50 protein-coding genes and 1 pseudogene (1 of these 51 running past the window's edge) are annotated in these 57,167 nt (G+C 73.1%); 29 read left to right on the top strand and 22 right to left on the bottom strand.

All coding sequences use genetic code 11. The annotated features are described in order from the left end of the window. The first annotated feature begins 55 nt into the window (after window positions 1-55). The 5 genes from D7318_RS09115 to D7318_RS09095 all read left to right on the top strand — a co-directional run bounded on the left by D7318_RS09115 (window position 56) and on the right by D7318_RS09095 (window position 6,350). The gene (locus D7318_RS09115) at window positions 56-1,777 is read left to right on the top strand and encodes a GTPase (protein WP_120696358.1); all 1,722 of its coding nucleotides are present in this window, start codon (window positions 56-58) and stop codon (window positions 1,775-1,777) included. A gap of 155 nt (window positions 1,778-1,932) precedes the next feature. Next, the gene (locus D7318_RS09110; protein ID WP_120696357.1) at window positions 1,933-3,333 is read left to right on the top strand and encodes a thioester domain-containing protein; all 1,401 of its coding nucleotides are present in this window, start codon (window positions 1,933-1,935) and stop codon (window positions 3,331-3,333) included. Window positions 3,334-3,584: 251 nt separating this feature from the next. Continuing rightward, window positions 3,585-5,249, top strand: coding sequence for an energy-dependent translational throttle protein EttA (gene ettA / locus D7318_RS09105; protein ID WP_120696356.1), 1,665 nt, complete (start codon window positions 3,585-3,587; stop codon window positions 5,247-5,249). A gap of 1 nt (window position 5,250) precedes the next feature. After that, entirely contained in the window at window positions 5,251-5,679 is a 429-nt protein-coding gene (locus D7318_RS09100; protein WP_120696355.1) for an acyl-CoA thioesterase, read from the top strand. Then, the gene (locus D7318_RS09095) at window positions 5,676-6,350 is read left to right on the top strand and encodes a hypothetical protein (protein WP_120696354.1); all 675 of its coding nucleotides are present in this window, start codon (window positions 5,676-5,678) and stop codon (window positions 6,348-6,350) included. The genes D7318_RS09100 and D7318_RS09095 overlap by 4 nt, the downstream gene beginning before the upstream one ends. Before the next feature lie 4 nt (window positions 6,351-6,354). On the opposite strand, the gene D7318_RS09090 is transcribed toward D7318_RS09095, so the two are convergent. Further along, the gene (locus D7318_RS09090; protein ID WP_120696353.1) at window positions 6,355-7,755 is read right to left on the bottom strand and encodes a sialidase family protein; all 1,401 of its coding nucleotides are present in this window, start codon (window positions 7,753-7,755) and stop codon (window positions 6,355-6,357) included. A 118-nt stretch (window positions 7,756-7,873) separates the two neighbouring features. Here D7318_RS09090 and D7318_RS09085 point away from each other — a divergent pair, with 118 nt between their 5' ends. Then, window positions 7,874-8,257: a globin gene (locus tag D7318_RS09085; protein ID WP_230423552.1), complete on the top strand. Its 384-nt coding sequence runs from the start codon at window positions 7,874-7,876 to the stop codon at window positions 8,255-8,257. 1,049 nt (window positions 8,258-9,306) lie between these two features. Here the strand turns inward: D7318_RS09085 and D7318_RS09080 are convergent. From D7318_RS09080 to D7318_RS09035, 11 genes are all read right to left on the bottom strand, one after another. After that, window positions 9,307-10,371, bottom strand: a complete 1,065-nt coding sequence (locus tag D7318_RS09080) for an ABC transporter permease (RefSeq protein WP_120696351.1) — start codon at window positions 10,369-10,371, stop codon at window positions 9,307-9,309. Continuing rightward, window positions 10,368-11,102 carry an ABC transporter ATP-binding protein gene (locus tag D7318_RS09075; RefSeq protein WP_120696350.1) on the bottom strand — a complete coding sequence of 245 codons (735 nt, stop codon included), beginning with the start codon at window positions 11,100-11,102 and terminating at the stop codon, window positions 10,368-10,370. The genes D7318_RS09080 and D7318_RS09075 overlap by 4 nt, the downstream gene beginning before the upstream one ends. A gap of 28 nt (window positions 11,103-11,130) precedes the next feature. Further along, the gene (locus tag D7318_RS09070; RefSeq protein WP_120696349.1) at window positions 11,131-12,081 is read right to left on the bottom strand and encodes an FHA domain-containing protein; all 951 of its coding nucleotides are present in this window, start codon (window positions 12,079-12,081) and stop codon (window positions 11,131-11,133) included. Window positions 12,082-12,104: 23 nt separating this feature from the next. Further along, on the bottom strand, window positions 12,105-13,478 hold the full coding sequence (locus tag D7318_RS09065; protein ID WP_120696348.1) for a vWA domain-containing protein: 1,374 nt from the start codon (window positions 13,476-13,478) through the stop codon (window positions 12,105-12,107). Between the two features lie 64 nt (window positions 13,479-13,542). Further along, window positions 13,543-14,964 carry a protein phosphatase 2C domain-containing protein gene (locus D7318_RS09060; protein WP_120696347.1) on the bottom strand — a complete coding sequence of 474 codons (1,422 nt, stop codon included), beginning with the start codon at window positions 14,962-14,964 and terminating at the stop codon, window positions 13,543-13,545. Between the two features lie 2 nt (window positions 14,965-14,966). Beyond that, entirely contained in the window at window positions 14,967-17,654 is a 2,688-nt protein-coding gene (locus D7318_RS09055; RefSeq protein WP_230423550.1) for a serine/threonine-protein kinase, read from the bottom strand. After that, the gene (locus D7318_RS33815) at window positions 17,651-18,922 is read right to left on the bottom strand and encodes a coiled-coil domain-containing protein (protein ID WP_230423549.1); all 1,272 of its coding nucleotides are present in this window, start codon (window positions 18,920-18,922) and stop codon (window positions 17,651-17,653) included. Before D7318_RS33815 ends, D7318_RS09055 begins: the two co-directional genes overlap by 4 nt. Window positions 18,923-19,004: 82 nt before the next feature. Continuing rightward, the gene (locus tag D7318_RS09050; RefSeq protein ID WP_230423548.1) at window positions 19,005-20,045 is read right to left on the bottom strand and encodes a glutamate ABC transporter substrate-binding protein; all 1,041 of its coding nucleotides are present in this window, start codon (window positions 20,043-20,045) and stop codon (window positions 19,005-19,007) included. Between the two features lie 51 nt (window positions 20,046-20,096). Continuing rightward, window positions 20,097-21,530 carry a hypothetical protein gene (locus tag D7318_RS09045; protein ID WP_120696345.1) on the bottom strand — a complete coding sequence of 478 codons (1,434 nt, stop codon included), beginning with the start codon at window positions 21,528-21,530 and terminating at the stop codon, window positions 20,097-20,099. Window positions 21,531-21,742: 212 nt separating this feature from the next. Further along, window positions 21,743-22,363 (bottom strand): GNAT family N-acetyltransferase, encoded by a 621-nt coding sequence (locus D7318_RS09040; protein ID WP_120696439.1) that lies wholly within the window; start codon window positions 22,361-22,363, stop codon window positions 21,743-21,745. 82 nt (window positions 22,364-22,445) lie between these two features. Further along, window positions 22,446-23,318 (bottom strand): mechanosensitive ion channel family protein, encoded by an 873-nt coding sequence (locus D7318_RS09035; protein ID WP_230423547.1) that lies wholly within the window; start codon window positions 23,316-23,318, stop codon window positions 22,446-22,448. A 338-nt stretch (window positions 23,319-23,656) separates the two neighbouring features. On the opposite strand from D7318_RS09035, the gene D7318_RS09030 reads away from it, so the two are divergent. From D7318_RS09030 to D7318_RS09015, 4 genes are all read left to right on the top strand, one after another. Next, window positions 23,657-24,196 carry an HNH endonuclease gene (locus D7318_RS09030; protein ID WP_120696343.1) on the top strand — a complete coding sequence of 180 codons (540 nt, stop codon included), beginning with the start codon at window positions 23,657-23,659 and terminating at the stop codon, window positions 24,194-24,196. A gap of 245 nt (window positions 24,197-24,441) precedes the next feature. Further along, window positions 24,442-24,666, top strand: a complete 225-nt coding sequence (locus tag D7318_RS09025; RefSeq protein WP_120696342.1) for a hypothetical protein — start codon at window positions 24,442-24,444, stop codon at window positions 24,664-24,666. Continuing rightward, a complete protein-coding gene (malQ, locus tag D7318_RS09020) occupies window positions 24,666-26,714 on the top strand; it encodes a 4-alpha-glucanotransferase (RefSeq protein ID WP_120696341.1) in 2,049 nt (682 codons plus the stop codon). The genes D7318_RS09025 and malQ overlap by 1 nt, the downstream gene beginning before the upstream one ends. Continuing rightward, window positions 26,702-26,923 (top strand): hypothetical protein, encoded by a 222-nt coding sequence (locus D7318_RS09015; protein WP_408055459.1) that lies wholly within the window; start codon window positions 26,702-26,704, stop codon window positions 26,921-26,923. The genes malQ and D7318_RS09015 overlap by 13 nt, the downstream gene beginning before the upstream one ends. A 66-nt stretch (window positions 26,924-26,989) precedes the next feature. Here D7318_RS09015 and pepN (D7318_RS09010) read toward each other — a convergent pair whose 3' ends face one another. From pepN (D7318_RS09010) to D7318_RS09000, 3 genes are all read right to left on the bottom strand, one after another. Continuing rightward, entirely contained in the window at window positions 26,990-29,560 is a 2,571-nt protein-coding gene (gene pepN / locus D7318_RS09010; RefSeq protein ID WP_120696340.1) for an aminopeptidase N, read from the bottom strand. A gap of 119 nt (window positions 29,561-29,679) precedes the next feature. Continuing rightward, window positions 29,680-33,012: a S8 family serine peptidase gene (locus D7318_RS09005; RefSeq protein ID WP_120696339.1), complete on the bottom strand. Its 3,333-nt coding sequence runs from the start codon at window positions 33,010-33,012 to the stop codon at window positions 29,680-29,682. Between the two features lie 390 nt (window positions 33,013-33,402). After that, window positions 33,403-34,365, bottom strand: a complete 963-nt coding sequence (locus D7318_RS09000; protein ID WP_120696338.1) for an AraC family transcriptional regulator — start codon at window positions 34,363-34,365, stop codon at window positions 33,403-33,405. 122 nt (window positions 34,366-34,487) lie between these two features. Between D7318_RS09000 and D7318_RS08995 the strand changes: the two genes are divergently transcribed. Next, complete coding sequence (locus tag D7318_RS08995; RefSeq protein WP_120696337.1) at window positions 34,488-35,240, top strand: SDR family NAD(P)-dependent oxidoreductase; 753 nt, start codon at window positions 34,488-34,490, stop codon at window positions 35,238-35,240. Between the two features lie 81 nt (window positions 35,241-35,321). On the opposite strand, the gene D7318_RS08990 is transcribed toward D7318_RS08995, so the two are convergent. Next, the gene (locus tag D7318_RS08990; RefSeq protein ID WP_120696336.1) at window positions 35,322-35,504 is read right to left on the bottom strand and encodes a hypothetical protein; all 183 of its coding nucleotides are present in this window, start codon (window positions 35,502-35,504) and stop codon (window positions 35,322-35,324) included. 546 nt (window positions 35,505-36,050) lie between these two features. Here D7318_RS08990 and D7318_RS08985 point away from each other — a divergent pair. Genes D7318_RS08985 through D7318_RS08975 form a run of 3 tightly spaced genes read left to right on the top strand, consistent with a single transcriptional unit; the run spans window position 36,051 to window position 37,666 of the window. After that, window positions 36,051-36,311 (top strand): hypothetical protein, encoded by a 261-nt coding sequence (locus tag D7318_RS08985; protein ID WP_120696335.1) that lies wholly within the window; start codon window positions 36,051-36,053, stop codon window positions 36,309-36,311. After that, window positions 36,292-36,810, top strand: a complete 519-nt coding sequence (locus D7318_RS08980) for a DUF6879 family protein (protein WP_120696334.1) — start codon at window positions 36,292-36,294, stop codon at window positions 36,808-36,810. Before D7318_RS08985 ends, D7318_RS08980 begins: the two co-directional genes overlap by 20 nt. A gap of 7 nt (window positions 36,811-36,817) precedes the next feature. Then, entirely contained in the window at window positions 36,818-37,666 is an 849-nt protein-coding gene (locus D7318_RS08975; RefSeq protein ID WP_120696333.1) for a helix-turn-helix domain-containing protein, read from the top strand. Between the two features lie 125 nt (window positions 37,667-37,791). On the opposite strand, the gene D7318_RS32415 is transcribed toward D7318_RS08975, so the two are convergent. Then, window positions 37,792-38,001 carry a hypothetical protein gene (locus D7318_RS32415; protein WP_147437648.1) on the bottom strand — a complete coding sequence of 70 codons (210 nt, stop codon included), beginning with the start codon at window positions 37,999-38,001 and terminating at the stop codon, window positions 37,792-37,794. A 166-nt stretch (window positions 38,002-38,167) separates the two neighbouring features. Between D7318_RS32415 and D7318_RS08965 the strand changes: the two genes are divergently transcribed. Then, window positions 38,168-38,686 (top strand): glycine-rich domain-containing protein, encoded by a 519-nt coding sequence (locus D7318_RS08965; RefSeq protein ID WP_120696331.1) that lies wholly within the window; start codon window positions 38,168-38,170, stop codon window positions 38,684-38,686. A gap of 28 nt (window positions 38,687-38,714) precedes the next feature. Continuing rightward, window positions 38,715-38,891, top strand: a complete 177-nt coding sequence (locus D7318_RS32745; protein WP_183091331.1) for a hypothetical protein — start codon at window positions 38,715-38,717, stop codon at window positions 38,889-38,891. A 50-nt stretch (window positions 38,892-38,941) separates the two neighbouring features. Here D7318_RS32745 and D7318_RS08960 read toward each other — a convergent pair whose 3' ends face one another. Next, the gene (locus D7318_RS08960; RefSeq protein WP_183091330.1) at window positions 38,942-39,931 is read right to left on the bottom strand and encodes a PDDEXK family nuclease; all 990 of its coding nucleotides are present in this window, start codon (window positions 39,929-39,931) and stop codon (window positions 38,942-38,944) included. Between the two features lie 276 nt (window positions 39,932-40,207). On the opposite strand from D7318_RS08960, the gene D7318_RS08955 reads away from it, so the two are divergent. From D7318_RS08955 to D7318_RS08940, 4 genes are all read left to right on the top strand, one after another. Next, entirely contained in the window at window positions 40,208-41,035 is an 828-nt protein-coding gene (locus tag D7318_RS08955; RefSeq protein ID WP_120696329.1) for a helix-turn-helix domain-containing protein, read from the top strand. Further along, the gene (locus D7318_RS08950) at window positions 41,032-41,226 is read left to right on the top strand and encodes a DUF397 domain-containing protein (protein ID WP_120696328.1); all 195 of its coding nucleotides are present in this window, start codon (window positions 41,032-41,034) and stop codon (window positions 41,224-41,226) included. Before D7318_RS08955 ends, D7318_RS08950 begins: the two co-directional genes overlap by 4 nt. Before the next feature lie 18 nt (window positions 41,227-41,244). Continuing rightward, window positions 41,245-41,445, top strand: coding sequence for a DUF397 domain-containing protein (locus D7318_RS08945; RefSeq protein WP_120696327.1), 201 nt, complete (start codon window positions 41,245-41,247; stop codon window positions 41,443-41,445). Window positions 41,446-41,593: 148 nt separating this feature from the next. Then, the gene (locus D7318_RS08940; RefSeq protein ID WP_120696326.1) at window positions 41,594-42,226 is read left to right on the top strand and encodes an HAD-IA family hydrolase; all 633 of its coding nucleotides are present in this window, start codon (window positions 41,594-41,596) and stop codon (window positions 42,224-42,226) included. Here D7318_RS08940 and D7318_RS08935 read toward each other — a convergent pair. Further along, complete coding sequence (locus D7318_RS08935; RefSeq protein WP_120696325.1) at window positions 42,212-43,504, bottom strand: helix-turn-helix domain-containing protein; 1,293 nt, start codon at window positions 43,502-43,504, stop codon at window positions 42,212-42,214. The genes D7318_RS08940 and D7318_RS08935 overlap by 15 nt on opposite strands. A 110-nt stretch (window positions 43,505-43,614) precedes the next feature. On the opposite strand from D7318_RS08935, the gene D7318_RS08930 reads away from it, so the two are divergent. The 4 genes from D7318_RS08930 (at window position 43,615) to fxlM (ending at window position 49,123) form a co-directional block, all read left to right on the top strand. Further along, window positions 43,615-43,809 (top strand): FxLD family lanthipeptide, encoded by a 195-nt coding sequence (locus D7318_RS08930; RefSeq protein WP_230423546.1) that lies wholly within the window; start codon window positions 43,615-43,617, stop codon window positions 43,807-43,809. 91 nt (window positions 43,810-43,900) lie between these two features. Next, the gene (locus D7318_RS08925; protein WP_230423540.1) at window positions 43,901-45,955 is read left to right on the top strand and encodes a lantibiotic dehydratase family protein; all 2,055 of its coding nucleotides are present in this window, start codon (window positions 43,901-43,903) and stop codon (window positions 45,953-45,955) included. After that, window positions 45,952-47,025, top strand: coding sequence for a lanthionine synthetase C family protein (locus D7318_RS08920; protein ID WP_120696324.1), 1,074 nt, complete (start codon window positions 45,952-45,954; stop codon window positions 47,023-47,025). Before D7318_RS08925 ends, D7318_RS08920 begins: the two co-directional genes overlap by 4 nt. Window positions 47,026-47,068: 43 nt before the next feature. Continuing rightward, the gene (gene fxlM / locus D7318_RS08915; protein ID WP_120696323.1) at window positions 47,069-49,123 is read left to right on the top strand and encodes a methyltransferase, FxLD system; all 2,055 of its coding nucleotides are present in this window, start codon (window positions 47,069-47,071) and stop codon (window positions 49,121-49,123) included. A gap of 179 nt (window positions 49,124-49,302) precedes the next feature. On the opposite strand, the gene pepN (D7318_RS08910) is transcribed toward fxlM, so the two are convergent. Continuing rightward, entirely contained in the window at window positions 49,303-51,900 is a 2,598-nt protein-coding gene (pepN, locus tag D7318_RS08910; protein ID WP_120696322.1) for an aminopeptidase N, read from the bottom strand. Between the two features lie 158 nt (window positions 51,901-52,058). On the opposite strand from pepN (D7318_RS08910), the gene D7318_RS08905 reads away from it, so the two are divergent. Next, window positions 52,059-52,697, top strand: a complete 639-nt coding sequence (locus D7318_RS08905; RefSeq protein WP_120696321.1) for a mycothiol-dependent nitroreductase Rv2466c family protein — start codon at window positions 52,059-52,061, stop codon at window positions 52,695-52,697. A 157-nt stretch (window positions 52,698-52,854) separates the two neighbouring features. Here D7318_RS08905 and D7318_RS08900 read toward each other — a convergent pair. Further along, window positions 52,855-52,971, bottom strand: a pseudogene (locus tag D7318_RS08900) (superoxide dismutase); the annotation flags it as partial. Window positions 52,972-53,089: 118 nt separating this feature from the next. On the opposite strand from D7318_RS08900, the gene D7318_RS08895 reads away from it, so the two are divergent. From D7318_RS08895 to D7318_RS08885, 3 genes are all read left to right on the top strand, one after another. Further along, complete coding sequence (locus D7318_RS08895) at window positions 53,090-53,671, top strand: biotin transporter BioY (protein ID WP_120696320.1); 582 nt, start codon at window positions 53,090-53,092, stop codon at window positions 53,669-53,671. Window positions 53,672-53,754: 83 nt separating this feature from the next. Next, the gene (locus tag D7318_RS08890; RefSeq protein WP_120696319.1) at window positions 53,755-54,231 is read left to right on the top strand and encodes a ribose-5-phosphate isomerase; all 477 of its coding nucleotides are present in this window, start codon (window positions 53,755-53,757) and stop codon (window positions 54,229-54,231) included. A gap of 6 nt (window positions 54,232-54,237) precedes the next feature. After that, window positions 54,238-55,059 carry an Fpg/Nei family DNA glycosylase gene (locus D7318_RS08885; protein ID WP_120696318.1) on the top strand — a complete coding sequence of 274 codons (822 nt, stop codon included), beginning with the start codon at window positions 54,238-54,240 and terminating at the stop codon, window positions 55,057-55,059. A 125-nt stretch (window positions 55,060-55,184) separates the two neighbouring features. Here the strand turns inward: D7318_RS08885 and D7318_RS08880 are convergent, their stop codons facing one another. Beyond that, window positions 55,185-56,414 (bottom strand): GNAT family N-acetyltransferase, encoded by a 1,230-nt coding sequence (locus D7318_RS08880; protein WP_120696317.1) that lies wholly within the window; start codon window positions 56,412-56,414, stop codon window positions 55,185-55,187. A 124-nt stretch (window positions 56,415-56,538) separates the two neighbouring features. Here D7318_RS08880 and D7318_RS08875 point away from each other — a divergent pair, with 124 nt between their 5' ends. After that, window positions 56,539-57,167, top strand: partial view of a PP2C family protein-serine/threonine phosphatase gene (locus D7318_RS08875; RefSeq protein ID WP_120696316.1) — the 5' portion only. It continues 526 nt past the right edge of the window; the window shows 629 of its 1,155 coding nt (coding positions 1-629); it begins with the start codon at window positions 56,539-56,541; its stop codon lies off the right edge, out of view.

Below are 57,167 nucleotides of genomic sequence, written 5' to 3'. Positions count from 1 at the left end.
GCACGGCTGCGACGGCGCCACGCGCCACGCCACGGCCGGAAGGAGAAGGAACGCCATGGCCGACACGCATGTGGACCTGCCCGCGGCGCCGGGCCCGAGCACCAGGAGCGCGCCGGGCGGCGGCGCGCTCAGGGTCAGGCTCGGCGCGCTGCGCGAGCTCGTCGGGCTCTCCCGCACACGCCTCGACGACGACGTGCTCGCCGAGCCCTGCCGCGTCCTCGACGAGGCCGCCGCCCGCGACCGGCTGCCCGCCGTCTACACCGCCGTGGCCATCGCGGGGGCCACGGGGAGCGGCAAGTCGACGTTGTTCAACGCGCTCGCCGGGGCGCAGCTCTCCGAGGCGGGCGTGCGCCGCCCCACCACCGCGACCGCCGTCTCCTGCACCTGGGAGGCGGGCGGCGGCCAGGTCCCCGACGGGCTGCTCGAACGCCTCGGCATTCCCGCCCGCGCGCGCCGCAGGGCGCACATCATGGACCACGCGCTGCGCGGCACGATCCTGCTCGACCTGCCCGACCACGACTCCGTGGACACCGCCCACCGCGAGCAGGTGGACCGGCTGCTGTCCCTGGTGGACGCGGTGATCTGGGTGGTCGACCCCGAGAAGTACGCGGACGCGGTGCTGCACGAGCGCTACCTGCGGGCGTTCGCCGGGCACGCCGACGTCTCGCTCATCGTCCTCAACCAGGCCGACCGGCTGCCGGGAGAGGCCATGGACGCGGTCCTCGACGACCTGCGGCGGCTGCTCGACGAGCGCGGCGTGGCGCTCGGCGAGCACGGCGAGCCGGGGGCCGGGGTGCTGGCCGTCTCCGCGCTCACCGGCGACGGGGTGGCGGAGCTGCGTCGGCAGATCGGCGAGCTGGTCTCCGCCAGGACCGCGGCCGCCCGGCGGCTCGCCGCCGACGTGGACGGCGTCGCGCGCCGCCTCGGCCCCGTCTATGTGGCCGACGGCGCCGAGGCCCCCGCCGGGCTGACCGAGCGGGCCAGGGAGGACTTCGACGACCGCCTCGCCGCCGCGCTCGGCGCCCAGGCCGCGGGGCAGGCCGCCGAGCGCGGCTGGCTGCGCCGCGCCGACCGCGCGTGCGGAACGCCATGGGGCCAGGTCGTGCGCCGGCTCGCGGCCCATAGGGCCGAGCGCCGTGGGGAGCCGCCCGCGATGGTCGCCCAGCGCCTGCGCGCCCCCGGGCCTCCCGTGGTGGCCGGGGCCCAGGTGGAGCAGGCCGTGCGGCAGGTGGCGGCCGACGCCGCCGACGGCCTGCCCGAGCCGTGGGCCAGGGCCGTGCGCGACGCCGCGCGGCAGGGCGCGAAGGAGCTGCCGGGGGCGTTGGAGAGCGCCCTGGCCGAGCAGCCGCCGGGCGTCCTGCCGAGGCCCCGCTGGTGGTCGGCCGCGGGCGCGGGGCAGGCGGTGCTGCTCGCCGCGCAGTTCCTCGGGATCTGCTGGCTCTTCACCGCGCTCGTCGGGCAGCCCGTCGTGGGCCGCTGGCTGCCGCTCGCGCTGCTGCTCGGCGGCTCGGTCGGCGGCCCGCTGCTCGCGTGGGGCTGCCGCGTCGCCGCGCGCGGCCCGGCCCGCGCGTTCGGGCAGCAGGAGGAGTGGCGGCTGCGGCGGCTGGCGGCCGACCGGGGCCACAGCCACGTCCTCGAACCCGTGGCCGCCGAGCTGATGCGCTACCGGGAGGTGCGGGAGCGCTACGTGGTCGCGGCGTCGCCGACGGGTGACGCGGAGGTGTCGCCAAGCATCCCCTCTTGTCCGCACATGACCGGGCGTCACGGGACCCTCTGAGGTAACGATTCCCCCATGGAATGTGTAAGTCGGGGGCCCGGCGGGGACTTTCAGCAACCGCCTCTCTACGATCCACCGTACGCACGGGGATAGTGATGAGCGTGCGGCTGACGCATCCGCCGCAGCGCCCCTGTGATTCCGTGGAGGGGACACACATGATTTCTGCGCCCAGGCGGGTCGCCCCCCGCCTCGCGGCCACCGCCGTCGCCACCGGCCTCCTGGCCACCGGCGCCATCGCGGCGGGAGGCGCCGCGATCGCCGACGAGCAGCCGGGCAGTGGCGCCACCGCCACGTTGGACAACCTGGCGATCGCCGACACCGTCGACGTGACCCTGCCGAACGGCCGGGAGCAGTCGATCCAGGGCGGCCTCTTCAGGCTGACCGCCGACGACGGCGGCATACTCCAGACCTACTGCATCGACTTCAACACCCCCGCCCAGAACGGCACCGCCTACCGCGAGACCGGCTGGGACTCCTCGACCCTGCACAACAACCCGGAGGCCGGGCGGATCCACTGGATCCTCCAGAACTCCTACCCGGTGGTCAACGACCTCAGCGCCCTGGCCGCCTCGGCCGACGCGGGCGAGCTGTCCGACGAGCAGGCCGCCGCGGGCACCCAGGCCGCGATCTGGCACCTGTCGGACGGCGTGGACGCCGTTCCCGAGAACGAGAACGCCGCCAAGCTGACCGAGTGGCTGCTGGAGAGCGCCGAGGACGTTCCCGAGCCCAACGCCTCGCTCGAGCTGACGCCTTCGCAGGTCTCGGGGCAGCCAGGGCAGATCATCGGCCCGGTGACGGTCAACACCACCGCCGAGTCCGTCTTCGTCACCCCCGACGTGGCCGCGGCCGAGCAGGGCGTGACCATCGTCGACGCCAACGGCGAGATCATCACCGAGGACCAGGCCGTCTCCAACGGCGGCGAGCTGTACTTCTCGGTGCCCGCCGACGCCGAGCCCGGCACCGCGGCGCTGACCGCGACCGCCAGCTCGCAGGTCCCGGTGGGCCGCGCGTTCACCGGCGTCGACACCAGGACCCAGACCATGATCCTGGCCGGCTCCTCCGCGTCGTCCGTCACCGCGGGCGCCTCCGTCAACTGGGCCGGTGAGGGCAACCCCTCCGTCGCCGTCACCGCCGAGCAGAGCTGCGCCGATGGCGGCGTCAGCGTCACGGTGGACAACACCGGCGACGTGCCGTTCGAGTTCGAGCTGGTCGGCGAGACCGTCGAGGTCGCGCCCGGCTCGTCGGAGTCCGTGCTGGTCCCGGTCGACGAGGACCAGGCGTACGAGATCGAGATCGCGCACCCGCAGGAGGGTGAGGAGCCCTGGGTCTTCACCGGCGTCCTCGACTGCTCGCCCGCCGACGAGCCCGGCAACGAGCCCGCCCCGGCCACCACGGGCGGCGGCGAGGCCGATGACTCCCCCGACCTGGCCGAGACCGGCAGCGACAGCGGCAACCCGGCCATGATCGCCGGTATCGCCGTGCTCCTCCTGGTCGTGGGCGCGGCCGCGGTGTTCTTCATCCGCCGCCGCTCCGCCACCGCGGGCGGCGACGAGTGACACCTACGCGGCACGGCCGCTGACCGCCAGGAAGGGCGTCGGCGCACCACCGTGACGGGGGCGGGTCCGTGGGACGGGCCCGCCCCTTCGCGCTGCCTGGCCGCCCCGCCCGCCCCGGGCCCACCGGTTTCCGCGGGGGCGCGCCCATGCGGCAGGATGGGGACATCCGCCTGATCCCCCGCTGATCCCCACCGACCAGACACCACCCACCGACCAGATGCCCACTGACCAGAACTGCCGGACGGTTTCTCTTGGCTGAGTACATCTACACCATGCGCAAGACGCGCAAGGCGCACGGCGACAAGGTGATCCTCGACAACGTCACCCTGAGCTTCCTGCCCGGCGCCAAGATCGGTGTCGTCGGGCCGAACGGCGCGGGCAAGTCCACGGTGCTGAAGATCATGGCGGGCCTGGAGCAGCCGTCGAACGGCGACGCGTTCCTCACCCCCGGCTACAGCGTCGGGATCCTCCTCCAGGAGCCCCCGCTCGACGAGTCCAAGACCGTCCTGGAGAACGTCCAGGAGGGCGTGGCCGAGATCAAGGGCAAGCTCGACCGGTTCAACGAGATCGCCGAGCAGATGGCGACCGAGTACACCGACGCGCTGATGGAGGAGATGGGCCAGCTCCAGGAGGAGCTCGACCACGCGGGCGCGTGGGACCTCGACGCGCAGCTCGAGCAGGCCATGGACGCCCTGGGCTGCCCGCCGGGCGACTGGTCCGTCACCAACCTCTCGGGCGGCGAGAAGCGCCGCGTCGCGCTGTGCAGGCTGCTCCTCGAGCAGCCCGACCTGCTGCTGCTCGACGAGCCGACGAACCACCTGGACGCCGAGTCGGTGCAGTGGCTCGAGCAGCACCTCGCCCAGTACCCCGGCACCGTGGTCGCGATCACCCACGACCGGTACTTCCTCGACAACGTGGCCGAGTGGATCCTGGAGCTCGACCGCGGGCGCGCGTACGTCTACGAGGGGAACTACTCGAAGTACCTGGAGACCAAGCAGACCCGGCTCAAGGTCGAGGGCCAGAAGGACGCCAAGCGCGCCAAGCGGCTCAAGGAGGAGCTGGAGTGGGTGCGCTCCAACGCCAAGGGGCGCCAGGCCAAGTCCCGTGCGCGCCTTGCCCGTTACGAGGAGATGGCCGCCGAGGCCGAGAAGACGAGGAAGCTGGACTTCGAGGAGATCCAGATCCCGCCAGGCCCCCGCCTGGGGAACGTGGTGGTCGAGGTCGAGAAGCTCGGCAAGGCGTTCGGCGAGAAGATCCTGGTGGACGGGCTGTCGTTCACCCTCCCGAGGAACGGCATCGTCGGCGTCATCGGGCCGAACGGCGCGGGCAAGACCACGCTGTTCAAGATGATCCTCGGCCTCGAGAAGGTCGACTCGGGATCGGTGCGCGTCGGCGAGACCGTCGACATCTCCTATGTCGATCAGTCCCGGGCCAACATCGATCCGAAGAAGTCGCTGTGGGAGGTCGTCTCGGACGGTCTCGACCACATCAACGTCGGCCAGGTCGAGATGCCGTCCCGCGCCTATGTGAGCGCGTTCGGCTTCAAGGGCCCCGACCAGCAGAAGCCCGCTGGCATCCTGTCGGGCGGCGAGCGCAACCGCCTGAACCTCGCGCTCACCCTCAAGCAGGGCGGGAACCTCCTGCTGCTCGACGAGCCGACCAACGACCTGGACGTCGAGACGCTCTCCTCGCTGGAGAACGCCCTCCTGGAGTTCCCCGGCTGCGCCGTGGTCGTCTCCCACGACCGGTGGTTCCTCGACCGCGTCGCGACGCACATCCTGGCGTACGAGGGCGAGGCGCGCTGGTTCTGGTACGAGGGGAACTTCGAGTCGTACGAGAAGAACAAGATCGAGCGCCTCGGCCCCGAGGCCGCCCGCCCGCACCGCACCACGTACAAGAAGCTGACCCGGGGCTGACGTGCGCCACATCTACCGGTGCGCGCTGCGCTGGTCCGACATGGACGCCTTCGGCCACGTGAACAACGTCGTCTTCCTGCGCTATCTGGAGGAGGCTCGCATAGAGTTCTTCTTCCGGCTGGCGCGGGAGGCGTCGGCCGACGCGTTCACCGGCGGCTCCGTGGTGGCGCGGCACGAGATCGACTACCTCAAGCCGCTCGTCCACCGGCAGGAGCCGGTCACGATCGACGTCTGGGTGATCAAGATCGGTGCCGCCTCGGCCACGGTCGGCTATGAGGTGAAGGACGGCGAAACGGTCTATGCCCGCGCCTCCACCGTCATCGTCCCCTACGACCTCGAACGCGCCCGCCCCCGCCGACTGACCGCCGCCGAGCGGACGTTCCTCGAGAAGTACGGGGACGACGCCGCGGGGAGCCCCGTTCCCTCATGACCGCGCGGCGACGCCTCGAGTTCGCCGAGCCGGGGGAGGCGGGCGGCCTCGCGGCGTTCCTCGGCAGGCAGCTCCGCTGGGACAGGGCGGCGGCGGCCAGGCTCCAGGCCGACGACGGGGTGGTCGCCGTCTTCACGCGGCCCGCGCGCTTCGACGTGCTCGCCGTGTGGCCGAGCAGGCTCTCGGCCCCCGCCACGCTCGACGTCACCGTCTCGGCGGGCGCGCTGCTCGAGGCCATCGACGACGAGGGCGGCGCGTTCACCGTGCCCGAGCCCGTGACCGGCCCCTCATGGGCCGGGCTGCTGCCGCCGCGCGGCGGCTGGCGGCCGCTGGCCGAGCTGCCGCACGCGACCGTGCGGGAGGCCGCGGCCGCGGTGGTCGCGGAGTTCAGGCGGCGGACCGAGCGGCTGCCCGAGGCCGAGCGCACGCGCGCGGCGCTCGACGCGCTCGCCGAGGAGATCTGGTCACGGCGCCTGCCCGGCACCCCGCTCCCGCTGCGCGCCGTGCACGCGGCGCACGCGCTGGGCTTCCTGCGCGCCGACGCGCCGGTCGGCCTGCTCACCGGCGGCCCCTGGCTGCGCCTTCGCACCCCGCTCGGCGCCACGGTGGTCCGCCGCGAGGGCGGGACCCCGGGCCTCGGCGTCACGCCGTTGACCGGGCGAAGGGCCTGAGTCCCTAGCCGGGCGGCGGGCGGCGGATCGGCGAGCTGCGGGGGAGCGTGGACGGCGTGCGCCGGTTGACGGTCGCCGCGGCGCGCACCACCCCGGGACCGCGGTCCGCCGCCCCCCAGAACGAGCTGCCGCCCGAGGGCCGCGGCGCCGGGCAGAAGTCGTGCCGCGGCACACCGCCGTCGAGCGAGGCGACCGTGAACGCCGTGAACTTCACCGTCCCGTGCGGGCTCTTGCCGCCCGTCTCGTAGAGCAGCCCTATCTCGCCCGTGATCAGCTCGGTCAGGTCCGAGTAGCCCGCCCGCGCGAAGTTGATCGACGACGCCGTCGACTGCCACGTGCGGCCCTCGTCGTAGGACGTGCGGATCGTCATCGTCCTGCGGCGCGTGGCGATCTGCGGAACGGGCCTCGCGGGCGCCGAAAGCAGCAGCCGGTTGCGCGGATCCCCCTCGTCCGTGGCGCGCAGCCGCAGCAGCGACGCGGAGACCGGCGGCGCGGCGAGCCCGGCCACGGGCGCGAACCCCTCCCGGGTGAACGTCAGCCCTCCGTCCGCGCTGTGCCCGGCGAGCCGGTAGTGGCTCGTGCTGTCGAGGTCGGTGGTGCGGGCGTTGACGTAGAGCGAGCCGTCGACCAGCTCGACCACCGTCAGCTCGCCCGGGTGCGGCTCGTCGTCCGGCACGTCGTACACCGCCCCGAGGTGCCACGTCATGCCGCCGTCGTCGCTGTAGTACAGCTGCGCGCCCGAGCGCCCGTCGGCGGTGTCGTGGTCGCCGGGCACGATCAGGCGCCCGGCGTGCGCCCCCCGGCGCAGCTGCACGCCGTGCCCAGGACCGAACGACACCCACGTCCAGTCCACCGGCTTGAGCGGCCCCAGCACCCCGCCGGGCGTCCAGGTCAGCCCGTCGTCGCCGCTGTACATGCTGTGCAGGCTGCGGGAGCCGCGTCTGCGCTCGCCGTCCTCCGAGGTCCACGCGTTGTACGCGTACAGCAGCGACACCCGGCCGCTGACCTCGTCGACGACGGGCACGGGGTTGCCGTAGCCGCCGCGGGTGCCCTTGCCGCGCAGCACGGTCATCGCGTCCCACGTGCGGCCGCCGTCCGTGGACCGCTTGACGACCAGGTCGATGTTGCCGACGTCCGAGCAGTCGGTGACCCGGGCCTCGGCGAACGCGAGCAACGTGCCGCGCGGCGTGGTGACCAGGGCGGGGATGCGGTAGCACGCGTAGCCCTCGTCGTGGTGCGCGAACGGCGTGGAGATCGCGGGCTCGGGCGAGGCCGGGGGCTCGGGCGGCGAACCCGCCCCCGACGCGGGCGCGGTGGACAGCACGGCCCACGCGACGGTGGTGAGGATCGCGAACCAGGAGAGGGCGGGCGTTCTTCGGCGGCGGCGGTACTCCTGGACCGGCATGGGGCGGACGGTACGACAGCGGGGCGGCGGGCAGGCGGCCCGCGGGGGACGGGGAGGTTGCGGGAGGGTGACGCGACCGGCCGGGGGAGCGCCCTGGCGGGTCTGCGACCATGGAGGGGTGACCGAGCAGCAGTCGTTCTATGAGCAGGTCGGGGGCGAGGAGACCTTCAGGAAGCTCGTCCGCCGCTTCTACGAGGGTGTGGCCGATGACCCGTTGCTGCGGCCGATGTACCCCGAGGAGGACCTCGGGCCCGCGGAGGAGCGTCTCGCGCTGTTCCTGATCCAGTACTGGGGCGGGCCGCGCACCTACGGCGAGACCCGCGGCCACCCGCGGCTGCGGATGCGGCACGCGCCGTTCGAGGTGAACCGCGCGGCCCACGACGCGTGGCTGCGGCACATGCGCGACGCGGTCGACGGCCTCGGGCTGGCGCCCGAGCACGAGCGCGAGCTGTGGAACTACCTGGTGTACGCGGCGGCGTCGATGGTGAACGCGCCCGGCTGAGCGGGCGGTTGTGGCACGCCGGCGCTGCGCGCCGGGTCTTTTCGCCCACCCGCCCGCCCTTTTCCGGCGCTTCGCGCGGAACGTTGGCGCTCCGCTGGGTTCGCCGGGCGCTGCGCGCCAGGTTTTTGCCCCACCCGCCCGCCCTTTCCGGCGCTTCGCGCGGAACGTTGGCGCTCCGCTGGGTTCGCCGGGCGCTGCGCGCCAGGTTTTTGCCCCACCCGCCCGCCCTTTCCGGCGCTTCGCGCGGAACACCCGCGCTTCGCGCGGGGCCGCTGCCTGCCGTAGGTGCCTCGTTCCGTGCGGAACGCCCATGCTGCGCACCGGGGTTGCCCCCCGCGCATCGTTCGGCGCTCCGCGCCGCGTGCTGCGCGCCGCAGGCGTCATGCTGGGCGCGGAACATCTGTGCCCGCACGGAATTTCCGGCGCTGCGAGCGCCGCGCCGCGTGCGCGGCATCCGTGCTCGGGCGGGCCCGCTTCTCGCCGCAGGCGCCGCGCTGTGCGCGGGTCCCGGCGTGGCGTGCCGGGGTGCCGCCCCGCGCATCCTGTGGCGCTTCGCGCCGCGCCACAGGCGCCTCGCGCTGTGGCGCGACACCCGCGCCCGCGCCGACCCGCTGCGCGCCGGGTCTGCGCCCCGCGCCCGCGCGGGGCTCTTGCCCGCCGCAGGCGACGCGCTGTGCGCGGGACACCCGCGCCCGAGCGGGCCTGTTGCCCGCGGCAGGCGCCTCGCGCTGCGGCGCGACACCCCCGCCCGCGTCGACGCGTTGCGCGCCGGGTCTGCGCCCCGCGCCCGCGCCCGCGCGGCCCTCTTGCCCGCCGCAGGCGTCGCGCTGTGGCGCGACACCCGCGCCCGCGTCGACCTGTTGCGCGCCGGGTTTGCGCCCTGCGCCCGCGCGGGGCTCTTGCCCGCGGCAGGCGTCGTGCTGTGGGCGGGACACCCGCGCCCGCGCGGGCCTGTTGCCCGCGGCAGGCGCCTCGCGCTGCGGCGCGACACCCGCGCCCGCGCCGACCCGTTGCCCGCGGCAGGCGCCGTGCTGCTGGCGAGCCGCAGGCTAAGCCGTGTCCCAGCGGAACAGGCGGGCCGCTATCGCCGTCACCACCGCGGCGAAGAGCAGCAGGGCGCCCATCACGGGGAGCGCCGCTCCCCAGCTCTCGCCGCGGGAGAGGACGTCCATCATCGCCTCGTTGAGGTGCTTCAGCGGCAGCACCGTCGAGATCGCGTTCAGCCAGCCCGGCATCTCGTCCGTCGGGAAGAACGAGCCCGACAGGAACGCCATCGGCATGATGACCACCTGGAGCGCGCCGTTGGCCGCCTCGTCGGAGTTGGCCCACGCGCCGATCAGCAGGCCGATCGACATGAACGCCAGCGTGCCGCAGGCGACCAGCGGGATGGACAGCCACCACGAGCCGGTCAGCTGGAGGCCGTAGAACGGGATCGTCGCGATCGCCAGGAAGATCGCGACCTGCACGAACGCCAGCGCCAGGCTCACGCCGATCCGGGCGCTGATGACCGTGCTCGGCTTGATCGGCGCCAGCCACAGGCGTCGCAGGATCCGCCTCTTGCGCCAGTTGACGAGCGTGAACGCCGACATGAACGACGCGCCCATCGCCACCGCCCAGCCGAGCAGCCCTGGCGTCAGGAACTGGATCGCCTTGACGGAACGATCCTCCACCCGGTCCGTGGTCAGCGTGAACGCGGGCTCCTGGCCCGTCGCCTCGACGTTGGCGCTCTGCACGATCGACTGCATCAGGCCCTGGACCGTGCCCGCGCGGGCGGCGTCCGCGGCGGAGTAGCGCAGCTGGACCCGCCCGTCCTCCTCCCAGACCACCGCGTCCACGTCGCCGTCGCTGACCTGCTCGATCGCCCGTGCCCTGTCACCCGACCTGGTGACCTCCAACGCGTCGCCCAGCGCGGCGCGTTGCTCCTCGGGCATGTCGTCGAGCACCGCGACGTTCCCGATCTGCACCACGCTGGAGCGCGGCACGCCCGAGTCCTGGAACAGCGCCCCGAACAGCGCGAGGAACATCAGCGGGAAGATCAGCATGAAGAAGACGGCCGTGCGGTCCCGCAGCAGGCCGAGGACCATCGCCCGCGACAGGCTCCTGAACGCGCTCATTCGCGGTACTCCCGTCCGGTGAGCTGGAGGAAGACGTCCTCCAGGGTGTCCACGCCCAGCTCCCTGACGAGGTCGGCGGGCGGGCCGACGCGGAGGATCCGCCCGGCGTCCATGATCGCGACGCGGTCGCAGAGCAGCTCCGCCTCGTCCATGTAGTGCGTGGTCAGGACGACCGTGCGGCCCGTGGAGTTGATCCCGCGCAGCAGGTCCCACAGGTTGCGGCGGGCCTGTGGGTCGAGCCCCGTGGTGGGCTCGTCGAGGAACACCAGCTCGGGGTCGTGGACCAGCGCGCAGGCGATCGAGAGGCGCTGCGCCTGGCCGCCGGAGAGCTTGTCGTCGCGGACGTCCTTCTTCTCGGTCAGCCCGACGGTCTCGAGCATGGCGTCGGCGCGGTCGGCGGAGACGCCGTAGAGGGCGGCGAAGGTGTGTATCTGCTCGCGGGCCGTGAGCTTCTCGAAGAACGCCGACGCCTGGAGCTGGACGCCTATCCGGCGCAGCAGCTCCGGCTTGCGCGGCCACGAGGGCTCGCCGAGGAGCAGCGCGGTGCCCTCGTCGGGCTCGCGCAGCCCCTCGACGATCTCCAACGTGGTCGTCTTGCCCGCGCCGTTGGGGCCGAGGATCCCGTAGAACTCCCCCCGCTCGACCTCGAAGGTCACTCCGTCCACGGCGGATACGTCCCCGTACCGCTTGCGCAGTCCATCGACCGCGATTGCAGCGGTGTTATCAGTCACCCGGGTGATAGTAGTGCCGGGTGGGGTGTCAGCCGCGATAAAGGGTCAGCGTCGTCCACGCACCGATGTGGACACGGTCGCCCTCGTGGAGCGTGACCGGCACATAGGGCTGGATCGGGTCCTCGGCGCCGTTGACCGTCGTGCCGTTGGTCGAGTCCTGGTCGACCACGGCCCAGCCGCCGTCGGGCTGCTGGACGAGGATGGCGTGCTTGTGCGAGACGCCGGGGTCCTCGGGGGGCTGCGACAGGTCGATGTCGGGGGACTCGCCCGTGGACTGGCGGCGGCGGCCGATCGTGACCTGGGGGCCCGAGAGCTGCACGCGCTGCTCGGGCGCGTACGTCGGGAGCGTCAACTGCGCGGCCTCGGGCCCGGAGCGCCGCATCATCGCCGTGAAGTACTCGGGGTCGGGGCCCACGGTGACCAGCCAGCCCGCGCCCTGCTGCGGATAGCCGGGCGGGCCGCCCTGGCCGGGGAACGGCGGCGGGCCGCCCTGGGGCCCGCCCGGCGGCGGGAGCACCCAGTCGCCGCTCGGCTGCGGGGGCGGCGCGTGCGCCGGCGCGGGGGCGGGCGGGGGGTAGGCCTGGTGCGGGTCGTGCGCCGGGGGGCCACCGCCGGGGGGCACGGGAGGTATGTAGGTGGTGGGGGAGTTGGTCAGGAAGTTGTAGCGGCAGCCCTCGCAGAACGGCGCCTGCGCCTCGCGCGGGGTGCGGCACTGCGGGCACAACTCGCCCTGCGGATACGGCTGGACCTGCGGGATCGGCGCGGTCGAAGGCCCTGACCCTCCCGGGTAGCCCGGGGGCCCTGGGGGCGGGCCGCCCTGGCCTGGGAACGGCGGCGGGGCGCCGGGGGAGCCCCCGGGCGGCGAGGGGTAGCCGGGCGGGGCGGGTGGCATCGGCGCGGCGGGGGTGAGCATGCGGTGGCCGCACACCTCGCACCAGTCCTCGGCCACCGAGTGGTGGCCGTTCGGGCAAGTCGGCATCCTTACTGCCTCCCCCTCGGTCCCTAGGGTCTTGTGGACTCGTCGTTCGCGATCGGCTTCTTCTTCACTCGCACGGTCTTCGTCGACCGCGTCTCCAGTGTCATCTCGTCCGCCTGGGTGACCCCGGCTTTGAGTCGAACAGTACCTTCCGCCGCGTCCTCCACGTCCACCACCTTCGCGAGCAGTGTGGCGGTCTCGGCGTTCCCGGAGAAGTGCGCCAGCTGAACCGCGCGGCCCAGCTTGGCCGTTGCCCCGGCCTCGTCGCCGCGCTTGCGGGAGGCCAGCCCCTCCTGGATCGTCCGGGCCAGCTCGGCCTGGCCCGTGTAGTGCGCGACCTGCGCGTTGATCGCGGTCGCGGCGGCCAGGTCGTCCGTCCACACCGCCCGCACCAGGCCCTGGCCGAGCACGGTCGCGGGCGGCCCCGCGGGCGCGGTGGGCTCGCGGACGACCAGCGCGACCCGGGCCGCCAGCATCTCGTGGCCCACGCCCACGGCGGGGACGCGCACGCACACGTGGTAGTCGCGTGACTCGTCGCCCCACGACCCGGTGGGGTAGTCGCCCGAGCGGGGCGGCGACTCGGCGCGGCGGCCCGTCAGGTCCTCGACGGTGGGCGCGACCTGCTTGACGAAGCCGACCTCCGCGCCCTGCGGCGTCCACAGGCGCAGGCAGACGTCGCCGATCTCCTTGCCCATCGCCGCCTCCATCATGGCGGTGAAGTCGGCGGCCAGGCCCTCGGGTTCGGCGACGATGTCGGCGGTGCCGAGCAGCGCCGACGCGATGCCCGTGACCTCGGCGACCTCCCAGTCGGTGCCCACGCCACGCGCGTCACATGTGAAGCGGCCCGCGCACGCGTCGAGCGCGGCCCGCAACTCCTCGGGCTCCTCGTGCTCGTTGCGCCCGTCGGTCAGCAGGATGCCGTGGCGGATGGGCGCGGGGGACGCGGCGAGCAGGCGCTCGGCGAGCCTGAGCCAGGTGCCTATCGCGGTGCCGCCCGCGGCGTTCAACGCGCGCAGAGCGCCCTTGGCCGCGGCCCTGGTCGCGGCGTCGGCGATCGCGAGCCGCCCGTCGCCCGGGTAGACCTCGACGGCCTTGTGCGTGCCCGCGACCACGGCGAACGCCACGCCGTCGCGCAGCGTGTCGATCGCCGCGTCGGTGGCGGCCTTGGCGCCCCGCATCTTCGCGGGCGGGTAGTCCATGGAGCCCGAGCAGTCCACCATGATCACCACGGCGGCGCGCGGCCCGTCCGCGGGCTCGGCGGGGGCCAGGGCCCGGCCGCCGCTGCCGGTCGCGGTGACGGTGACGATGGCGTTCACCTCCCGCGCGTCCTGCGGGAGGTACTCGTTCTGGTACACCTCGATCGAGAAGTGCGGCACGTGCGATTTGACGAAGTCGGCCATGCTGAGGGGCCCTTCTGCGGCGTCCTGTCGTGCCAGGGCGGGGAAGCGGGTGAACGGCCGCGGCTCAGGCCGTCTCTGCCCGGTCGGGCTCGGTCGGGAACGGGATGACGGCGACCGTCACGTTGTCGTGGCCGCCCGATTCGAGGGCGTGGCGCACCAGGTGCTGGGCGCTCGGCAGCGGGGCCGAACGCGCCTTCGCCGGGACGATGCGGGCCATCTCGTCGGCGGTCTCGGCGTAGTTCCACAGGCCGTCGGTGCACACGATGACCACGCCTGGCCGGTCGGGCTCGAACGAGCGGGTGTGCGGGTCGATCTCCTGGGCGTCGGCGCCGAGCCACGCCGTGATGGCGTGCGCCCGGTGGTCGGCCATCGCCTCGGCCTCGCTGAGCAGCCCCGCGGCCACCATCTGGGCGGCCCACGAGTCGTCCTGCGTCAGCCGGGCGGGCGCGGCGCCCTCCTCCTCGGGCACCCAGTAGGCGCGGCTGTCGCCGATCCAGCCCACGGTGAGCGTCTGGCCCGTGGTGACGGCGGAGACGATCGTGCAGGCGGGCGCGTTGCGGCCCGGCTCCTGCTCGCCGGTCTCGGCGAGCGCGGCGACGGCGGTCGCGGCGGCGTGCAGGGCGTCGTGCATCGCGCGCTGGCCGCCGACGCCGCGCGGCAGCGCGGCCAGCAGCGACTCGAGCGCTGCCTCGGCCGCGGTGGCGGACGCCTCGTGCGGGCGCGAGGACGAGGAGACGCCGTCGCACACCACCGCGAGCACGGCGGGCGAGCCGTCGGACAGGGCGGTGGCGGAAACGGTGAACGCGTCCTCGTTGCGGTGGTGGCGCAGGCCGAGGTCGCTGACCGCGGCGACGCCGCCGAGCGCGCGCTCGACGTGGTCGCGGTCGTCGGGCTGGGCGCGCCCGCACTCGACGCAGTACCCGTCGGGGTCGACCTGGCCCTGGCCGCACACGGCGCACAGCGGGCGGTCGGCCGCGGTGGGCGCGCCGTCGTGGGCGATGCGCGGGTCGGGGCGCGCGGCGGGGGCGCGCGGCGCGGACCGCGGTTGCGCGGACTGCGGCTGCGCATACGGCGGTTGGGGTGGCTGCTCGGCCGGTGCCGCGCCGGGGGGCGGGGGCGGCGCGGGGGACACCGGGGGGCCCGAGGGCGGCGGCAGCTCCTCGGCGTCGGCGCGCAACGGGGGCGGGAGCGTGAAGTCAGGCTCGGTGGGTGTGCGCCCGGCGTGCGGCGCGGGCTCGTGCGCGGGCGGCGACGCGGGCGCCGGCGCGGCCGAGGGGGGCACCGGGTATCCGGGGGGCGCGGGCGGAACGGGTGGCGCGGGCGCGGGCGCCGGTGCCGCCGGGGGCGCGGCGGCGGGCGACGGCGGGGGCGCGGCCTCGCGGGAGGCGCTGCGCAGGTCGGTACCGCAGACGCCGCAGAAGCGATCGTCGTCCTCCAGCGGCTCACCGCAGCCGGGACAGGCGGAGAGTTGGTCGAGCTGCGGCATTGTCACACCCATGTCCTCGGGCGGAAGCGATTCGCCGCCTCCACCAGTTCGGTCCGTTCACTGCTGGTCTGCGCGAGCCGGGCGAGGCGCCGGTAGGAGCGTTCAAGCCCGAGCCTGATACCGGTCTCGTCCAGGGGGGCGCCCAGGAGTGTCCGCTGGGGGTCCGTTTGCCGCTGGAACTGACCGGGGGGTTGGGACAATACCCAGTCCAGCGCGGAACCCAGCACTTCACAGGACAGCTGTTCGCCCAGCCACGGTTCCAGCCCGGCGCCTCGCAAACGCGCCACCTGTTCGCCCGCCGCGAGCAGGTCGGGCAGCAGGTCGTCGGTGGGCGCCCGCCCGCGCAGCCTGGCCCTGACCGCCGCCACGCGCGCGGCCGTCCAGTGGGCCGAGGTCTCGGGCACCGACTCGAGGGCCGCCACCGCGCGCGCCCTGTCCCCGGCGGCGAGCCGCACGCGGGCCAGGCCGAAGCCCGCGCTGACATGGCTGGGGTCGGTCGTCCACACCAGCTCGTAGTAGTCGGCGGCGTTGTCCAGCTGGTCGAGCACCTCGGCGCACACCGCGAGCGCCAGCTTGGGCGCCACCTCGCCGGGGAACGCGTCGAAGACCGCGTCGAACGCCAGCGCCGCCGTCTCCAGGTCGCGCCCGGCCAGCGCGGCCAGGCCCCGGTACCAGACCACGCGCCAGTCGGCGGAGTGGCGCTCGGTCAGGTCCGCGAGCGCGTCCCCCGCGGCCAGCGCCGCGGCCTCGCCCGGCATCTCCAGATACGCCCGCAGCTCGCGCACCCTGCGCTCCACCGAGTCGGTCGGGGCCGAGCGCAGCGCCACCACCAGGTCGGCGGGCGAGGTCGCCATGAGGCCCGCGAGAAAGCCCGCGTTGGGGTCGGCCGGGTCGACGCGGGGCACCGGCAGCGCGAGCACGATGCCCCGCAGGTCCGGCGGAACGGTCCCCGGCGCCGACGAGTGAACGGGCGGCCCCTGCACGGACGGCGGCAGCGCGGGCGGTGGCGGCGCGGGCGGTGGCGGCGCCCCGGGGGGCGGGCCGACGGCGCCCGCCACCGGCGTGCCCGGAGTGGCGGGGGCGGGCGCGAGCGCCGGAGGGCGTGCGGCGCGGGCCGCGCGCCGGCGCCCACGCGGGCGTTCGCCGAGCAGCGACACCGGACCCCTCGGGCGCGGCACCAACTCCGTGTCCACGACCCGCAGCTCGGGCCCGAACAACTGCGAGAGCGCGGGCTGCGGCTGCCCGCTGCTCATCGCCACGATCTCCCGCAGCACCCCGGTCAGCTGCTCGGCCATCTCCTGAGCCGAGGCGAACCGCCGCCGCGGATCCGGGTCGGTGGCCCGCACCAGCAGCCGGTAGAACGACTCGTACCGCCGGAAGACCTCGATGTGCTCCGGCTCGGGCAGGCTGTCGGCGTACACCGTCGTGTAGCCCTGGAAGTCGAACGTCAGCACCGCGAGCGTGCGGGCCACCGTGTACAGGTCGGAGGCCACCGAGGGGCCGATCTCCGCGACCTCGGGCGCCTGGTACCCCACCGTGCCGTAGATCGCCGACTCGTGGTCGTCCATCCGCCGGACCGCGCCCATGTCGATGAGCTTGAGCTGGTCGTCCTGCTGGATGGCGTTGTCCACCTTGAAGTCGCAGTACAGGACGTTCCTGCTGTGCAGGTAGCCGAGCGCGTCGAGCGCCTCGATCCCGTACGCGCACGCCTGCTCGACCGGCAGCGGGTCGCGGCGCCCGTCGGGGGCGCGGCGCGCGTTGGCGATCTCCTTGAGCGACTTGCCGCCGACGTACTCCATCACGATGTAGCCGTCCATCGAGCCGGTGCGCCGGTCGAGGTGCTCCACGAAGTTGTAGATGCGGACGATGCTCGAGTGCTCGATCTCCGCCAGGAACCGCCGCTCGGAGATCGCCGCCGCCATGGCGTCCTCGTCGCCCGTGTCGAGCAGGCCCTTGAGCACGACCCAGCGGTCCGACACCGCGCGGTCGATCGCCAGATAGATCCAGCCGAGGCCGCCGTGCGCGAGGCAGCCCGCGATCTCGTACTGGTCCCTGACCACGTCGCCAGGCTGGAGCTTGGGGATGAACGAGTACGGGTGGCCGCACTTGGTGCAGAAGCCCTCGGTGCGCCCGGGACGCCCGCCGCGCGAACGGCCCACGGCGCCGCCGCAGTCGCTGTTCCCGCAGAACCGCTTCCGCTCGGGCACCTCGGGGTTCTCCAGAACGGCCGAGAGCGGGTCGGGCCGCGGCACCTGGGGCACCGACACCAGGCCGACGCCGAGCCGCGAACGGGCCGATGTGCTGGTGCTCGAACGCGACGAGCGCACCGAGACCGAACGCCCCCCGATCCCGCCCGTGCCCGCGCGCGAGAGCCGCCCCGACACCGAGCGGCGGGAGAACTGCGAACGCGACGACACGCTGGAGCGGCCCGAGCCGAGCGACGAGCCCGAGCTGTCGGAGCCGGTGCCCGAGCCCTCGGGGCCGCCCGAGCCGCCCGAGCCGGGCGAGCCCGAGCCACGGGAGCCGCGCGCCGCGCCCGTCATCCCGGTCGTGGCCACGCCGATCATGCCCTCGGGCGAGACCACGGGCGCGAGGCCGCACGTGTCGCAGTACAGCTCGCCCGCGCCCACGTCCTCGTACGCGCCGTCGCAGTCGGGCCGTTGACACGTCCTGGTCGCCGTCCGGCTCACCGGTCGCTCCTCCGATCGACGGGCCCGGGGTCGGGGACCAGCACCTCGGCGGCCGCCCGCTGGTACCGCAGCACGGCCTGCTCGGCGGCCCGCAGGTCGCACGGCGCGGTCCACAGCAGGCGGCGCGCCACGTCGTAACGCTCCACCAGCATCGGCTCCTCGGCCTTCCCCAGCCGGGCGGCCTTCGCCTTGTACGCGTCGAGCCTGCCGCGCAGCTCCGCGCGGACGGCCAGCGGCGCGGTCACCGCGGACAGCGAGTCGCGGGCCCGTTGCAGCTCCTCCTCGGCGCGCTGCTCCAACGACTCGAGCAGCGGCGAGAGCCGGTGCCACTGCGAGCGCCTGCGGTAGTCGGCCGCGGTGGCGAGCTGCTCGTGCAGCGCGCTCGAGGGGCCGCTCACCGCGGGCACCTCGGAGGCGGCGATCTTGGCGAGCACCTCGCCGCGCGCCGTGCGCGCCTCGGCGAGCGTGCGGTCGGCGCGGGAGAGCACGTCGCGCAGCCGGATCAGCCGGTCCTCGGCGTCCTTGCGCACCCCGATCACCGCGTCGACCTCGCGCCTGATGTCGTCGATGGCGCGCGCCGCCGCGTCGTAGCGCGACGTCTCGGGGCGCCCGCCGCCCGGCGCGCTGCTGCCGCCCGCCGGGACCCAGAACGCCAGCGGATCGGCGATCACCTCGGCCCGCAGCGCCGTCAACTCGCCGGTCACCCGGTGCAGATCGTCCCCCGCCGGGTGCGCGCCGGGGCGCACGCCCACGGAGTGCGCCAGCTCGCGCAACCGGTGCAACTCGGCGGCCAGCAGGTCTATCCGCGCGGGCAGCGCTGACCACACGGAGTCCGCCGAGACGACCATGTCGAGCACGGCCGCGTACCCGGCGTTCATCCGCTCGACCAGCTCGGCCCAGCTCAGGTGCTCGGCGAGCCGCCCTCCCTCGCCCGCGACCGTGAGGTTCGCGCCGTCGAGCAGCATGCTCAGCTGGAGCAGGTCGTCGCGGCCGGGGTTGCGGCGCCGCGCCCGCACCTCGCGCGCCGTCTCCAACGCCTCGGTGCACGTGTCGAAGTACGACCAGAGCCGGGTGACGGTCTCCTCGGCCACCGCCCACCTGTCCCGGGTGACGCCCGCGAGCTCGGCGCCCTCCAGCAGTCTGCGGCCCGCGTGGTCCTGGAGCGCGAGCAGGGAGGACTCGATCGCCTCGTGCTCGGCACCCAGCCGCGCCAGGGCGCGGTCCACCTCCTCGCGGCTCAGCACTTTCCCGCCGGAATCCGGGGCCATCGCTCTCCCCTCAGTCGCCATCTCGTCTCGCTCCTGCCACCGCCTGCCGGATCCCTTCCCCGAACGGGTCGTTGATCACCGGTCAGTTCCGGTAGAGCGGCTCGGGCGGGCTCGGGGGCGGCTCGTTCTCGCCGTAGAGATAGCCCTCGAGGCGCGCCTCGGCGGCGGCCGTCCAACGGCTCTGTGCGCCGCCCTCGCGGTAATCCTCCAGCACGGCGTTGACCCACGCGACCAGGTCGGTGGCCTCGGCGTTGAACGCCACGCCGTAGGACTCCTCGGTCAGCGGCTCGCCGATCAGCTCCATCGACGGGTCCTGGGCCACGTGCCCGGCGCCCAGCGCGGCGTCGGTCATGAGCGCGTCGGCCTCGCCCAACTGCACCTGAACGAGGCAGTCCAGATGGTTCGGCGCGGTCACGAGATCGGCTCCGTTGCTCTCCCTGGCGAGCAGCTCGGCGGCCGTCGAGCCCTCCGCGCTGCACACGCGCTGCCCGGCCATCGACGCGTCGAAGCCGTCTATCGGGGAGTTCCGCGGGGCGAGGAGCTGCTGGCCCGTCTCGAAGTAGGCGGTGGAGAACGCCACGTGCTCCCATCGCTCGCACGTGATGGACATCGCGCGCACCACCATGTCGACGGCGCCGTCCTGGAGGGCGTTGATCCGCTCGCTCGTGGGGATGGCGCGGAAGACGATGTCGGGGTCGGGGGTGTCGAGCAGGTCCTCGGCGATCGCCTCGACCAGGTCGATGTCGAAGCCGACGATCTCGCCGGTGTCGGGGGTGCGGTACCCCCACAGATAGCTGTTCTGGTCGATGCCGACGATCAGCTGGCCCCGGTCCTGGATCTCCTCCACCGCCGAGCCCTCGACGCGCTCGGCGGGGTAGCTCTCCGCGGCGTCCCTGCCGTCGTCGCACGTCTCGCGCTCGGCGACCGTGCCCACCCCGTGCTCGTCCGCGGGCTCGGCGACGGCGTGCTTGCCCGCCTTGCGGTGGCCGTCGGTGCCGTCGGGCAGCGAGCCCGCGAGCACGGCGCCCGCCAACGCGAGGCCCCCCGCGGCCAGCAGCAGGGCCCGGGCGTCGCGCGAACGCCCCCGGCTCCCGGCTCTCGAACGCTTCGTGGTCCTCGGCACCGTCCGCTCCCTCCGCGCTCTCACGGGTCCCTCCGCGCTCTCACGGGGTCCTCACCGGTACTCCGACAGGCGGCGCGCGATGCCGAGCACCGTACCGAGGGCCGCGAGCAGCGCGAGGAGCACCGCCCCCGCGGTCAACCCGCCGAGCGCGCCGTGCCCGTCGGCCGCGGCGCGCGTGAACTCCCGCTGCTCGTGCTCAACCGCCTCGGCGAGCGAGGCGTCGACGCGGTCGAAGCTCTCGCCGGTCGACTCCTCGGGCCGCTCGACGCCGATGACGGCCTCCACCGCGTCGTCGTACGCGCCTGCCGTCTCCAACTCCCTTGCCACGCTGTGACGTTCCTGCCACTCCTCGGTGGCCGCGACGGCCGCGTCCACCGGGGTCCTGCCCTCGGCGTCCTCGGCCAGCTCACCTGCCCTCGGCAGCAGGCCGCCGCGCTCGGCGGCGAGGGCGTCCATGTGGGTCGTGTAGCTGTCCTCGAACTCGCTGCCCGCGCCGCGCGTGACCAGCGTCATGCTCTCGTCGCCGCGCGCCTTGAGCGCCTCCGTCCAGGCGCCGTTGAGCGCGCTGAGGGACTGCGCGGCGTTCTCGTCGGCGTCGCTGAGCGCGCCGCGCGCCATGACGTGCGCCCCGGCCAGCCACACGAGCAGCACGGCCGCGGCCGCTGTGGCGGCGACAAGGCCGGGGTTGAACACGCGGTTGGTGCGCAGATAGTGCCGCCGCTGGGCCCATGCGAGCGCGGCCAGGGCGAGCGTGCCCGCGCCGAGCGCCAGCCACGGCCGGTCCCTGGCCTGCGCCAGGTCGCTCTCGAACCTGCGGGTCTCCAGCTCGTACAGCTCCTCGGCCGCGGTCAGCAGCGTGTCCTGCATCCGCTGGTCGGCATAGCGCAGATAGGCGCCGCCGAGCGGGAGGCCCTGCCGGTTGTTGGTGCGGGCGGTCTCCACGAGGCCCGTGTAGAACGGCAGCTCCTCGGTGAGCGTCTCGATGTACTGGCGCGCGCTGGCCGAGTCGGAGCTGTGCGCGGCGGCCGAGGCGAGCAGCCGCGCGGCGTTGTCGATGTCCCGCTCGTACCGCTCGCGCACGGCCGGGTCCTCGTCGGCCCCGGCGAGGAAGCCGACGGCGGCCGTGGTGTTGGCGTCGGCGAGCGAGCGGTATATCTCCGCGGCGTCGGCGCTGAGCGGCTGGCTGCTGTCCTCCACGGTCCGCGCGGCGTCGGCCCGGTCGGTGATCTCGTAGAACGTGAGCGCGCCGAACAGCAGGAGCAGCCCGGCGACGGCGGCCCCGACGATCCGCAGCCTGCCGGGCTCGGTGCGGGCCGCGGCCCGCAGCTGGGCGGCGCCCTCGGCGAACGCGCTGCGGCGCGGCGGCTCGGGCGGCGCGGGTGGGGTGGCCGCGGGTGGCGTGGCAGGGGCGGGCCACGGCGCGTGGGCCGTGGCGGCCTGCCCGCCCGGCGGGGACGCGGGCGGTGCGGTAGGCGGGTGAGTCATGCTCCCGGCCCTCCCCCTCGTGTGTCCGGCCCCTTCGTGTGTCCGGCACGGGCCACGGCCAGCAGTATGCCGCTCTGCCCTGCCACCACACAGCCCTTGCCGACTTCTTGTCGAGATCGCTATCTCGTCAGGGCTCCCCCGACCCCTTCCCCCTCAGCACGCCTCGAGGACCGAGGTGGTTCCCTGGGGCGGGGCAATTCCCGCACGGGGCGTCAGAAGCGCACGCCGAGGTGGGTGATGTTCGCGCCGTGGCCCGGCAGCTCGGTGAAGCCGATCCGGTCGTAGAACGCGCGGGCGTTCGTGTTCGCCGGGCTCATCCCCAGGTGGACCCCCGGCACGCCGCGGGCCCGCAGCGCGTCGAAGAGCGCGTCCATCAGCCGCCGCCCGAGACCCCGCCGCTGGCCCTCGGGCAGCAGGTCGATGTGCAGGTGCGCGGGATACCCGGCGGCTATGCCCGGCACCAGCATCCGCCCGGCGTGGTGCAGCAGGTCGCGCAGCTCGTCGTCGGGCGTCGCGGGCTCGCCCTCGGGCGCGGGGAAGCGCTCGGCCAGCGCGGGCGCCCACTCGGCGGCGAACCGCTCGAAGAACGCCACGCTGTCGTCCGTCGCCACCACATACCCGATCGCGCGCGTGCCGTCGTCCGCGACGAACACCAGGCCCGGGTCGAACGCGGCGTACGGCTCGGCGAATATCGCGGGCAGGATCGCGGGGTCCGCGTAGTGCCCTGTGGCGTCGCCGCCGACGAGGCCGGTCCGCACGCAGATGTCGCGCAGCGCTTCGAGGTCGCCCGGCGCGTAGCCGCGGATGGTGACGGGTGAGGTGGTGGCGGTCATGGGGGCCATTGTGGACGAGCCCACCGACAACGGACCCGGTCGGTTCCCTGGTACCGGTGGCCCCTCAGGTCCCGGTCGGCCCTCAGGTCCCGGTCGGCTCGGACACCGGCTCGCCCGGATCACCGGCCCGCTCGATGCCCGCCGCGTCGAGGGCGCGCTTGATCCGCCAGCGCAGCTCGCGTTCCACCTCGGGCGCCTTGCCCGGCGCGGTCCTGCCCGTGACCCGCAGCGTGACCGACTCGGGGGTGACCGCCTCGACGCCGAGCACCTCGACGGGCTCGTGCAGCAGCTCCTTCCACGGCGCCTCGGCCGCCATCTCGGCCCCGGCCGTCGCGAGGGTGCGCCGCACCCGCTCGAGGTCGGCGTCGGCGGCGACCGGCACGTCCACGGTCGCGGTGGCCCAGCCCTGGCTGAGGTTCCCGACGCGGGTGATCTCGCCGTTGCGCACGTACCAGGTCTCGCCCGAGGCGCCGCGCAGCGTCGTCACGCGCAGCCCGATCTCCAGCACGGTCCCCGTGGCCTCGCCCACGTCGATCGTGTCGCCCACCCCGTACTGGTCCTCGAGCAGCATGAACAGGCCCGCGAGCACGTCCGCCACCACGCTGCGCGCCCCGAAGCCGAGGGCGACGCCCGCGACCCCGGCGCTCGCCATGAGCGGGCCGAGCTGCACGCCGAGCTCGGAGAGCACCATGAGCGCGGCCGTGCCGAGCACCAGCACGGACGCCGTGCTCTTGAGCACCGAGCCGATCGTCTCGGAGCGCTGCCTGCGCCGCTCGGGGTTGACCAGCAGGCCGCCCATCGCCGACGAGCGCCGCCGGTTGCCGTCCTCGCGGTTCAGCCGCGCCGTCAGCCGCCCGATCGAGCGGCGCAGCGCCAGCCGCAGCAGCAGGGCGACCACGACGATGAGCACGATCCGCAGCCCTGACGCCAGCCAGGACTCCCAGCTCCCGCCCACCGTCACCACCCCGCCGCGAACGCGCCGACGCGGGCGCGGGAGTGGGGGACGCGGGGAGGACGGGTGCGCGCGGTGTGCGCGGGCGTGTCGTGCATGCGCACCACTCTGACCCGCGACGCGCGCCCCGCTCAAGCCGCCCCCCTCCGCGGAACGGCCCGAGGACCGCCGGGGGACCCCAGGGAGAGAAGGGAAGAAACGGCCGAGGAGTGAAGCGTGTGGCGAAAGACACAATCGGCACATTTCCCGATCGTGGTGGCGCTCGCGGTGCCGCGCGGGACACACTGAGGGAGATCGTCCCGGCGCGAGCCACGTGCCGCCGACGGAAACGGAGGGCGTTCGTGCCACACGTCTTGGTCCTCAACGCGTCGTACGAGCCGCTTGGCGTCGTACCGGTCCGCCGCGCACTGATCCTGCTGCTGAACGACAAGGCCGTGAGCCTCGAGGACTCAGGCGCGCTGATGCGGAGTTCGACCCACGCCATACCCGCGCCGAGTGTCGTGCGGCTGAAGCGGTTCGTCCGCGTTCCCTACCGCACCGCCGTGCCCCTCACCCGCCGCGCGCTGTTCGCCCGCGACGGCGGCCGCTGCGCGTACTGCGGGGGCGTGGCCACCAGCGTCGACCACGTCATCCCACGCAGCCGCGGCGGCCAGCACGCCTGGGACAACGTCGTCGCCGCCTGCCGCAGCTGCAACCACATCAAGGCCGACCGGCACGTCGCCGAGCTGGGCTGGCGGCTCCGACATACGCCCGGGCCGCCCTCGGGGCTGGCCTGGCGCATCATCGGCACCGGTCACCGCGATCCGCGGTGGCTGCCGTATCTGCGCCCCTATGGAGCCGACGACGCCCTCGCCAGGATCGACGGCAGCAGATCGGCGTGATCCTTCTCCGACACCTTCCGACCCCCTCCGATCCGCGCCCGATCCGTACCGATCCCGATGTCTTCATATCCGCAAGTTCTCGCACGCCATCCCGGCGGATACGGAAATTCTTCGCCCCGGACGGCGTGAAGTGCGTCGCTTTCCCGTCGCGTGGACGGGTGCGGTGACGTTGACTGGGTAGAGCAGTACTCGACGCCCCACCGAGCACCTACCGAGCACGACGCCGTCGGCGAACGGAGTGACCCGTGGCCGGAGCCGCCAGGACCGAGCACCACGACACACGCGACACCCTCCAGCTGATCCCGCTGCCCACCCAGAGCTCCGCGACCTCAGCCCGTGAGGCGCCCCTGACCAGCGAGCCGCCCCTGGACGACCTCGCCCCGCTCACCGCCGAGCAGCCGCTCGCGGTCGAGCCGCCCCTGACCGCGGAGCCCAACGGGCGTGGCGGCGCGGAGGCAGTCGAGGTCTGATGGAGCGGCTCGCGCGCCTCGCAGCGGCGCACGGCGTCGCCACCTCCTACTCCCCGGCCCCAGGCCGCACCGTCGAGGTGCCCGATGACACCGTGGCCGCCGTGCTCGCCGCCCTCGGCGTCGACCCGGAGCGCTCCGAGGTCCCCGACACCACAGACCGCCTCCTCCCGCCCACCGTGGTGCACCGCGCGGGCGGCCCGCCGCCCGCCGTTCCGCCGGGCACCGAGCTGCGCGTCACCACCGAGGACGGCGCCGAGCTCGCCTGGGGCGAGGCGCCCCTGCCGCCCGGCTGGCACACCCTGAAGGCGACCGCGCCCCAAGGGCGAACGGCGACCGCCCCGTTGATCGTCGCCCCCGACCGGCTCCCCGACCCGCCTGGCCGCACCGTCGGCCTGCTGGTCCAGCTCTACTCGGTGCTCTCCACCCGCTCGTGGGGCATGGGCGACCTGGTGGACCTCGCCGACCTCGCGAGCTGGGCCGGGCACACGCTCGGCGCCGGGTTCGTCCAGATCAACCCCCTGCACGCCGCCGTCCCTGGCGCCGCGGGTTCACCCACCGACCCCTCCCCCTACCGCCCCGGCACGCGCCGTTTCGCCGACCCGATCCATCTGCGGATCGAGGACATCCCCGAGTACGGCTATCTCGAGCCCGACGCCCGCGCCGACCTCGACGCCCTGCGCGCCCGCGCCGCCTCGCTGCGCACCGCCGTCATCGACGCGGGCGAGCCCATCGACAGGGACGCCGTGTGGGCGCTCAAGCTGCGGGCCCTGGAGATCCTGCGCCGCGTGCCGCTCGGCCCGGGGCGGCACGCGTCCTACTGCGCGTTCCTCGCCGAGCAGGGCCAGGCCCTCGAGGACCACGCCACCTGGTGCGCCCTGGCCGAGACGCTCGGTCCCGACTGGCGCGCGTGGCCCGCGGGGCTGCGCGACCCGCGCTCGGCCGCCACCGCGCGCGCCCGCGCCGAGCACCTGGAGCGCATCGACTTCCACAGCTGGCTCGCGTGGCTCACGGACGGGCAGCTCTCCCGCGCGCAGCGCGCGGCCGAGGCGGCCGGTATGCCCATCGGCCTGGTCCACGACCTCGCCCTCGGCGTCCACCCCCATGGCTCGGACGCGTGGGCGCAGCAGGACGTGCTGGCGATCGGCATGTCCACGGGCGCGCCGCCCGACGCGTTCAACGAGAACGGCCAGGACTGGGGCCTGCCGCCCTGGCGCCCCGACGCGCTCGAACGCCTCGGCTACGCGCCCTACCGCGAGCTGGTCGCCGGGCTGCTGCGGCACGCGGGGGCGCTGCGCGTGGACCATGTCATGGGGCAGTTCAGGCTGTGGTGGATCCCTGAGGGCGCCTCGCCCGTCGAGGGCACCTATGTGTCGTACAACGCCGACGCCATGCTCGCCGTCCTGTCGCTCCAGGCGCACCGGGCGGGCGCCGTGCTGGTGGGCGAGGACCTGGGCACCGTGGAGCCTGGCGTGCGCGAGGACCTGGCCGAGCGCGGCGTCGTCGGCACGTCGGTGCTGTGGTTCGAGCGCCACTGGGAGCGCGAGGGGCGGCCGCCGTTGGACCCGGGGGAGTGGCGTTCGTCCTGCCTGGCCACGGTCACCACGCACGACCTGCCGTCCACCGCGGCCCGGCTGACCGCCGACCATGTCGAGCTGCGGCGCCGCCTCGGGCTGCTCGCGGACGCCCCTGGCGCGCTGCGGGAGGCGCTCAGCGAGACGGCGGAGTGGTTCGAGGCGTTCGCGCGGCTCGGGCTGCTGCCGCCCGGGGCGGGCGAGGAGGAGCGCATCGCGGCCGCCTACCGCTACCTGGCGCGCACGCCGGCGCGCATGGTCGGCATCTGGCTCCCCGACACGGTGGGCGACCTGCGCCCGCAGAACGTCCCGGGCACCTGGGACGAATACCCCAACTGGCGCCTGCCCGTCGCCGACGGAACGGGCCGCCCCGTGACCCTGGAGGAGCTGGCCGCGTCGGAGCGGGTGGCCTCGCTGGTACGGGCGGTGGTGAGCGAGATGTCGGCGTTCGTTACTGTGGCCCCGTGGTCAACTTGAACAAGAAGCGCGCCGCCGCCGTCCTGGGCGGCACGACGCTGCTCACCCTGCTGGCATCCCCCGCGGCCCAGGCGCTCACCCGGGACGACGGCGACGACCCGGGTCCAGGCCTGAGCGTGATCGAGACGCTCGGCCTCTTCGTGCTGGCGCCGCTCGCGCTGTTCGCGGTCATCGCGGGCCTCGTGATCCTGAGCGACCGCAAGCGCTGACGCCGCGAGCGCCGACGCGGACGGGCCCCTCCCGTCACCGGAAGGGGCCCATCTCAGGCGCGGTGTCTACCGCAGCTCCGCCGCCGCGTCCGCCGCCTGGGCGTGCAGGGCGCGTTCCACTCCGGCGCGCGCCTCGGTCACCAGGCGCCGCAGCGCGGGCGTCGGCTCCGCCGTCACCAGCCACGCGTCCGTGGCCTCGAGCGTCGAACGCGCCACCTGCACCACCGGGTAGAGCCCGGCCACGACCTGCTGCGCCATCTCGTGGCTGCGGCCGCTCCACACGTCCTTGACCGCCGCGAAGTACTTCTCGGTGTACGGCGCGAGCAGCTCGCGCTGGTCCGTCTGCACGAAGCCGCCGATCACCGCCTCCTGAAGGGCGTTGGGCAGCTCGTCGCGCTCGACGACCGACGCCCACGCCTCCGCCTTGGCCTCGGGGGTCGGCCGCGCCGCCCGCGCCGCCGCCGCGTGCCGCTCGCCCGCCGACGTGGCGTCGCGCGCCAGCTCGGCGGCGATCGCGGCCTCGTCGGCCCGGCCCGTGGCGGCCAGCCGCGAGAGGAACGCCCACCGCAGCTCGGTGTCCACCTCGAGGCCCTCGACCGTCTCGCTCCCGTCGAGCAGCGCGGCCAGCAGGTCGAGCTGCGTGTCCGTGCGCGCCGTCGCCGCGAACGCCCGCGCCCACGCCAGCTGGTGGTCGCCGCCCGCCTCGGCCGCCCGCAGCCGGGCAAGGGCCGCGTCCGACCACGTCGCCAGGCCCGTCTCGCGCCAGTCGGGCGCGGCGTACAGGTCGAGCGCCAGCTTGACCTGCCGGTGCAGCGATTGGACGACGCCGATGTCCCGCTCCTTGTCGATGCCGGAGAGCACCAGCGTCAGGTAGTCGCGCGTGGCCATCTCGCCGTCGCGCGTCATGTCCCACGCGGAGGCCCAGCACAGGGCGCGCGGCAGCGACTCGGGGAAGTCGCCGACGTGGCGCGCGACCACGGCCATCGAGTCGGGGTCGAGCCGCACCTTGGCATACGACAGGTCGTCGTCGTTGAGCAGCAGGACATCCGGGCGCGCCCGGCCGATCAGCTGCGGAACGGGGGTGCGCGCGCCGTCCACGTCGAGCTCGAGGCGGTCGGCGCGGACCAGCGCGCCCTCGCGCAGCTCGTACAGGCCGACCGCGATGCGGTGCGGGCGCAGCACCGGCTCGCCCTTGGCGCCCGCGGGCAGCGCGGGGGCCTCCTGGCGGACGGCGAACTCCGTGATGACGCCCGCCTCGTCGACCGCGATCTCGGGCCGCAGGACGTTGATCCCGGCCGTCTCGAGCCATGCCGCAGACCACGCCTTGAGGTCGCGGCCGCTGGTCTCCTCCAGGGCGGTGAGCAGGTCGGTGAGCCGGGTGTTGCCCCACGCGTGGCGCTTGAAGTACGCCTGCACGCCCCGGAAGAACGCGTCCTGGCCTACATACGCCACGAGCTGCTTGAGCACCGAGGCGCCCTTGGCGTAGGTGATGCCGTCGAAGTTGACGAGGACGTCGTCCAGGTCGTTGATCTCCGCCATGATCGGGTGGGTCGACGGCAGCTGGTCCTGCCGGTAGGCCCAGGTCTTCATCTGATTGGCGAAGCTCGTCCACGCCTGCGGCCAGCGGCTGTCGGGCGCGTGGGCCTGGCAGGCGATCGACGTGTAGGTGGCGAACGACTCGTTGAGCCAGAGATCGTTCCACCACTCCATCGTGACCAGGTCGCCGAACCACATGTGCGCCAGCTCGTGCAGCACGGTCTCCGCGCGCATCTCGTACGCCGCGTCGGTGACCTTGGAGCGGAAGAGGTACTGGTCGCGGATGGTGACGGCGCCCGCGTTCTCCATGGCCCCGGCGTTGAACTCAGGGACGAACAGCTGGTCGTACTTGGCGAAGGGGAACGGGTAGTCGAACTTCTCCTCGAACCAGTCGAATCCCTGCCGCGTCACCGCGAACAGCGCCTCGGCGTCCAGGTGTTCGGCGAGCGAGGGGCGGCAGTACAGGCCCAGCGGAACGGTCCGCTCGCCGCTGCTCCAGCTGCTGTGCACCGCGTGGTACGGGCCCGCGACGATGGCCGTGATGTAGGTGGAGACGCGCGGCGTGGGGTCGAACCGCCAGACGCCGTCCTTGGGTTCGGGGGTGGGCGCGTTGGAGATGACCGTCCATCCTTCGGGCGCGGTCACGGTGAACCTGAACGTCGCCTTGAGGTCCGGCTGTTCGAAGCAGGCGAACACGCGGCGGGCGTCGGGCACCTCGAACTGCGTGTAGAGGTAGACCTGTTGGTCCACGGGGTCCACCGAACGGTGCAGCCCCTCACCGGAGTTGGTGTACCGGCAGTCGGCGACCACGCGCAGCTCGTTCTCGCCGCGGACGAGTCCTTCGAGCGCGATGCGGGAGTCGGCGAACACCTCGGACGGGTCGAGCGCGGCGCCGTTGAGCGTCACCTCGGAGACGCCGTCGGCGATCAGGTCGGCGAAGGTGGACCCGGCCTCGCGCGCGGTGAAGACGACGGTGGTCGCGGAGCGGAACGTCCCGCCCTCCGGCGCGCCCGAGAGATCGAGGTCGATCTCGTAGCGGTCCACGGCGAGCAGCGCGGCCCGCTCCTGCGCCTCGTTGCGGGTGAGATTCGTGCCAGGCACCTGGTGGTCTCCTTCGTCGGCGTGTCGCACGTCATCCTCGCACGGCACACACGAACGGGGCGGGCGTCCGGCGTGGTGCCGTCCGCCCGCCCCCTGGTGTGTCGCGGGTTACCCGGTCGCTACGGGGTGACGTGCAGGATCGTCAGGTTGCCGCTCCCGGCGAGCGTGCCCGCCTGGTTGAGCAGCCGCACCTCACCGAAGATCACGCGACCCTCGCCCGCCTCGGCCGCGGCGGCGGTCACGGTGACCTCGCCGGGGACCGACGCGGTCTCGCCCGCGGCCAGCTCGACCACCTGCTCCTCGTCCACCGTGAGCGTGCCGAGGCCCTCGCTCAGGAAGGCGTCGCGGTAGGCGAAGGCCGTGCTGCCCTGCGGCACCGAGTAGCCGTGCACCTCGACGGTGTACGTGCCCGGCTCGGGGTTCTCGATGACCACCGCCTCCTCCGAGCCCGACGAGGTGGACGCGCCCACCGACTCGCCGTCCCTGTACACATACAGGTCGAGGTCGGCGCCCGGGTCGTCGGGCGAGCCGATGACCGCGCTGAACGAGCCGACGCCCTCGCCGATGACCACCTCGTTGGTGAGGTACTCCTCGTGCCCGATCGTCGGGGTGTCCTCGAGGGCCGAGCCCAGCTCGCCCGCGGCGAACGTGCCCGTCAGCGGGGCCAGGTCGTTGGTCACGCGCCAGCCGACCGGCGTCGGCTGGCCCGCGACCACGTGCGCGAGCTCGAGCGTCTCGGGGTCGAACGTGGCCCCGAGCGCCGTCGCGGTGACGGTGTAGGGGTTGTTCAGCCGCGGCGAGGTGCGCCGGGACTCGACCTCGATCTCCCACACGCCCGGGGTGGGGTTCAGATACGAACGCCGCGCCGGGTCACACGTGTTGGCGGGGTTGTCGTAGTTCGGGTAGCACATCGTCGTCGTGGAGTTGTCCGCTGGCGTGCCCCACGGGGTGATGGCGATCCACCGCGTCTGGCTGCCGTCGGCGAGCCCGTCGAGGGCCACCTCGAACGACCTGGTGCCCTCGGGGACCCGCACGAAGTACGAGTCGGAGGCGTTGCGTTGCACCTCGCCCTCCTCCGACACCGCGTAGGACGGCTCGGGCAGCTCCTGCGGCACCACGACGGTGGCCAGGATCTGGTGGTCGATGCCGCGGCTGCGCGGGTCGTCGACGGTGAGGATCGCGCTGTGCGCGCCGAACGACCGCGGCTTGGCCTCGAGCGTCACGGTCACCGGCTCGTCCAGCGGCAGCGAGACCGTGGACCGCCCGGTGATGCGGAAGGTGCGGTCGTGGTTGTTCGCCAGGTCGAGCGTGTGGCGGACGGCGCGGTCGGGCCCGCTGGTGCGGGTGATCGTGACGTCGTAACGCTCCCGCTCGCCGACCGCGGGCGCCGACTCGCGGTCGTACACACCGGCGCCGAAGCCCGGGGTCGCCAGGAAGTCCGACATGTCGTGGTCCACGGGGGCCCGCACGTCGTACTCGTACGCGGTCGCGCCCCTGCTGATGAGCCGCCACGCGGCCTCGGTGTTCATGAGGCCCGCGCCCTGCTCGTGCGCCTGGACGCCGCGGATCGGGTCGGCCGAGCTGGTCAGCGCGGTCCGCAGGTCCGCGGCCGACAGGTCGATGCCGCGCTGCTTCGCCGCGGAGAGCAGAAGCGCGGAGGCGCCCGCCACCTGCGGCGACGACATCGACGTGCCCTGGAGCATGCCGTAGCCCGGCGGCAGGTCGTAGCCCGCCTCGGCGACCGGCGAGCCCGCCATCCACGTCGGGATCGTGTTGATCGAGGCGCCAGGCCCCGTGATGGTCGGCTTGAAGCCGCCGTCGTCGCGCGGACCGGCCGAGGAGAACGGCAGCATGCCGTAGGAAACGTCAACGCCGGAGCCGTAGTTGGCGGCCCACGTCTCGCGCGAGATCGCGGCGCCGACGCTCACCACCTTCTCGGCGACGGACGGGTCGCTGATCGTGTTGACGCCGGGGCCGTCGTTGCCCGCCGAGATGAACAGCTCCACGTCATACGTGTCGATCAGCTCGGTGTACAGGTGCGCCCTGGCGTTGTTGCCGTCGTTGAGCGCGGGGAGGCCGCCGATGGAGACGTTGACGAGGTCCACGTCCCGGTTGACGACCAGGTCGATCATGCCCTCGAACAGCGCCGTGTAGGTGCAGCCGCCGCCGAAGACGCACGCGCGCGAGGAGACGATCTGCGCGCCGGGCGCCGCGCCGTTCATCTCGCCGCCGAACAGGCCGTTGGCCGCGGTGATCCCGGCCACGTGGGTGCCGTGGTTGCCCGAGACGATGCCGATGTTGACGAAGTCGCGGACCTCGCCGACCCAGTCGCCGCCGTAGGGGTCCATCGGCACGTCCTCGCGGATCTCCACGACGAACGGCAGGGCCTCGGCGATCTCGGTGTCCTCGTCGTCGGTGCCGAAGTACCCGACCTGGAAGTCCTGGTTGTAGGGCGTCATCCAGGACTCGTCGGTGAAGTCGCCGTCGGAGTCGAGGTCCACGCGGACCGCGCCCGCCTCGGGGTCGTAGAGCACGCCGAAGACGTCGGTGGTGTCGCCGTCGCGGTTGACGTCGCCGCCGATCTGGCCGACCGCGACGGACTCGCGGAAGACGTTGACGAGGAAGTCGCCGTCGGGGGCGGTGTAGTCGGTGCCGTTGAACGTGAACGAGGGGCCGCTGACCGCCGTCGTCATCGCGCGCCACGAGAGGTCGCCGTCGATGATCGGGTCGGTCGCGGTGACCGAGTCGACGATCTTGCGCTCGCCCGTGGTGGTCTCCTGGAGCGCGGGGTGCGCGAGGTCGACGCCGAGGTCGAGCACTCCGATGGTGACGCCGCGGCCGTCCCAGCGCGGGTGGTCGTCGACGAAGTCGACGGCGCCGGTCTCGTGCGCGGGCTGGTAGGGGTTCTCGGCGGGCGTGTCCTCGTTCGGGCCCTGGTAACGCCGCGCGGCGGACGCCTCCGCCACCTGCTCGCCGGCGCCAGGTGACGGATCGGGCGCCTGGATGGTGTCGTTGAGGTCGATCGCGAGGACGTCGTCGAGCCCGGTGGCCTCCTCGATCGCCGCGTCGGCCTTGCCGGTGGCGACGGTGACGCGGACATAGCCGATGCTGTCCTCGGTGAAGCCGACGGAGGCCCCGGAGACGGCGTCGAGCCGCTCGGCGACCTGGTCGGTCTCACCGGGCTCGGCCGCGATCAGCAGCGTCACGAACTCCTCGCCCGCGGCCTTGGCCTCGGCGAGCAGCGTGGCGTCCTGGGTCGAGAACTTCTCGCCGATCGGCTTGTCCACGAGCGGCGTCGGCGCCTGTGCGGAGTCGTCGGCGAGGGCGGGCGTGACCCCGGCGAGGCCGAGCGTGACGGCCAGCGCCGCGGTGAGGACCGTCCGGTGCGGACGGCGTCTGCGCGCGGGGGGTATCCCCGGCGGCAGCGAGTGGGAACGGGGTCTCAGTGACATGGGCATCCTTGTTCGGAATCCGGAGCAGGATGACCGGTCATCCTACGGAAACGATCACTCTGCGGGGATCCCTGCCGGAAAGTTGTCGCATTCCTGTCATCACCCGGCGAACGGGCGGCGGAGCGCGGAACGTTGGCGATCGGCCGCCTCTGGGGGCGCCCGCGCCCCCGACCTGCACGGATCCCGCCACCCACCCGCCACGGGCCCGACCCGGGCTGGCGAGAACGTGCCACATGCGTACCGATCAACGCGGATTGCGCGGGCGCGCGGTCGCGCGGTCGCGCTTCCCGCGCCCCGGCACGCGCGGGCTCGCCCACACGGTGGGGCCTCGGGCGCCTGACACGGCCGGTGCGGAAGGGGCGGGTGGCGTGCTCGACGCGGGCAACGCGTTCAGCCTCCTTCGGCCTTTCCGTTCGCGGCGGCGCGCGCTGGTTGCCGTGCCTGGTTCCTGAACTGCGCGGGCGATGAGCCGACCACGCGGCGGAACGCGGTGCTGAACGCGCTCTCGGACAGGTAGCCCGTGGCCCGTGCGAGCTCGGAGATCGACAGCGTGTCGCGGGTGAGGGCGTCGCGCGCGAGGCTCATGCGCCACTGGATCAGGTACTCCAACGGCGGGATCCCGACGTGGCTCTTGAAGGCCCGGGCGAACGCGGAACGCGACATGTGGCTGATCTCGGCGAGCTCCTTGAGGCTCCAGGAGTGGGCCATGTCCGCGTGCACGGCACGCAGCGCGGCGCCGACGCCGTCCTCGTTCAGGGCGCCGAGCCAGCCGGTGGGCCGGTCCGTCCGACCGGCGTGAGCGCGCAGCATGTGCACGAGCAGGATCTGCGCGAGGTGGTTCTGCACCAGCGGGCCGCCGGCGGCGGCGATCCCGACCTCGGTGGCCAGGAGATCGATCAGCTGCCCGAGCCGCCTGCCATGGGGATCGGCCGCGCGGACGATCACGAGCGGCGGCAGAAGATCGGTCAGGAGGGCGGCGTTCCTGTCGTCGAACGCGATGTGCCCGACGCAGAGGTAGAGGTCGTCCTCGGACTCCGGGCCGATCCGCACGAACCCGTCCTCGGCACCCGCCAACACCGGCGCCGCGGGGCGCGGGCTCGCGTCGGGCGTGCTGGCCAGCACGTAAGGCGGGGGGTTGCCCAGCATGAAGGTGTCACCCTCCCGCAGAAGCACCGGCTCGTGCCCCTCGAGGATCAACCAGCACGTGCCGCGCACGAGGCCCCCGATCCGCACGTGCAGGAACGTGTCGAAGCGCAGGGCCCACTCCCCCGTGGCCCGGAGACTGGGCCCGATCACCGTGCGGGGCCGAAGCAGGCCGATCGCGTCGGCCACGGGATCCCGGAAGCCGAGCATTGATGACACCTCCTGGACGATACGTAAAGAATGCAGGACTCCGCATCATGGATAGTATCCGCGATCTCCCGCAGTATCGAGGTTGAACGGATCGGCATCGAGAGAGTGACGGAGACACCCACATGGGACAGCTGGCAGGCAAGACGGCGGTGGTCACCGGGGGCAGCACCGGTATCGGCCTGGCCACCGCCGTACGGCTGGCGGACGAGGGCGCGTACGTGTTCATCACCGGGCGACGCGAGGCCGAGCTGGAGGCCGCCGTCAAGACCATCGGGCCGGACCGGGCCACCGCGGTCGTCGGCGACATCGCGAAGCTCGAGGACCTGGACCGGCTCTACGACGCGGTCAGGGCCCGGGGCAAGGGGCTCGACGTGCTGGTGGCGAACGCGGCGATCGGCACGTTCGTGACGCTTGAGCAGACCACCGAGGAGCACTTCGACCAGACCTTCGGGGTCAACGCCCGCGGCACGCTGTTCACCGTGCGGAAGGCGTTGCCGCTGCTCACCGACGGAGCCTCGATCGTCCTGGTCGGTTCGACGGCCGCCGACCGTGGCATGGAGGCGTTCGGCGCGTACGCGGCGTCGAAGGCGGCCGTCAGGTCCTTCGCGCGGACGTGGTCCAACGAGCTCAAGGGCCGCGGCATCCGGGTCAACGTGGTCTCACCGGCGTGGATCGAGACCCCCGGGGGCACCGCCGCCTTCGGCGACGAGGAGACCGCCAGGGCCGTCAAGGAGAATGTCGCCGCGACCGTGGCCAAGGGCCGCATGGGTCAGCCCGAGGAGGCCGCCGCGGTCATAGCCTTCCTGGCCTCGGAACAGAGCAGCTACGTCGTCGGCTCGAACATCTACGTCGACGGTGGCACGAACCAGATCTGAGCGGGCACCACACGACGGGCGGCATCCGTGGCGTTCCAGGTTCCATGTCTCGACCACCAGGAACGTGCGGTGAGCCGCCCGTCAGTCGAACGCGCGCTGTATCAGCCGCACCACTCCCATGAACGCTCGCCTGATCAACCCGAGCCCCCCGGCCATGTCGGCGGCGGACGCGGCCACGTCCACCCGGTCCACCTCGGAGCGGCACCGGGAGCAGGAACGGGGCCAACGGGGCTTCTGCTCACCGCACTTCTTGCACTTCGCCATGCCGCCATTCTCCCTGCCGCCCCACTCCCTCCCTCGTCGCCCCGGACGCGGTCGGCCGCACCGCCGACGCCATCGCCGCGGCCGGGTTCCAGATCGACGCCGACCTGTGGCGAGGCCCGGAGGACGACGCCATCCACGTGCGCGCCCCCGCCCAGCACTCCCCGTCGGCTGAACCGTAGGGCGCACGGCCTTGCGGGAGGTCAGAGATCCCGGATCCGGCACCCCCTGAAGCCCGCCGCAGGCGCCCCCCGCCCCCCGACCGCGGACTGACCGCGGCACGACGCCCCGCCCCCCACGACGTCGCTCACGGCGGCAAGCCGTCAGCGCGGCATCACCACCACGTACGATGCCGAGGGGCGGGACTCCGCCGCGGCCAACGCGCGTTCGATCGTGGTCACTTGGGCATTCGGGGCGTCGCGCAGGGCGCGCGGGGTCAGGCGCAGGACGGTGATTCCGACACCCGCGGTGCCCGACCGTTGACAGCACGCGCGTCCAGGACTGATCGTCGTGCAAGCTGACGCAACCCCTTCGACCTGGAGGCATGCCGTGGCCCTACGATTCCTGGGGATCTATCCCAACACCCCCGACGACGGATCCCCCACCATCTGGCAGGACACCGACACCGGCGACTTGATCATCCAGTCCTGGAAGGCCGACCCGGGCACCATCCGCGAGGCACAGGAGGTGGGCTCGATCCCCGGCCACACCACGGACGTCCCCGCCCACGAGACGGTGATCCGACTGCCCGCCACCATGCTTCAGTTCATCCCGCGCCCGGAGGCCCCTCATGGCAACACCAGTACGTGAAGCCCTTGCCAAGGCGGAGCGGGCCGCGTGGCACCTGGAGATGCGCGACGGCTACATGCTGGACGACCCGGCGTTCATCCGCTGGCAGAACGGCCACCGCGAGGACCCTGACGACCGTGCGTCCTGGTGGCGGCCGTGGCTTGACGTGGTGGTCGAAGCGACCGCCCGTGGGGTGGAGATGCGCCGTCTGCGGGTCGTCTCCGAGCCGGTCAGTGACTACATCCGCTACGAGTACGACATCACGTTCACCAATGTTGCCGCTGGCGAGTCGGTGCGATGGCTTCCTCGTGCGCGCGCACGGGATCTGCTGCTCCCCGCGCTGGACGGTTGGGTCTTCGACGGTGAGTCGCTGATCCTGCACCACTTCAGCGGCGACGGGCAGTGGACGGGGCCGGGCATGGAGGTGGTGCACGATCCCGACCTCGCCTCGCGGTACGGCGCCGTCTACGAGGCCGCGTGGGACCGTGCCATCCCGCACGCGGAGTACGCCCCCGCCTGATCCTCACATGGCCGCATCCGCATCATCGAGTGTCCAGCGGGCCCGGCAGGGGCTCGCCGATCGCCTCGGGGAGATCAGGCGGGACGCCGGGCTGACCGGACGGGACCTCGCCCGCGCGTGCGGCTGGCATGCCTCGAAGACCTCGCGCATCGAGAACGCCCGCACTCCGCCGTCCGCCGACGACATCCGGGCCTGGTGCCGCGCGTGCGGGGCGGACGACCAGGTCGGCGACCTCGTGGCCTCGCTGCGCGCCGTGGAGGGCATGTTCGTCGAGTGGCGGCGGATGGAGCGCGCGGGCCTGCGGCAGGCACAGGAGGCGCGGCTCCCGCTGTACGAGCGCACACGCCGGTTCCGCTCGTACTCATCGTGGTTGGTGCCCGGCATGATCCAGACCTACGCGTACACCTCTGCCGTGCTGCACGCGATCCAGCAACGCCGCGGTCTGGTGGACGACGTGGAGGACGCGCTGGCCGCGCGAATGGAGCGGCAGCGCGTGCTCCACACGGGAGACCGCCGTTTCGCGTTCCTCATGGAGGAGTCCGTTCTTCGCACGGGCACGGGCGGCCCGGACGTGATGCGCGGCCAACTCGCCCACCTGATCACGGTCAGCGCGCTGCCCACCGTGTCGCTCGGCATCGTGCCCATGCGGCCGGACCGAGCGCGATGGCCGGTCGAGGGCTTCTGGATCTACGACAGCGCCCAGGTCAACGTCGAGCTCGTCTCCGGCTACTTGACGATCACACAGCCGAGGGAGGTCGCGATGTACGCCGAGACGTTCGCCGAACTCGCGGGGCTCGCTGTCTACGGACCCGCTGCTCGCGCGTTGATCACGGTGGCGATGGGTGCCTACGAGTGAACTGCCGTGCAATCCCTTAGAACTTCGTAGCCGCCCATCAGCGTGCGCTTCTACGGTCCTGTCACGGGCTCTCGGCCGTGGGAGGCGAACATGAGCCAGCAGACCTCTGCGTGGGCGCGCGAGGATCACACCGCGCCGCCCTCCTTGTCCCACGACGAGCCGATCACGGTGATCGTCGGGCGAACCCGCCCCCCGGCGCGGGCGCCGGAGACGTGACCCGGCTGCCACGACCGGGCCGTGTCGCTCGCTGGCACGTCCGCCGACGGGACTCCGACGACGACGATGAGTTCTTCGGCTTCATTGTCGCCCTCCGCACCGCCGCCGAGGTGATCCACGCCCCCCGTACCCGACAAGGCCGAGGACGCCCTGGTGAGTGGCTCGGTGAACGAGCCGACGACCGGCGATCCGGCGAACAGTGACTCCCGTCCCGGCGCCCACGCCTGGGATAGCAGTGCGCCGGGACGGGGCCGCGTCACCCAACACCCCAGAAGGGATGACCGAGTGAGCACCGCAACCGTAACGCGCGACGCCCGCGCCCTCCTTCTCCCGGAGGACTTCGAGGCCGTCACCGCGACCGTGCTTGACAACAACCCCGGCTTGCGGCGAGGTGTTGCCGAGCGCATCATCGAGCAGGCCCTCGCCTTCGTCGCGACGGCCGCCGACGCCAAGGAGGCCATGGCCCCCTCCCGCGTGGTCGACGAGGGCTGGCACGCCCTCATACTCCACACCCGCCTCTACGAAGCACTCTGCCGAAGGCTCGGCCGATTTGTGCACCACGCGCCCGAGCGACCCGAGAGCACCCGCGACAGCTACGGCCCGGACTGGCTCACCCGCACCGCCGACGCCATCGCCGCGGCCGGGTTCCAGATCGACGCCGACCTGTGGCGAGGCCCGGAGGACGACACCATCCAGGTGCGCGCCCCCGCCCAGCACTCCCCGGGGCCGAACTGCGCTCCGATCGTGACCCACCCCGAGCCGAAGAAGGCGTCCCCCGCTCCCTTCCCGACCGGTACTGTCTGAGGCCGGACATCGACGGAGAGGGGCGGTCGTGACGGGACGGCAGAACAGTGGATCACCCGAGGGGTGGACCGACCCGCGGTACGCCGACATCGTCGCGCTCCTTGACGACGCCAGGCGCCGGTCCCCGCGCCGGGACGGGCCGCCCGTCGTGCGCGGCTTCCTGCACGAGCTGCCGCCCGACCGCCGCCCCCCGACCGCGGACTGACCGCGGCACGACGCCCCGCCCCCCACGACGTCGCTCACGGCGGCAAGCCGTCAGCGCGGCATCACCACCACGTACGATGCCGAGGGGCGGGACTCCGCCGCGGCCAACGCGCGCTCGATCGTGGTCACTTGGGCGTTCGGGGCGTCGCGCAGGGCGCGCGGGGTCAGGCGCAGGACGGTGATGCCGAGCCCCGTCAGGGTCTGGTCGCGGCGCAGCGCCTCCTCGTCCGTGCCGGTCGTGTCGCCGCGCTGGCGCGGCACCCGCATGTCGATCTCCACCGCCACCGCGTGCCGCGGCCAGTACGCGTCGATCTCCGCGAGGAACGGCCCGTCGGGCAGCCACAGGGCGACGTTCCAGCAGGGGTCGGGGAGGGCGCCGAGGCGCACCGCGCGCAGCAGGCGGTCCTCCGCGAGCGTGCGGCCCTCGGTCAGCAGCGTGTCGATCGCCGACGCCACCTGCGGGCGTCCGAGCAGCCGCCCCCGCGCCAACTCCCGTACCACCGGCTGGGGATCGCAGTGGCCGCCGCGGATCGCCTCGGACAGGAGGCGCCGCACCGTCAACGCGTCCGGCAGGCGCGCGATCGCGTCGGCGAGCGCGCGCGGCACCGGCGCCACGGGGAAGTCGCCCACCCGCAGGGGCCGCGGCATCCTGTGGGTGCGCACGATGCGCGCGCACCCCGTCGAGCGCAGCCGCCGCACGCGCGGCACCAGCACGTCCACCTGGTCGAGCGCCGTCACGGGCGGCACCGAGGTGAACCCGTGCAGCGCGAGCGCCGCGAGCCCGCTGACCACCGCCTCGCCCTCCCGCCCGCCCGTGTAACGGAGCACCGCGTGGAGCGTCTCCTCCGCGTCGGGCGGCCCTGAACGCAACAGGAAAACGCCAGGCAACGGCATCTGCCACGGCCCTCCGGGGCGGCACCTGTCGTGCGCGACGGCGGGGGCGACGCCGTGGTCGCGCAGCTCCTGCGCGGTCATCACCCGGCAGCGCGCCTCGGGGCGCTGGTGGAGGGGGCGGGGTGTGATCGGCGTGTTGTCATTCATGACCCGCCGATTCCCCTCGACGGCGCGCCCGGCTACCTCTGTTACAGAGCCGTCGGCAAACGCGGACAACTCGGCATTAAATGCATGAATGTTCGCCGATCGCTCATGTGCGCGGTCAACCGTCAATCATACGACGCGCATTCGCTACGGAGAGGGATGATCCATGCATATCTGGTTACCGGCGTTCGCGGCGGGAGAGGGTGAGGTGTACACCGGCGCGGCCCACCACCGGCCGCCGGTCCACTGACGGTTCACGGCGACGGAGGGGCGTGCACCATGGAACTCATCAACGAGGGCGGAGACCTGTCGCCCAACGCGCGGCTGGGGCGCCGCGTTCGCAGGCTGAGGTTGGACAAGGGCCTGTCGCTCAGGCAGCTTTCGGAGCGGATCACCGGCTACTCCCACAGCTACATCGCGCGTGTCGAGGTCGGCAAACAGGGGGCATCCGACGCCCTCGTCAAGGCCCTTGACGAATTCTTCGGAACGGGCGGAACGCTCGCGGAGATCAAGGACATGGCCCGCGAGACCGTCATCGCGCAGTACAGTCGCGAATATGTCAGAAGGGAGGGCGAGGCGACCCTTATCCAGGCGTTCACAAGTAGCGTGATTCCCGGGCTCCTTCAGACCAGGGAGTACGCCCGTGAACTGTTCCGCACCCGTTCGTTCGGCAATTCGGAGGAGGAGCTTGCGGCGCAGGTCGCCACCAGGATGCTGCGGCAGGATGTCTTCCTCCGGGATGATCCTCCGTACTATTCGGCGGTGATCGACGAGGCGGCTCTTCGGCGGCCGACGGTCGATATCGGGATCATGAGGGACCAAGTCGCCCATCTGCTGGAATCCGCCGCCAACCCGCAGGTAACGGTGCAGGTGCTCCCATTCGATCAGGGGGTCTACCCCATGCTCGGCGGAAGCCTGGACCTGCTGACGCTCAAGAGCGGGAGGACGGTGGCGCTGGTCGAGAGCTTCCGTTCAGGCGATGTCGTACACTCTTCTGCGTCGCTACTTGAGCTTGTGCAGTACTTCGATGTGACGCGTTCAAAGGCGCTTCCCGCAAGTGATTCTCTCGATCTGATGCGCAACTACCTGAAAGAGTATGAGCGATGAGAGCTGACGATCTCGCCAATGCGAAATGGCGCAAGTCGAGTTACAGCGGCGCGAACAACGCCGACTGCGTCGAGGTGGCGGATGGAATTCCCGGTGTGATACCTGTTCGTGACTCCAAGGTCCCGGGGCGGGCGATCACCTTTTCGGCGGGGGAGTGGAGCCGTTTCGTTTCCGCCCTCCGCCGCGGTTGAGTTGAGGAGCGGCGTCCGATGGATGTCTCCCTGGTGTGGCGTAAGTCGAGCCACAGCGGCGCAGACAACGGTGACTGCGTCGAGGTGGCGGACGGGGTTCCCGGTCTTGTACCGGTCCGTGACTCCAAGGCGCCCGGCGGTCCCGTGCTGACCTTCACGGCTGACCAGTGGCGGCCGTTCGCCGCGGCGCTCGGACGGTCCCGCCGCCTCGCCTCCTGAACTGTGGGTCCCCCGGGTACGCACAGTTGACTTTGGCCCGGTCCTCGCCCGTGGGGGTGGCGGCCGGGCTGTGTGCGCGTTGCCCCGCCCGAGCCGACAAGACATCGAGGGGCTGCTGCAACGTCCCTACGGACCGTAGGCTTTGGGAATGGCGACGACCGCAGAGCCCGAGTTCGATGGCGTGATCTTCGACTTCTTCGGGGTCCTCACCTTCAACATGGTCGAGGTGATCTCCCACTTCGAGGACCGGGAGCGGCTTGCCCGGGGAACGTTCCTTCGCGCCTGGGCCGACCCACGCGGGCAGGAACTCTTCCGCCAGCTCGAGCTCGGCAAGATCACCCAGACCGACTGGAACAGCGGATTCGCCGCCCTGATCAGCGTGTCGCCGGACAACCTGATGGCCCGCTACCTCCACGACGCCTTCCCGGCGCACCACGTACTCAAGGCCGCGCGGCAGGCACGCGCTGCCGGGATCAGGACCGCGGTGTTGTCCAACAGCCTCGGGCGGGAACCGTACGACCCCTACGCGGGGTTCGACCTGCACGGCACCTTCGACGAGGTCGTGCTCTCGGCGGAGCATGGAGTACGCAAGCCCGACCCCGTCATATTCCGGCTGGTGCTCGACAAGCTCGGGGTGCGCGCTGAGCGGTGCCTGTTCGTCGACGACAGCGAGGAGAATCTTGCCGCCGCCCACGGTCTGGGCCTCACACCGCTGCTGGCGCTGGACGAGAAGGTGGCGGCCGCGCGTCTCCGCGACGTGCTGGGTCTATCCGACCTGTAGGAACTCGCGCACGGCCGGGTGCCCGGCGTGGGGCGCCAGCTTCTCGCGGAGGCCCTTCAGCTCGGAGGCCGAGCGCGCGGAGTCCACCGAGCCGAGGCATCGGGCCGCGTGGCGTGCGGTGGCGACCGCGGCGTCCAAGTCATGGAGGGCGAGATGCGCTTCGGCGGCACGGGAGAGGTAGATCGCGTGGCTGCGCGGGTACTCCTCGTCGCCGGGGTACGACGCCTGCACGGCGGTCTCGAAGCGGCGTAGTGCCTCGGCGGGGTCGCCGAGATGCAGGGCGGCCGAGCCTGCGATCATTTCGATCTCGCCGTGGTCCACCCAGTACAGGGTCTTCGGGTCGTCGTCGTGTGGTCCCTTGTCCAGCGCCGCGCGGGCGAGGTGGAGTTGGTGGGCGCACTCCTTTTTCGCGCCGGTCTTCGACAGCGCGCGGGCGGTGCGGGCGGCCAGCATGGCGTGCATACGCGGAGTCGCCTTGTGCCTCACCTGCTCCTGTGCCGTCTGAAGGAGCGATACCGCCCTGCCCGCCTGTCCGGGGGTGGAATAGCACTGGATCGCGGCGAACGAGAGGGCATAGGCCCCGCTGATCGGATCACCGGCCTCGGCGGAGGCCCGGAGGGAGCCGTCGAAGAAGCGCTGGGCAACGCCGGGGCGACTCTGGTCGAAGGCCGCCCACGCGACCTGCCGAGCCGCCTCGGACGCCATCGCATGCAAGTGGTCCACGGTCGCACCGCCGTAGCGGCGAGACGCGATCAGCTTGACGATCAGGGACAGTTCGCTGCGGGCCAGTTGGTACACCTCGCCGCTGCCGAGCTCGTCATCGAGGTGCCGAAGGTGGTCGAGGCGATCGTCGACATGGGCTGACAGTGCCCTGCCGCTGGGGAGAGGGGCGGGTCTGCCGTCTGCCTGGATCGGCTCCAGGGCATTGGCCCAGTTGCTCGCCGACACGGAGAGCGTCGCTCCGGCCGACAGGAAACCTCGACGATCCACATTGCTCCCCCTCAACAGGTCGGCGAGAACGGTCAGGCTCCCGGGCTGGTCCCACGCCACGGCCTTGGCGACCCTCGAACTCCCGTCGCCCAGCGCCGCGGTGAACGTGCCGCCGGTGTGCAGCACTCTGTCGTAGGCGGCAGCGACACCCGAGGTCACCGACCGGTTCCCATTCTCCACGTTGCGCAGGTACGCCTCGCCGAATCCCGCTTCACGGGCGAACTTCGCCCACGTCATGCCGGATGCCCGGCGCGCCTCCCGCATGTCGTCGCGGAGTTGATCGGGCATCGCGGGCGGCCTCCTGTGCTTGGGATCGGTGCTGGATCGGTCCACGTCATTGTGTCCCGGCTGCTGCCGGTGTGTGCTCGAATCGGCACCGAACGCGAGGGAGCAAGCAGATGAGCATGCCGACCACCGTCGAGCGGAGCGGCGAGCCGCAGCAGTCCGCCGACGCCGAGATCGGGTCCGACCCGTTCGACCTCGACATCACCTTCGTGGAGAACGCACCGGCGACGGAGTCGGCGCTGATGTGCAGCACCGGCGACAACTGCGGCACGTCATGCCCGAGCGCCTGCGCCAACTCCGGCTCGTAGCACCCGAGTCTAGTCCGGTGGTGCGGGCCTGGCGGAGCCGTCCGGCAGCCCGTACCACCCGCGCCCTTCGCGTAGGAACGGAGTGTGGGTGATGGCACGCTCACGGCACCGCCTGTACCAGGCCGCCGGAGCCGGGATGTTGCGCGCCGCGGTGAACCTCACCGGGCCCGACATGCCGCCCTGGCCCGAGCCTGCCGCTCCGCTCGAACACTGGCGTTCATGGCTGGCCGCGGTGTGGGCCGATGACACCTTCCGAAAGGCCATCTCTCTCGCCAGCCCGGATCTGGCCCGCCAGGTGACGTCGATCCTCGACGGACACGCGCCGAAGGTGCGCCGGGTACGACGGGCGGCACTGGCCACCGCGCGGTACGCGATCCGGCACACGCGCCGCTCCACGCCGTTCGGCCTCTTCGCCGGTGTCGCGCTGACCGAGGTCGGCGACATGACCGAGGTCCGCTTCGGGGACCGGCACCAGGCCGTTGCCCGGCCGGACCCGGTGGCGCTGGACGCGGCGATCAGCGGCTGGGAGGCGGACGGCGGGCGGATGGACGATGTCGAGGTCTGCGTCAACAACCTCGCCAAGCAGCGAAGCGGGCGCGTCCACGTTCCAGCCGAGGGCGCCTCGGAGTTCTCCCTCGCGCTGACGCCCGCGGTTGCCCTGGTGCTGGACGCGGCCCGCCTACCGATCCGGTACGCCGCGCTGGCGGACAGGCTCGCCGTCGAGTTCCCGGACACGGCCGCCCACCACCGCACCGGCCTGCTCGCGCAGCTGTTGCAGGTGCGACTGCTGAGGTCCTCGCTGCGCCCGCCCGCCACCGTCGTCGACCCGGCCGACGCCCTGCCGCCCGCCTTGCGGGACGAGGCCCGGAACAACCCGGCGGCGCCGGATCTGCGGTTGGACGCCACGGTGCGGCTGCCGAAGGCGGTGTGGACGGAGGCGGAGACCGCTGCGACGGCCCTGACCCGGCTCGCCATGCATCCGGCGGGGACCCGGGAATGGCGCCACTATGCCGAGCGGTTCGCCGACCGCTATGGCGAGGGCGTCGAGGTGCCGCTGGAGACGGTGACGGATCCCGAACAGGGATTGGGCCTGCCCGAGGGGTTCGGTCACGTGTCCGCGCCTCCCCGCGCGATGACGCGGCGAGACCGGCTGCTGCTGGAGCTGGCCGGTACCGCGGCCGTCGAGCGCCGCCGGTCGGTGGTCCTGTCCGACGCGATGATCGAGGAGTTGGAGACTGCCGCGGGCAAGTCCGGGGTCACCCCGCCCCACCTCGAGGTGTGCGTGCAGGTTCAGTCCGGCTCGACGCACGCTGTGGACCGCGGGGACTTCCGCCTTCGCGTGTTCACCGTCTCCCGCGCGGCTGGCTCGATGACGGGCCGGTTCTGGCATCTGTTGCCTGGCGCTGGCGCTGGCGCTGGCGCTGGCGCGGCGTACGGCGATCTGCCGACGGTGGATCCCGGAGCGGAGCTGGCCCAGCTGTCCTTCCACGCCGGACGTGTCCCGGTGGACGTGCTCACCCGTGTCCCGCAGGTGCTGCCGCGGCTGGTCAGCGTCGGCGAGTTCCGGCACCGCGCGCGGGGCGTGCTGTTCCCGTCCGATCTGGCCGTGGGCTGCCGCGGCGGCCGCCTCTACCTGACCGAGGCCGCGACGGGTACGCGCCTGGAACTGCTCGCGCCGACCGCGATCAACTTCCTGTGGAACAACTGCACTCCTCCGCTGGCCCGGTTCCTGGCCGAGGTCAGCCGGGCCGGAACGCCGCAGGTGACGTGGTTCGACTGGGGCGCGGCTTGGACGTTGCCGTTCACCCCCGCGCTGCACCACCGGCGCTCGATCCTGGTGGCCGCACGGTGGAAGCTGCGCGGCAGGGATCTGCCCGGCCGGGCCGCGACGTTGGAGGAGTGGGCCGGGCCGCTGCATGCGTGGAGGGCCCGTTTCGGCGTGCCGGACCGTGTGCTGCTGGCCGAGGACGACCAGCAGCTTCCCCTCGATCTGCGCCAGAGCCTGCACGTGGACCTGCTGCGCGCCCACCTCGCGGCCAGCCGGACCGGTGTCGCGGTCCTGTACGACGCGCCGCCGCCCGATGCCGACGGCTGGATCGGCGGGCGGGCCCACAGCCTCGTCGTCCCGCTGAAGGCACGCTCATGACGGCGCCGATCACCGTGCCCAGGACGCAGGATCTGTCCGAGGGCACCCTCGGCGTGGCGCTGCTGCACATCGAGCGCGGTGACCTCGCCGTCGCGCGTAGCAGCCTGACCCGCGCGGTGGCGGGCGGCGTCAGTGCCGGGGGCAACGCGTCGTTGTTCCACGGCGCCCCGGCGCTGGAGTTCGTGCTCAGCCGTGCCGGGCACGTCCGCCATGACGTCCGCGACGCGGTCGACCGGGTCGTGGCTGCCCGGCTGGCCGCAGCCCGTCGGCGGCAGGCCGCCGGGGCACTGCCGCATCTCGCGGAGTTCGACCTCATCCGGGGCCTGACCGGGCTGGGTGCGCTGCTGCTGACCCGCGGCCCTGCCTCGCCGCTGCTGAAGGATGTGCTGGCCTACCTGGTCTCGCTGGCTCGGCCGGTCCGTATCGGGGGCCAGGAGCTGCCGGGGTGGTGGTCACAGGCCGGGCCCGCCGACGAGGAGATGGACGGCGGACACGGCAACAACGGTGTCGCGCACGGCATCACGGGCCCCTTGGCCATGCTGTCCCTCGCCGTCCAGCACGATGTCCAGGTACCGGGGCAGCACGACGCGATCGAGGTGTTCGCGCGCTGGCTGGACGCGTACGGCTGCTGCTACTGGATCACCCACCACCAGCTGTCAGCTGAGGCAACGCACGTGCCGGAACCCGCCCGCCCGTCCTGGTGCTACGGCCGGATCGGGATTGCCCGCGCCCAGCAACTGGCCGGGATCGCCCTGAACGACCCGGCCCGCCGACTCGCGGCGGAGGACACCGTCGCCAGCACGCTGGCCGATCCGGCCCTCCTCGCCCTCGTCACCGACGCCTCGCTGTGCCACGGCTGGACCGGCCTGCTGACCGTCGCCCGCGCCGTCGCCGCCGACAGCCCCACGCCAGACCGGTTCGTAACGCCGATCGGAGACCTGACCGAGCGCCTGGCCGCTGACCTGGACCGGCTGTCCAAGCCGGGGTTCATGGAAGGCCGCGCCGGTGCCCGCCTGGCGCTGGACGGCACGGACGCCACCGGCTGGACCAGAGCCCTGCTGATCACCTGACCACCCACGGGCCGAGCCCCACCGACAAGGAGCACCCACGACGATGGACGTCGACGACGAGAACGTCCCGATCACCACAGAGGCGGACTGGTGGCACGCCACCATCGCGTTCCGAGGTGGTGCCGGGGTGAGCCCGGAAGTCGCCCAGGTGTTGTCCTCCGAGCTGCACGACCAGCGCTTCCACTTTCTGCGCAAGGACGGTGGGCTGCGCCTGCGCACCCAGCGCTCCGTTGCCGATCTGCTGGACGGCCTTGTCGCCGCGCAGTTGGCCAGCGGCTGGGTCGGCGGCGTCTACGAGCCGGAGACCGACGCCTTCGGCGGCCCCGAAGGTATGGACGTCGCGCACGAGGTGTTTTGCGCGGACAGCTCTTCCGCCCTGGCTGAGACCGGCAGCCCAGGTGCCAGAGAACGCTGTGTCCTGCTGCTGTCCTCCATGATCCGGGCGGTCGGCCTGGATCGGTTCGAGACCGGCGATGTCTGGGCGAAGCTCGGCGCCCTGCGCCCGCCCGTCACCCCGCCCACCGGCCCTGCGCGCGAGAGGGCCATCGCCGCCATGCGGCGCCTGACGAACACCGACGCCGCCCGGCGGACGGACGCCGAGCCCGGCTGGGCCGCACGCGTCGCAGCGTTCGAAAGCGCTGGCCATCGACTGAGGCGGCTGTCCGCCGACGGGCGGCTGACGCGGGGCCTGCGCGCGGTCCTCGCCCACCACGCGATCTTCGCTCTCAACCGCGCCGGAGTACCTGTCGCCGAGCAGGCCGCAACCGCGTGGCTCGGCCGCCACGTCGCTTTCGCCGACAGAGAGGAAGCCGACGTGTCCATCCCCGAGACCTCCCCCGAAACGCCTGGCGCCACCTGGACGGAGACGACCCTGAACACCGCCGCCGACCCCGCTGACCTGCGCGAAGCGCTTGTGACCCGCCTCACCGGCAGGGGACACCTGCGCACCCCCGAGGTCACCGCCGCCTTCCGGGACACCGAGCGCCACCGGTTCCTCCCCGGCGTCGACCTCAAGAAGGCGTACGCCGAGGACGCCGTGCCCATCAAGCACGACGAGGACGGCGAGATGATCTCCTGTATCTCCGCGCCGCAGATTGTCGCCACCCAGCTGGAGCAGCTGGGCGCCGAGCCGGGCCACAAGATTCTGGAGGCCGGGGCCGCCACCGGCTACAACGCGGCACTCCTCGGTCGGCTGGTTGCGCCCGGCGGCCACGTGTGGACCGTGGACGTCGATGAGGACCTCGTCGACCGCGCGAGTGAGAACCTCGCACACGCCGGGGCCTCGAACGTGACCGCCGTACTGGCCGATGGCGCCGTCGGCCTCCCCCAGGAAGCCCCCTTCGACCGCATCCAGTTCACCGTCGGCGCCGGCGACGTACCGGTACGGCTCCTCGACCAGCTCGCCCCCGGCGGGCGCCTGATCCTTCCCATGAGGATTCGTGGCAGCATCTCGCGGTCCTTCGCCTTCGAGCGCGACGGCGACACCTGGAGGACCGTCTCCTGCGAGATGGCCACGTTCGTGCCCCTGCGCAAGGGCGCCTGCGACGACATCTACACCCTCGTCCCCATGGAAGGTGAGGGCAACGTCCGCCTGGAGACCTTCAGCGAGCAGCACGTGGACCGCGATGCGATCCGCACCGTCCTGGACCAGGAGCAGGTCACCGCCTACACCGACGTGAAGTTCCGCAAGGGCGCCCCCTTCGAGTGGCTGTACCTGTACCTGGCGTCCGTGCTTCCAGGCGGCCTCTCCCGCATGCCCGGCCAACGCCCCGGCTTCACCCCGCACTTCCCCTGGGGCTCCATGGCCGCGCTCGACGGCGACACTCTGGCCTACCTGACCCTGCGCAACGGCGAGGACGAGCAGGGCTGGTACGGACAGATCGGCGTCATCAGCCACGGCCCGCGCGCCACCGAGCTCGCCGACCAGGTCGCCACCGAGATCACCGAGTGGGACCGCGGCTGGGGCAACGACGGGCCGCCGCCCACCTTCCGCATGGCCGTCGGCGACGCCCGCGACCAACTGACCGCCGCCGAACCGCGCTTCGTCATCGACAAGACCTACAGCCGCCTCGTCGTCGACTGGCCGCGCAAGGGATGACCCGATGATCCCCGCGACAGCCAGCCGCATCCCGCTGGTCCGCCGCCCCAAGAGGCCCGCGTTACCGCTGGACGAACGCATCAGCCACCTCACCGCGCTGACCGTCGCACCTGCTGGGAGGCCGTCGCCGTCCTCGCCGCCGCGTTCCGGCCTCACACGTCCCGCCACGGGACCCGAGGTCAGATATCCCGGTGCCGCGCCGCCAGGGCGCGGGCCGTGTCGTCGCGGGCCTCCGCGACGAGGCGCCGCAGCGCGGGCGGCGCGTCCCCGTGGGCCGCGAGCCACGCGTCGGTCGCGTCGAGCACGGGCTCGGGGTCGCCGAGCGACGGGTAGAGCCCCGACACGATCGACATCGCGATCTCGATCGTCCGCTCCGACCACACGCGCGTCAGCGCGTCGAAGTACCGTGGCGCGTAAGGCGCGAGCAGGTCCCGCTGGCTCGCCTGCGCGAAGCCGTCGATCGTGGCCTCCACCAGCGCGTTGGACAGCCGGTCCGCCTCCACGACCTCCGCCCACGCGCGCTCCTTGATCTCGGCCGAGGGCCGCGCCGCCAGGCAACGCGTCCGGTGCCGGTGGCCCGACGCCGTGTCGTCGCGCGCCAGCTCGGCCTCGATCTCCGCCTCGCCCGCGTGGCCGTGCGCCGCCATCGGCAGCAGGAACGTCCAGCGCAGCTCCTGGTCCACGTCGAGCCCGTCGATCCTCGCGCTGCCCGCGAGCAGCCCGGCGAGCAGTTGGAAGTCCGCGTCCGACGCGGCGCAGCCCGCGAAGAAGCGGGCCCACGCCAGTTGGAGGTCGCTGCCGGGGGCGGCGCGCCGCAGCTCGCCGAGCGCCGTGCGCGCCAGCGCGGCGCCCGCCGCGTCCCCGCGCTCCGGCGCGCTGTAGTGCAGGAGCGCCACGCGCGCCCAGCTGTGCACCATCTGGAGCACCCCGACCTGGTCCTCGGCGCCCGCGAACCGCCCCACCAGGTCGAGGAACTCGCGCGCGGGCAGCAGCCCGTCGCGCGTCAGGTTCCACAGCGCCGACCAGCACAGCGCCCGCGCCAGCGGGTCGGCGACATCCCCGAGCCCCTCGCGCAGCCCGGCGAGCGACGTCTCGTCGAACCGCGCCTTGCAGTACGTCAGGTCCTCGTCGTTGACCAGGATGAACAGCGGCGCCTCATATCCCGCGAGCTCCGGCACGGTCGCGCTCGGGCCCGTCACATCCACCTCCGCACGCGCGTAGCGCACCACGGGGCCTCCCGGCTCCTCGCGCCGGTAGAGGCCCACCGCGACGCGGTGCGGGCGCAGCGTCGGGTGGCTGTCCTGGGCGGCCTCCTGGAAGACCGTCAGCTCGGCGATCCGCCCGTCCGCGGCATAAGTGGCCGCTGGCGTCAGGGTGTTGACGCCCGCGGTCTGGAGCCATGCCTTGGCCCACTCGCCCATGTCACGCCCCGAGACCTCGGCGAGCACGGCGAGGAGGTCGTCGAGGCGCGTGTTGCCGTACGCGTGGCGCTTGAAGTAACGCCGCGCGCCCTCGAGAAACGCCTCGCGCCCCACATACGCCACGAGCTGCTTGAGCACCGAGGCGCCCTTGGCGTAGGTGATGCCGTCGAAGTTGAGCTTGGCGTCCTGGAGGTCGCGGATGTCCGCCGTGATCGGGTGCGTCGACGACAGCTGGTCGGCCCGGTACGCCCACGCCTTGCGGCGGTTGGCGAACGCGATCCACCCCTCGTCGAAACGCGTCGCCTCCACGAGCGAGAACGCGCCCATGAAGTCCGCGAACGACTCCTTGAGCCACAGGTCGTCCCACCACTCCATGGTCACCAGGTCGCCGAACCACATGTGCGCCATCTCGTGCAGCAGCGTGTTCGCCCGCCCCTGGTACGCGGCCCGCGTCGTGCGCCCGCGGAAGACGTACTCCTCGCGGAACGTCACAAGCCCCGGATTCTCCATCGCGCCCAGGTTGTACTCGGGCACGAACGCCTGGTCGTACGTGCCGAACGGGTACGGGTAGCCGAAGTGGTCGTGGAAGAAGTCGAGCCCCTGCTTGGTCAGCAGGAAGATCTCGTCCGCGTCGAAGTGCCTGGCCAGGCCCTTGCGGCAGAGCGCGCCCAGCGGGACCTCCAGCGCGGTCCCGTCGGGCAGCTCGCGCCGGTAGTGGTCGCGCGCGTGGTGGTAGGGGCCCGCGACCACCGCGGTGATGTAGGTCGAGATGGGCAGCGTGGGGGCGAACGTCCACGTCGCCGCGCCGTTGCCCAGCGGCTCGCGCCCGGTCTCCGCGCCGTTGCTCAGCACGGTCCACGCCTCGGGCGCGGTGACCCGGAAGGTGAAAGGGGCCTTCAGGTCCGGCTGTTCGAACGTGGTGAAGACCCGGCGCGCGTCCGCGGGCTCGTACTGGGTGTAGAGGTAGACCTCGCCGTCCTCGGGGTCGGCGAAGTGGTGCATTCCCTCGCCGGTGCGGCTGTACGCGCACGCGGCGTCCACGGTCAGCTCGTTCTCCGCCGCGAGGTCGGCGAGCAGCACGCGCGTGCCGTCGAAGACGCGGTCCACCGGCAGCGACGCGCCGTTGAGCGTCACCGAGTGCACGTGCGGCGCCAGCAGGTCGGCGAACGTCGTGGTGCCCGGCTCGGCGCACGCGAAGCGGATCGTGGTCGTCGAGCGGAACGTTCGCGGCCCGGCGCCGGGCGCGGGCCCCGGACCGGTCGCGGACCTGAGGTCGAGTGCCACCTCGTACCCGCGGACGGTCAGCACCCTGGCCCGCTCGCGGGCCTCGTCACGGGTGAGATTCTCTCCTGGCACAGCGACACTCCTTCGTCCGTGGCGGTGTCCGTCTTGTCCCTCCGTGGGCGCGAGTCAGGATGTCATGGCCCGCTTGCGCCGCGCATCGCGGAATGCGCCGGGGGGCCGACGCGTTGAAGCGGCGCCAGGCGTGCCGTTCGCACAAGGAGAGAAGAGACATGCCGGAGACCGCAGAGAAGACGCCCGCCGACTTCTGGTTCGACCCGCTCTGTCCGTGGGCCTGGATGACCTCGCGCTGGATGCTCGAGGTGGAGAAGGTGCGCCCGGTCACGGTGCGCTGGCACGTGATGAGCCTCGCGGTGCTCAACGAGCCGAGGATGGACGAGGTGCCCGAGGAGTACCGCGAGGCCATGCGCAACGCGTGGGGTCCGGTCCGCGTGTGCGTCGCGGCGGAGCAGGCGCATGGCAACGACGTGCTCGGTCCGCTCTACACGGCGCTCGGCATCCGCGCGCACAACGGCGGCAGGAAGCTCGGGCGCGAGGTGATCGTCGAGGCCCTTGAAGAGGCCGGGCTGCCCGCCGAGCTCGCGGACGCGGCGGACTCGGACGCCTATGACGCGGAGCTGCGCGCGTCGCACAAGGAGGGCATCGACCTGGTCGGCCAGGACGTCGGCACGCCCGTGATCGCCGTTCCCGGCGCGGACGGCGAGCAGATCGCGTTCTTCGGCCCCGTCGTCACCCCGGCCCCCAAGGGCGAGGCGGCCGCGCAGCTGTGGGACGGCACGCTCCTGGTCGCCTCGATCCCCGGCTTCTACGAGATCAAGCGCACCAGGACGGTCGGCCCGCAGTTCGACTGAGGCCCGCGCGCCCCTGAGGCCGTGAGCCCCTGAGGCGGCGCACGTGAATCGGCCCCCGCGCGATGCCTCCGCGCGGGGGCCGTTCCCCCGGTCCGTCCGCCTGCCCGGTGGTGCGGTGAGAAGACGATCAGGCGGCCGGGGGGTCATGGAGCGGCCTTCAGGGGGCGATCAGCAGGGCGTTCGCCCGCTCCTTGGCCGCCGTGTACCGCTCGGCGACATCCTGCCAGTTCACCACACGCCACATGGCCTCGACGAAGTCGACCTTCCGGCCGCGGGACCTGGCCTCCGCGGTGTCGTCAACATCACCCCGTCGGGGCACGGGGCTTGGGCTAGCGTCGGTGGGCACCCCCCGGTGCCCCGTTCACGTCCCCGACTCCACCGAGGAGCCGCCCATGAGCACCGCCGTTCTCGCCGATCTGCTGCCCGCCGCCACCCTGCCCCGCGCGCGGGCGCGGGACGCCGCGCTGGTCGTCGGGGGAGCCGTGCTCACCGGGCTCGCCGCGCAGCTCGCGGTCCCGGTGCCCGGCAGCCCGGTCCCGGTCACCGGGCAGACGTTCGCCGCGCTGCTCATCGGCGCCTCGCTCGGCACATGGCGCGCCTTCGCGTCGCTCCTGCTCTACGCGCTGGTCGGGATGGCGGGCATGCCGTGGTTCTCGGAAGGCGCCTCGGGCTGGTCCATGCCGTCCTTCGGCTACATCATCGGCATGACCGCCGCCGCCGCGGCCGTCGGCGCCCTGGCCCGCCGCGGCGGCGACCGCACGGTGGCGCGCACCGCGGGCACGATGCTGGTCGGCATGGCGATCACGTACGCCGTCGGCGTTCCCTATCTCGCCCTTGACACCGGCATGTCGGCGGCCGAGGCGATCGACGCGGGGCTGACGCCGTTCCTCATCGGCGACGCGCTCAAGGCGGCCCTCGCGATGGGCGCCCTGCCGCTCGCCTGGCGCCTGGTCCGCCCCGACGACGAGCGCTGACGACGAGCGCTGACGATGAGCGCTGACACCGTGTCGGGGAGACCGCCGAACGGCGCTCTCCCCGGCCGTGCCAGACTCGACCCATGCGCGTCTACCTCGGCTCCGACCACGCCGGTTACGAACTCAAGAGCCATCTGACCGACTGGCTGAAGGGCCATGGCCACGAGCCGGTCGACTGCGGCCCCCACCACTACGACGCCGCCGACGACTACCCCCCGTACTGCCTGCGCACCGCCGAGCGCGCCGTGGCCGACCCCGGATCGCTCGGCATCGTGATCGGCGGCTCGGGCAACGGCGAGGCCATCGCCGCCAACAAGGTGCCAGGAGCCCGCTGCGCGCTCGCCTGGAGCGAGGAGACCGCCCGCCTCGCGCGCCTGCACAACGACGCCAACCTCCTGAGCCTCGGCGCCCGCATGCACACCACCGACGAGGCCACGTCGTATGTCGCGGTGTTCCTGGCAACGGAGTTCACCGGCGAGGAGCGCCACAGCCGCCGCATCGCCATGCTCACGGGCTACGAGGCCGACGGCACCATCCCCCCCGCCCCCGAGCTGGACTGAGCGCCCGTGCCGGAAGGCCACACCATCCACCGGCTCGCCGCGGCATACGGCGAACGCTTCGGCGGCGGCGACCCGGTGCGAGCCCGTTCCCCCCAGGGCAAGTTCGCCGACGGCGCCGCCCTCGTCGACGGCCAGCCCCTCATCGCCGCCGAGGCGCACGGCAAGCACCTCTTCCTCGGCTTCACGGGCGTCGGCTGGGTCCATGTGCACCTGGGCCTCTACGGCAAGGTCGCGTTCGGCGATGGCCCGGCCCCCGCCCCCGTCGGCCAGGTCAGGCTCCGCCTCGCCACCGCCGAGCACTGGGCCGACCTGCGCGGGCCCGCGCGCTGCGCGCTCGTCACCGACGCCGAGAAGCGCGCCGTCACCGACCGCCTCGGCCCCGACCCGCTGCGCGCGGGCGAGCCGGGCCAGGACGCCGAACGTGCCTGGCCCCGCGTCACGGGCCGCCGCGTCGCCATCGCCGAGCTGCTGCTCGACCAGCGCGTCATCGCGGGGCCGGGGAACATCTACCGCGCCGAGGTCCTCTTCCGCCGCGGCATCGACCCCCACCGCCCTGGCCGCGGCCTCACGCGCCGCGAGTGGGACGGCATCTGGGACGATCTGGTCGCGCTCATGCGCGAGGGCGTGCGCGCCGGGCGCATCGACACCGTGCGCCCCGAGCACACCCCCGAGGCCATGGGCCGCCCACCGCGCCAGGACGAGCACGGCGGCGAGGTCTACGTCTACCGCCGCGCCGGTGCGCCCTGCCACGTGTGCGGAACGCCCGTGCGCACCGCGGTGCTCGCCGCCAGGAACCTGTTCTGGTGCCCCGTGTGCCAGCCGCGGTGACCCCTCCCACCACCGGGGTCACCCCCGTTCCGGCCCTCGCCACCGGTCCGGTCAAGAGCCTCCCGGGTGTCGGTGCGGGGCCGTATTCTCGGCCTTCACGACACCAGGAGGGTGGGCCTGTGCCGTCAGAACGTATGGGGGAGCCAGGGCGCGACAGGGCTGGTGAACGCCACGCTCGCCGCCGCGAGCGCGCCCGCGCGCTCCTCGACGACCAGCCCCGCCCCGGCCAGCGCGGTGAGCGACGCGCCCCCGAGACAAGCCGCGCCGAGGACCCGCACCGGAAGCGCAAGATCCGCCGCGTCCCCGGTGCGGGCGCACACCGCGCCGCCGGGCCCGCCGGACAGCCGCCAGCGCCCGGTGTTCCCCGGGCAGACGTCGTCGGCGACGTCGATGACCACATCGAGCTCGGTCGCGTAGGAGCGCGCGGCCAGCGCCGCCCCGACGTCCAAGGGCCGCGCGTACAGCCGGTCCTGGAGCCGCAGGTCGCACCGGCGCACATCGGACACCAGGTGCAGCAGCGGGGCGTCCACCGGCAGGTCGCGCAGCACGACCGTGCTCATCAGGTCCATCTCCATCAGCTGCCGCAGCAGCGCCGCGTACGCCGCGGGCGTGGCCGCCTCGAGATCGTGCACCACGACCGCTCCTTCGGGCCCGGCCGCCCTGAACGCCGGCCTGAGGGCGAAGCGCGCGTAGCCCACCAGCTCGCCGTCGCGCTCGGCCAGCAGACACCGGCGCGCGGACGCCCCCTCGCGCTCCCCCGGCGGGTCGAGCAGCGGCAGCCGCTCCCAGCCGGGGCGCCGCTCCAGCATCCCGGGCCGCCGCGGCACGAGCCGCGCGTACAGCTCCTCGCAGCGCGGCGCCGCCGCCACCGGGTCCGCCACGGACAGGGCGATGTCGTCGGTCCCCGCGGGCGCGTTCACCCGCACCCGCGTGCTGTCGACCGTCGCGGACAGCCGCCGCGTCGCCGCCCCGAAGCCGAAGCGGCCGTAGATGTCCGGCTCCGACGCGGTCAGCAGCGCGAGCGGCTCGCCCGCCTCGCGGTAGTCGTCGAGGGCCCGCCGCATCATCCGGCGCAGCAGCCCGCGCCGCCGGTGCGTCGAGGCGACGTGCACCATCGTGATCCCCGCCGCGGGCACCACGGCCCCGCCGGGCACCGACACCCCCAGGGCGAACGTCCCGAGCGAGCCCACCACCCGGTCCCCGTCCCACACCCCGAGCGAACGGTCCAGGTCGACCAGCTCGTGCCACAGGCGGCGTTCGTCGGCCGACTCCTTCAGCCCGCCGAACGCCCACTCCAGCGCCGTGTACCACGCGTCGAGCTCGTCCTTGGACACCGTCCGCAGCTCCGTCGTCATGCGCCCATGCCTACCAGGGCGCGCGACGCGGGGCGAGGCGGTTTCCACGCGGGCGGCCAGGGCGCGGCCCTTCCGGAGCCCGGGGTTCGACGTGGCGCCGAACGGGTGGATAAGGTCGCAGGTCATGGCACGCGGCAGTAGGACGGCAACCCTGAGGGCCAGGCGGGAGAGGGCCCACAAGACGGTCCACCGCCTGCGCACGGGCCTGCGCCGTTCCGCCGTCGACTACTTCAGGGGCGGCGGCTCCGAGTGGCTCGCCTTCCTCGCCCTCTTCCTGACCGTCCCCGTCTTCACCGGCGCCACCGTCGTCTGGCCCGCCTGGTGCCCGCCCGAGGCGCTCGTGCTGCCCCTGGTCGCGGGCGGCCTGCTGCTGCGGCCCGCCAGCCTCCTCGGGCTCTACGCCATCGCCGCCACCGCGCTGGTGCTCGAGACCGCGCTCATCGAGGCGCGGGACGTCAGCCCCGACCCCGTGCGCCCCGGGTCGATCCTCGTGGTGGCCGCCGTGGCGCTGATCGGCCTGCTCATCGCCCAGTTCCGCAGCCGCGTCGGCGTGCCGTGGCGGCGCGGCGGCACGATGCTGTTCGACCTGCGCGAGCGGATCCGCGCCCAGAGCGCCCTGCCGCAGCTGCCCAAGGGCTGGCACCGCGAGATGTCGCTGCGCCCCGCGGGCGGCCAGTCGTTCTCCGGCGACTTCGTCGTCGCCGCCCGCACCGGGCCCGAGGGCCGCAGCCTCGAGGTCGTCCTCACCGATGT

Origin of the sequence: Streptomyces radicis, from assembly GCF_003626575.1 — a bacterium.
Classification (GTDB): domain Bacteria; phylum Actinomycetota; class Actinomycetes; order Streptomycetales; family Streptomycetaceae; genus Streptomyces; species Streptomyces radicis.
This window is presented reverse-complemented; position numbering and strand designations above follow the sequence as displayed.

Coding starts and splice junctions, on each gene's coding strand:
- D7318_RS09115 (WP_120696358.1), top strand. CDS start 56: ATGGCCGACACGCATGTGGACCTGCCCGCGGCGCCGGGCCCGAGCACC.
- D7318_RS09110 (WP_120696357.1), top strand. CDS start 1,933: ATGATTTCTGCGCCCAGGCGGGTCGCCCCCCGCCTCGCGGCCACCGCC.
- D7318_RS09095 (WP_120696354.1), top strand. CDS start 5,676: ATGACCGCGCGGCGACGCCTCGAGTTCGCCGAGCCGGGGGAGGCGGGC.
- D7318_RS09090 (WP_120696353.1), bottom strand. CDS start 7,755: ATGCCGGTCCAGGAGTACCGCCGCCGCCGAAGAACGCCCGCCCTCTCC.
- D7318_RS09080 (WP_120696351.1), bottom strand. CDS start 10,371: ATGAGCGCGTTCAGGAGCCTGTCGCGGGCGATGGTCCTCGGCCTGCTG.
- D7318_RS09070 (WP_120696349.1), bottom strand. CDS start 12,081: ATGCCGACTTGCCCGAACGGCCACCACTCGGTGGCCGAGGACTGGTGC.
- D7318_RS09065 (WP_120696348.1), bottom strand. CDS start 13,478: ATGGCCGACTTCGTCAAATCGCACGTGCCGCACTTCTCGATCGAGGTG.
- D7318_RS09060 (WP_120696347.1), bottom strand. CDS start 14,964: ATGCCGCAGCTCGACCAACTCTCCGCCTGTCCCGGCTGCGGTGAGCCG.
- D7318_RS33815 (WP_230423549.1), bottom strand. CDS start 18,922: ATGGCCCCGGATTCCGGCGGGAAAGTGCTGAGCCGCGAGGAGGTGGAC.
- D7318_RS09045 (WP_120696345.1), bottom strand. CDS start 21,530: ATGACTCACCCGCCTACCGCACCGCCCGCGTCCCCGCCGGGCGGGCAG.
- D7318_RS09040 (WP_120696439.1), bottom strand. CDS start 22,363: ATGACCGCCACCACCTCACCCGTCACCATCCGCGGCTACGCGCCGGGC.
- malQ (WP_120696341.1), top strand. CDS start 24,666: ATGGAGCGGCTCGCGCGCCTCGCAGCGGCGCACGGCGTCGCCACCTCC.
- D7318_RS09005 (WP_120696339.1), bottom strand. CDS start 33,012: ATGTCACTGAGACCCCGTTCCCACTCGCTGCCGCCGGGGATACCCCCC.
- D7318_RS09000 (WP_120696338.1), bottom strand. CDS start 34,365: ATGCTCGGCTTCCGGGATCCCGTGGCCGACGCGATCGGCCTGCTTCGG.
- D7318_RS08995 (WP_120696337.1), top strand. CDS start 34,488: ATGGGACAGCTGGCAGGCAAGACGGCGGTGGTCACCGGGGGCAGCACC.
- D7318_RS08990 (WP_120696336.1), bottom strand. CDS start 35,504: ATGGCGAAGTGCAAGAAGTGCGGTGAGCAGAAGCCCCGTTGGCCCCGT.
- D7318_RS08980 (WP_120696334.1), top strand. CDS start 36,292: ATGGCAACACCAGTACGTGAAGCCCTTGCCAAGGCGGAGCGGGCCGCG.
- D7318_RS08975 (WP_120696333.1), top strand. CDS start 36,818: ATGGCCGCATCCGCATCATCGAGTGTCCAGCGGGCCCGGCAGGGGCTC.
- D7318_RS08960 (WP_183091330.1), bottom strand. CDS start 39,931: ATGAATGACAACACGCCGATCACACCCCGCCCCCTCCACCAGCGCCCC.
- D7318_RS08955 (WP_120696329.1), top strand. CDS start 40,208: ATGGAACTCATCAACGAGGGCGGAGACCTGTCGCCCAACGCGCGGCTG.
- D7318_RS08950 (WP_120696328.1), top strand. CDS start 41,032: ATGAGAGCTGACGATCTCGCCAATGCGAAATGGCGCAAGTCGAGTTAC.
- D7318_RS08945 (WP_120696327.1), top strand. CDS start 41,245: ATGGATGTCTCCCTGGTGTGGCGTAAGTCGAGCCACAGCGGCGCAGAC.
- D7318_RS08940 (WP_120696326.1), top strand. CDS start 41,594: ATGGCGACGACCGCAGAGCCCGAGTTCGATGGCGTGATCTTCGACTTC.
- D7318_RS08935 (WP_120696325.1), bottom strand. CDS start 43,504: ATGCCCGATCAACTCCGCGACGACATGCGGGAGGCGCGCCGGGCATCC.
- D7318_RS08930 (WP_230423546.1), top strand. CDS start 43,615: ATGAGCATGCCGACCACCGTCGAGCGGAGCGGCGAGCCGCAGCAGTCC.
- D7318_RS08925 (WP_230423540.1), top strand. CDS start 43,901: ATGGCACGCTCACGGCACCGCCTGTACCAGGCCGCCGGAGCCGGGATG.
- D7318_RS08920 (WP_120696324.1), top strand. CDS start 45,952: ATGACGGCGCCGATCACCGTGCCCAGGACGCAGGATCTGTCCGAGGGC.
- fxlM (WP_120696323.1), top strand. CDS start 47,069: ATGGACGTCGACGACGAGAACGTCCCGATCACCACAGAGGCGGACTGG.
- D7318_RS08905 (WP_120696321.1), top strand. CDS start 52,059: ATGCCGGAGACCGCAGAGAAGACGCCCGCCGACTTCTGGTTCGACCCG.
- D7318_RS08895 (WP_120696320.1), top strand. CDS start 53,090: ATGAGCACCGCCGTTCTCGCCGATCTGCTGCCCGCCGCCACCCTGCCC.
- D7318_RS08890 (WP_120696319.1), top strand. CDS start 53,755: ATGCGCGTCTACCTCGGCTCCGACCACGCCGGTTACGAACTCAAGAGC.
- D7318_RS08880 (WP_120696317.1), bottom strand. CDS start 56,414: ATGACGACGGAGCTGCGGACGGTGTCCAAGGACGAGCTCGACGCGTGG.